General features: G+C 36.3%; 58 protein-coding genes (2 of these 58 only partly in view). 31 read left to right on the top strand and 27 right to left on the bottom strand.

The genetic code is table 11. From position 1 onward, the window contains the following. The 3 genes from DCC35_RS02145 to DCC35_RS02155 all read right to left on the bottom strand — a co-directional run. Window positions 1-184 carry the 5' end (the start) of a hypothetical protein gene (locus DCC35_RS02145; protein ID WP_137089238.1) on the bottom strand. 326 nt of this gene lie to the left of the window's left edge, so 184 of the gene's 510 nt are visible here — the first part of the coding sequence; the start codon lies at window positions 182-184; its stop codon lies beyond the left edge, outside the window. Between the two features lie 131 nt (window positions 185-315). Further along, complete coding sequence (locus DCC35_RS02150) at window positions 316-2,745, bottom strand: zinc-dependent metalloprotease (protein WP_137089239.1); 2,430 nt, start codon at window positions 2,743-2,745, stop codon at window positions 316-318. Between the two features lie 6 nt (window positions 2,746-2,751). Beyond that, the gene (locus tag DCC35_RS02155) at window positions 2,752-3,726 is read right to left on the bottom strand and encodes a hypothetical protein (RefSeq protein ID WP_137089240.1); all 975 of its coding nucleotides are present in this window, start codon (window positions 3,724-3,726) and stop codon (window positions 2,752-2,754) included. 58 nt (window positions 3,727-3,784) lie between these two features. On the opposite strand from DCC35_RS02155, the gene DCC35_RS02160 reads away from it, so the two are divergent. The 5 genes from DCC35_RS02160 to DCC35_RS02180 all read left to right on the top strand — a co-directional run bounded on the left by DCC35_RS02160 (window position 3,785) and on the right by DCC35_RS02180 (window position 8,370). Continuing rightward, a complete protein-coding gene (locus tag DCC35_RS02160) occupies window positions 3,785-4,618 on the top strand; it encodes a hypothetical protein (protein WP_137089241.1) in 834 nt (277 codons plus the stop codon). 42 nt (window positions 4,619-4,660) lie between these two features. Further along, window positions 4,661-5,584, top strand: coding sequence for a patatin-like phospholipase family protein (locus tag DCC35_RS02165; RefSeq protein ID WP_137089242.1), 924 nt, complete (start codon window positions 4,661-4,663; stop codon window positions 5,582-5,584). Then, window positions 5,577-5,978, top strand: a complete 402-nt coding sequence (locus tag DCC35_RS02170; protein ID WP_137089243.1) for a class I SAM-dependent methyltransferase — start codon at window positions 5,577-5,579, stop codon at window positions 5,976-5,978. The genes DCC35_RS02165 and DCC35_RS02170 overlap by 8 nt, the downstream gene beginning before the upstream one ends. Next, window positions 5,975-6,214 carry a hypothetical protein gene (locus DCC35_RS02175; RefSeq protein ID WP_137089244.1) on the top strand — a complete coding sequence of 80 codons (240 nt, stop codon included), beginning with the start codon at window positions 5,975-5,977 and terminating at the stop codon, window positions 6,212-6,214. Before DCC35_RS02170 ends, DCC35_RS02175 begins: the two co-directional genes overlap by 4 nt. 65 nt (window positions 6,215-6,279) lie before the next feature. After that, window positions 6,280-8,370 (top strand): GAF domain-containing protein, encoded by a 2,091-nt coding sequence (locus DCC35_RS02180; protein WP_137089245.1) that lies wholly within the window; start codon window positions 6,280-6,282, stop codon window positions 8,368-8,370. Window positions 8,371-8,373: 3 nt separating this feature from the next. Here DCC35_RS02180 and DCC35_RS02185 read toward each other — a convergent pair whose 3' ends face one another. The 3 genes from DCC35_RS02185 to prfA are packed head-to-tail and all read right to left on the bottom strand — an operon-like array spanning window position 8,374 to window position 11,239. Continuing rightward, complete coding sequence (locus DCC35_RS02185) at window positions 8,374-8,793, bottom strand: secondary thiamine-phosphate synthase enzyme YjbQ (RefSeq protein ID WP_137089246.1); 420 nt, start codon at window positions 8,791-8,793, stop codon at window positions 8,374-8,376. A 3-nt stretch (window positions 8,794-8,796) separates the two neighbouring features. Beyond that, window positions 8,797-10,176 (bottom strand): choice-of-anchor Q domain-containing protein, encoded by a 1,380-nt coding sequence (locus DCC35_RS02190; RefSeq protein ID WP_137089247.1) that lies wholly within the window; start codon window positions 10,174-10,176, stop codon window positions 8,797-8,799. After that, the gene (gene prfA, locus DCC35_RS02195; protein ID WP_137089248.1) at window positions 10,166-11,239 is read right to left on the bottom strand and encodes a peptide chain release factor 1; all 1,074 of its coding nucleotides are present in this window, start codon (window positions 11,237-11,239) and stop codon (window positions 10,166-10,168) included. Before prfA ends, DCC35_RS02190 begins: the two co-directional genes overlap by 11 nt. Before the next feature lie 251 nt (window positions 11,240-11,490). On the opposite strand from prfA, the gene DCC35_RS02200 reads away from it, so the two are divergent. Genes DCC35_RS02200 through DCC35_RS02210 form a run of 3 tightly spaced genes read left to right on the top strand, consistent with a single transcriptional unit; the run spans window position 11,491 to window position 14,328 of the window. Further along, window positions 11,491-11,883, top strand: a complete 393-nt coding sequence (locus DCC35_RS02200) for a YfiR family protein (RefSeq protein WP_137089249.1) — start codon at window positions 11,491-11,493, stop codon at window positions 11,881-11,883. Between the two features lie 36 nt (window positions 11,884-11,919). Then, the gene (locus tag DCC35_RS02205; RefSeq protein ID WP_137089250.1) at window positions 11,920-13,818 is read left to right on the top strand and encodes a GAF domain-containing protein; all 1,899 of its coding nucleotides are present in this window, start codon (window positions 11,920-11,922) and stop codon (window positions 13,816-13,818) included. 9 nt (window positions 13,819-13,827) lie between these two features. Next, a complete protein-coding gene (locus tag DCC35_RS02210) occupies window positions 13,828-14,328 on the top strand; it encodes a hypothetical protein (protein ID WP_137089251.1) in 501 nt (166 codons plus the stop codon). A gap of 84 nt (window positions 14,329-14,412) precedes the next feature. On the opposite strand, the gene DCC35_RS02215 is transcribed toward DCC35_RS02210, so the two are convergent. Genes DCC35_RS02215 through DCC35_RS21665 form a run of 3 tightly spaced genes read right to left on the bottom strand, consistent with a single transcriptional unit; the run spans window position 14,413 to window position 16,606 of the window. Beyond that, window positions 14,413-15,819, bottom strand: a complete 1,407-nt coding sequence (locus DCC35_RS02215; protein ID WP_137089252.1) for a sodium-dependent transporter — start codon at window positions 15,817-15,819, stop codon at window positions 14,413-14,415. Window positions 15,820-15,848: 29 nt separating this feature from the next. Beyond that, entirely contained in the window at window positions 15,849-16,193 is a 345-nt protein-coding gene (locus DCC35_RS21660) for an SDR family NAD(P)-dependent oxidoreductase (protein ID WP_317129010.1), read from the bottom strand. After that, entirely contained in the window at window positions 16,187-16,606 is a 420-nt protein-coding gene (locus DCC35_RS21665; RefSeq protein ID WP_317128970.1) for an SDR family oxidoreductase, read from the bottom strand. Before DCC35_RS21665 ends, DCC35_RS21660 begins: the two co-directional genes overlap by 7 nt. Window positions 16,607-16,767: 161 nt before the next feature. Between DCC35_RS21665 and DCC35_RS02225 the strand changes: the two genes are divergently transcribed. Both DCC35_RS02225 and DCC35_RS02230 read left to right on the top strand, forming a co-directional pair. Then, a complete protein-coding gene (locus DCC35_RS02225; RefSeq protein ID WP_137089253.1) occupies window positions 16,768-17,313 on the top strand; it encodes a hypothetical protein in 546 nt (181 codons plus the stop codon). Window position 17,314: 1 nt separating this feature from the next. After that, the gene (locus DCC35_RS02230) at window positions 17,315-17,545 is read left to right on the top strand and encodes a hypothetical protein (protein ID WP_137089254.1); all 231 of its coding nucleotides are present in this window, start codon (window positions 17,315-17,317) and stop codon (window positions 17,543-17,545) included. On the opposite strand, the gene DCC35_RS02235 is transcribed toward DCC35_RS02230, so the two are convergent. Both DCC35_RS02235 and DCC35_RS02240 read right to left on the bottom strand, forming a co-directional pair. Continuing rightward, window positions 17,546-18,004, bottom strand: coding sequence for a YkgJ family cysteine cluster protein (locus DCC35_RS02235; protein ID WP_137089255.1), 459 nt, complete (start codon window positions 18,002-18,004; stop codon window positions 17,546-17,548). Next, window positions 18,005-18,364: a hypothetical protein gene (locus tag DCC35_RS02240; protein ID WP_137089256.1), complete on the bottom strand. Its 360-nt coding sequence runs from the start codon at window positions 18,362-18,364 to the stop codon at window positions 18,005-18,007. A 526-nt stretch (window positions 18,365-18,890) separates the two neighbouring features. On the opposite strand from DCC35_RS02240, the gene mfd reads away from it, so the two are divergent. After that, the gene (mfd, locus tag DCC35_RS02245; protein WP_137089257.1) at window positions 18,891-22,259 is read left to right on the top strand and encodes a transcription-repair coupling factor; all 3,369 of its coding nucleotides are present in this window, start codon (window positions 18,891-18,893) and stop codon (window positions 22,257-22,259) included. Here mfd and DCC35_RS02250 read toward each other — a convergent pair. Further along, on the bottom strand, window positions 22,256-22,906 hold the full coding sequence (locus DCC35_RS02250; protein ID WP_137089258.1) for a DsbA family protein: 651 nt from the start codon (window positions 22,904-22,906) through the stop codon (window positions 22,256-22,258). The two genes, mfd and DCC35_RS02250, sit on opposite strands and share 4 nt — an antisense overlap. 273 nt (window positions 22,907-23,179) lie before the next feature. Here DCC35_RS02250 and hflK point away from each other — a divergent pair, with 273 nt between their 5' ends. After that, on the top strand, window positions 23,180-24,157 hold the full coding sequence (gene hflK / locus DCC35_RS02255) for an FtsH protease activity modulator HflK (RefSeq protein ID WP_137089259.1): 978 nt from the start codon (window positions 23,180-23,182) through the stop codon (window positions 24,155-24,157). Further along, window positions 24,157-25,095, top strand: coding sequence for a protease modulator HflC (hflC, locus tag DCC35_RS02260; protein ID WP_137089260.1), 939 nt, complete (start codon window positions 24,157-24,159; stop codon window positions 25,093-25,095). Before hflK ends, hflC begins: the two co-directional genes overlap by 1 nt. On the opposite strand, the gene DCC35_RS02265 is transcribed toward hflC, so the two are convergent. Both DCC35_RS02265 and DCC35_RS02270 read right to left on the bottom strand, forming a co-directional pair. Continuing rightward, window positions 25,096-25,986 (bottom strand): UbiA family prenyltransferase, encoded by an 891-nt coding sequence (locus DCC35_RS02265; RefSeq protein WP_137089261.1) that lies wholly within the window; start codon window positions 25,984-25,986, stop codon window positions 25,096-25,098. Next, the gene (locus DCC35_RS02270) at window positions 25,971-26,570 is read right to left on the bottom strand and encodes a nitroreductase family protein (protein ID WP_137089262.1); all 600 of its coding nucleotides are present in this window, start codon (window positions 26,568-26,570) and stop codon (window positions 25,971-25,973) included. The genes DCC35_RS02265 and DCC35_RS02270 overlap by 16 nt, the downstream gene beginning before the upstream one ends. 56 nt (window positions 26,571-26,626) lie before the next feature. On the opposite strand from DCC35_RS02270, the gene DCC35_RS02275 reads away from it, so the two are divergent. Further along, on the top strand, window positions 26,627-27,247 hold the full coding sequence (locus DCC35_RS02275; protein ID WP_137089263.1) for a ParA family protein: 621 nt from the start codon (window positions 26,627-26,629) through the stop codon (window positions 27,245-27,247). Window positions 27,248-27,257: 10 nt separating this feature from the next. Then, a complete protein-coding gene (locus DCC35_RS02280) occupies window positions 27,258-27,533 on the top strand; it encodes a hypothetical protein (RefSeq protein WP_137089264.1) in 276 nt (91 codons plus the stop codon). Here the strand turns inward: DCC35_RS02280 and DCC35_RS02285 are convergent. Continuing rightward, window positions 27,530-29,311 (bottom strand): AMP-dependent synthetase/ligase, encoded by a 1,782-nt coding sequence (locus DCC35_RS02285; protein ID WP_137089265.1) that lies wholly within the window; start codon window positions 29,309-29,311, stop codon window positions 27,530-27,532. The two genes, DCC35_RS02280 and DCC35_RS02285, sit on opposite strands and share 4 nt — an antisense overlap. 61 nt (window positions 29,312-29,372) lie before the next feature. Beyond that, entirely contained in the window at window positions 29,373-30,593 is a 1,221-nt protein-coding gene (locus tag DCC35_RS02290; protein ID WP_137089266.1) for an NAD(P)-dependent oxidoreductase, read from the bottom strand. Window positions 30,594-30,608: 15 nt separating this feature from the next. Between DCC35_RS02290 and DCC35_RS21980 the strand changes: the two genes are divergently transcribed. After that, on the top strand, window positions 30,609-31,187 hold the full coding sequence (locus DCC35_RS21980; RefSeq protein WP_137089267.1) for a methyltransferase family protein: 579 nt from the start codon (window positions 30,609-30,611) through the stop codon (window positions 31,185-31,187). Window positions 31,188-31,207: 20 nt separating this feature from the next. Here DCC35_RS21980 and gltX read toward each other — a convergent pair whose 3' ends face one another. From gltX to DCC35_RS02325, 6 genes are all read right to left on the bottom strand, one after another. Beyond that, entirely contained in the window at window positions 31,208-32,731 is a 1,524-nt protein-coding gene (gene gltX / locus DCC35_RS02300; protein WP_137089268.1) for a glutamate--tRNA ligase, read from the bottom strand. Window positions 32,732-32,793: 62 nt separating this feature from the next. Further along, window positions 32,794-33,276: a hypothetical protein gene (locus tag DCC35_RS02305; protein ID WP_137089269.1), complete on the bottom strand. Its 483-nt coding sequence runs from the start codon at window positions 33,274-33,276 to the stop codon at window positions 32,794-32,796. Then, window positions 33,276-33,656 carry a RidA family protein gene (locus DCC35_RS02310; RefSeq protein ID WP_137089270.1) on the bottom strand — a complete coding sequence of 127 codons (381 nt, stop codon included), beginning with the start codon at window positions 33,654-33,656 and terminating at the stop codon, window positions 33,276-33,278. The genes DCC35_RS02305 and DCC35_RS02310 overlap by 1 nt, the downstream gene beginning before the upstream one ends. Window positions 33,657-33,663: 7 nt before the next feature. Continuing rightward, window positions 33,664-35,502, bottom strand: coding sequence for a glutamine--fructose-6-phosphate transaminase (isomerizing) (gene glmS / locus DCC35_RS02315; protein WP_137089271.1), 1,839 nt, complete (start codon window positions 35,500-35,502; stop codon window positions 33,664-33,666). An 18-nt stretch (window positions 35,503-35,520) separates the two neighbouring features. Then, window positions 35,521-36,993: a DUF4270 family protein gene (locus DCC35_RS02320; RefSeq protein WP_217495904.1), complete on the bottom strand. Its 1,473-nt coding sequence runs from the start codon at window positions 36,991-36,993 to the stop codon at window positions 35,521-35,523. Then, the gene (locus DCC35_RS02325; protein WP_137089273.1) at window positions 36,977-37,777 is read right to left on the bottom strand and encodes a glycogen/starch synthase; all 801 of its coding nucleotides are present in this window, start codon (window positions 37,775-37,777) and stop codon (window positions 36,977-36,979) included. Before DCC35_RS02325 ends, DCC35_RS02320 begins: the two co-directional genes overlap by 17 nt. Before the next feature lie 122 nt (window positions 37,778-37,899). Here DCC35_RS02325 and panC point away from each other — a divergent pair, with 122 nt between their 5' ends. From panC to DCC35_RS02360, 7 genes are all read left to right on the top strand, one after another. Beyond that, the gene (gene panC / locus DCC35_RS02330; protein WP_137089274.1) at window positions 37,900-38,748 is read left to right on the top strand and encodes a pantoate--beta-alanine ligase; all 849 of its coding nucleotides are present in this window, start codon (window positions 37,900-37,902) and stop codon (window positions 38,746-38,748) included. Between the two features lie 5 nt (window positions 38,749-38,753). Beyond that, window positions 38,754-39,101, top strand: coding sequence for an aspartate 1-decarboxylase (gene panD / locus DCC35_RS02335; RefSeq protein WP_137089275.1), 348 nt, complete (start codon window positions 38,754-38,756; stop codon window positions 39,099-39,101). A 2-nt stretch (window positions 39,102-39,103) separates the two neighbouring features. Beyond that, entirely contained in the window at window positions 39,104-40,171 is a 1,068-nt protein-coding gene (locus tag DCC35_RS02340) for a lysylphosphatidylglycerol synthase transmembrane domain-containing protein (RefSeq protein ID WP_137089276.1), read from the top strand. After that, on the top strand, window positions 40,128-40,616 hold the full coding sequence (gene rfaE2, locus DCC35_RS02345; RefSeq protein ID WP_137089277.1) for a D-glycero-beta-D-manno-heptose 1-phosphate adenylyltransferase: 489 nt from the start codon (window positions 40,128-40,130) through the stop codon (window positions 40,614-40,616). Before DCC35_RS02340 ends, rfaE2 begins: the two co-directional genes overlap by 44 nt. A 12-nt stretch (window positions 40,617-40,628) precedes the next feature. Beyond that, entirely contained in the window at window positions 40,629-41,321 is a 693-nt protein-coding gene (locus DCC35_RS02350; protein ID WP_137089278.1) for a zinc metallopeptidase, read from the top strand. 50 nt (window positions 41,322-41,371) lie between these two features. Continuing rightward, complete coding sequence (locus DCC35_RS02355) at window positions 41,372-42,511, top strand: acyl-CoA dehydrogenase (RefSeq protein ID WP_137089279.1); 1,140 nt, start codon at window positions 41,372-41,374, stop codon at window positions 42,509-42,511. 155 nt (window positions 42,512-42,666) lie between these two features. Then, window positions 42,667-43,596: a helix-turn-helix domain-containing protein gene (locus DCC35_RS02360; protein WP_137089280.1), complete on the top strand. Its 930-nt coding sequence runs from the start codon at window positions 42,667-42,669 to the stop codon at window positions 43,594-43,596. On the opposite strand, the gene DCC35_RS02365 is transcribed toward DCC35_RS02360, so the two are convergent. The 4 genes from DCC35_RS02365 to DCC35_RS02380 all read right to left on the bottom strand — a co-directional run bounded on the left by DCC35_RS02365 (window position 43,579) and on the right by DCC35_RS02380 (window position 46,335). Then, complete coding sequence (locus DCC35_RS02365; RefSeq protein WP_137089281.1) at window positions 43,579-44,352, bottom strand: geranylgeranylglyceryl/heptaprenylglyceryl phosphate synthase; 774 nt, start codon at window positions 44,350-44,352, stop codon at window positions 43,579-43,581. The genes DCC35_RS02360 and DCC35_RS02365 overlap by 18 nt on opposite strands. Beyond that, window positions 44,342-44,740 carry a hypothetical protein gene (locus tag DCC35_RS02370; RefSeq protein WP_137089282.1) on the bottom strand — a complete coding sequence of 133 codons (399 nt, stop codon included), beginning with the start codon at window positions 44,738-44,740 and terminating at the stop codon, window positions 44,342-44,344. The genes DCC35_RS02365 and DCC35_RS02370 overlap by 11 nt, the downstream gene beginning before the upstream one ends. A 5-nt stretch (window positions 44,741-44,745) precedes the next feature. Next, on the bottom strand, window positions 44,746-45,078 hold the full coding sequence (locus DCC35_RS02375; RefSeq protein WP_137089283.1) for a phage holin family protein: 333 nt from the start codon (window positions 45,076-45,078) through the stop codon (window positions 44,746-44,748). A gap of 102 nt (window positions 45,079-45,180) precedes the next feature. After that, on the bottom strand, window positions 45,181-46,335 hold the full coding sequence (locus DCC35_RS02380) for a Na/Pi symporter (RefSeq protein WP_137089284.1): 1,155 nt from the start codon (window positions 46,333-46,335) through the stop codon (window positions 45,181-45,183). A 240-nt stretch (window positions 46,336-46,575) separates the two neighbouring features. On the opposite strand from DCC35_RS02380, the gene DCC35_RS02385 reads away from it, so the two are divergent. The 4 genes from DCC35_RS02385 to DCC35_RS02400 all read left to right on the top strand — a co-directional run bounded on the left by DCC35_RS02385 (window position 46,576) and on the right by DCC35_RS02400 (window position 52,967). After that, window positions 46,576-48,306 (top strand): Na/Pi cotransporter family protein, encoded by a 1,731-nt coding sequence (locus tag DCC35_RS02385; protein WP_137089285.1) that lies wholly within the window; start codon window positions 46,576-46,578, stop codon window positions 48,304-48,306. Between the two features lie 93 nt (window positions 48,307-48,399). Continuing rightward, on the top strand, window positions 48,400-50,484 hold the full coding sequence (locus DCC35_RS02390; RefSeq protein WP_137089286.1) for a GAF domain-containing protein: 2,085 nt from the start codon (window positions 48,400-48,402) through the stop codon (window positions 50,482-50,484). Between the two features lie 37 nt (window positions 50,485-50,521). Further along, window positions 50,522-52,615: an ATP-dependent DNA helicase RecG gene (gene recG, locus DCC35_RS02395; protein ID WP_137089287.1), complete on the top strand. Its 2,094-nt coding sequence runs from the start codon at window positions 50,522-50,524 to the stop codon at window positions 52,613-52,615. Window positions 52,616-52,667: 52 nt separating this feature from the next. After that, window positions 52,668-52,967 (top strand): SCP2 sterol-binding domain-containing protein, encoded by a 300-nt coding sequence (locus DCC35_RS02400; protein ID WP_137089288.1) that lies wholly within the window; start codon window positions 52,668-52,670, stop codon window positions 52,965-52,967. Between the two features lie 13 nt (window positions 52,968-52,980). Here DCC35_RS02400 and DCC35_RS02405 read toward each other — a convergent pair whose 3' ends face one another. Continuing rightward, on the bottom strand, window positions 52,981-53,472 hold the full coding sequence (locus DCC35_RS02405; RefSeq protein WP_137089289.1) for a GNAT family N-acetyltransferase: 492 nt from the start codon (window positions 53,470-53,472) through the stop codon (window positions 52,981-52,983). A gap of 220 nt (window positions 53,473-53,692) precedes the next feature. Between DCC35_RS02405 and DCC35_RS02410 the strand changes: the two genes are divergently transcribed. The 4 genes in view from DCC35_RS02410 to DCC35_RS02420 are tightly spaced (at most 36 nt apart) and all read left to right on the top strand, a layout consistent with a single transcriptional unit that may run on beyond the window. After that, complete coding sequence (locus DCC35_RS02410; RefSeq protein ID WP_317128971.1) at window positions 53,693-54,013, top strand: MarR family winged helix-turn-helix transcriptional regulator; 321 nt, start codon at window positions 53,693-53,695, stop codon at window positions 54,011-54,013. After that, a complete protein-coding gene (locus DCC35_RS21670; RefSeq protein ID WP_317128972.1) occupies window positions 54,013-54,144 on the top strand; it encodes a hypothetical protein in 132 nt (43 codons plus the stop codon). Before DCC35_RS02410 ends, DCC35_RS21670 begins: the two co-directional genes overlap by 1 nt. Window positions 54,145-54,148: 4 nt before the next feature. Then, entirely contained in the window at window positions 54,149-56,554 is a 2,406-nt protein-coding gene (locus DCC35_RS02415; protein ID WP_137089290.1) for a 3-hydroxyacyl-CoA dehydrogenase/enoyl-CoA hydratase family protein, read from the top strand. A 36-nt stretch (window positions 56,555-56,590) separates the two neighbouring features. Then, window positions 56,591-57,671: the 5' portion of a thiolase family protein gene (locus DCC35_RS02420; protein ID WP_137089291.1), read on the top strand. The gene runs 89 nt beyond the window's last position; the window shows 1,081 of its 1,170 coding nt (coding positions 1-1,081); the start codon lies at window positions 56,591-56,593; its stop codon lies beyond the right edge, outside the window.

The following is a 57,671-nucleotide window of genomic DNA, read 5'->3' on the forward strand; positions in this document are numbered from 1 at the left end:
CCTTCTGCAAGGATTCTTTAAGATCAAAAGCGGTATCAAAATTAAATGATATTGTCCTAATTTTTTTTAAAAACTGAATAAGTTGACTTAGGTAGCCCGGGTTATTACCTACAAATAATACTTTCAGATCTTTTCCGTCGAGTATTGAATTGTAATCGTTTAAAGTTAAGGTTTTGGTTTTCATATTCTTATTATTTGTATTCCTAAAACGATCAGGGGGCATACATGGTTCTTCTACCCAATCAGTTTTCGATGAATAAAAGAACCATCTTATTAAATATAATTATTTCAACATAAAATTTCAGTTTTTAGATGTTAATTTTCCTTAAGGGCAATGTTAATTATTCTTTGCAATGCATTGCCATAATCAGAAAAATTTCCTCTGGTGACCTGTCTGTTTATTACCGATAGATCATCTTTTAATCTATTTAGTGCTGCCGTAGCGGCTACTTTTATTTTTAAGTGAGTACTATCATTTTCAGCATCTATGAATTTTGCAAGTGTATTGATGTATTGCATTTGTAGCGCCTGACGGAAATTATCGGGATTATTTCTAGAGTTGAATTCTTCAAACAGGCTTTCTTCTAAATCAATAAAAAACTCATTAACACTGTATTGATCATCTCCGTGTTTGGATTCTAAATCGATCATCCGCTCTAGTCTATCTTCATTCATCAATCCTCTTAATACGCTCAATTGAACTGAAGAGATTCTTTTTACCTTGTCATGATCATCTATTTTTTCTAGTACATCTTTGTTTATAAGCCACTTTGGAGTTTTAAAACCATTTTCGTAAACAAAATTTAACGTACTTTTCTGACGGGATTTGGATATAGGTACAAACATTGGTCCTTCCTGGCCAAAAACTTTTGGTTGCCTGAAAACTCCGCCTACATTATTGGCTGAGTGAAAAAGATATCTTCTCCATTGGCCAATAACCTGGTTATATAATTCTTCTAGTTGGGAATAGTCTTCTCCCTCTTCAAAAGTCCATTCAGGTAATTTAGGAACAATTTTTTTCAGGTTAGCAATACCATATTTTCCAGCTTTAACAGGATCATTGCCCAGATCTTCAGTTTGTGAAGTAGGATCTATAATATTTCTTTGTTGAGGGCCATAGCGATAAATCAGGGAATCGCCTTTATCTACAAGCCAGTCATTTAGAATTTCGTTCTGTCTCTTCTGATCGGTATCCGGAAAATATCGGTAAGCCCATTCGATTGAATGAAAATCATATGGACCGATTTTAGGCAGGAAAGAAACTCCTTTATCTTCAGGTTGAGCTATATAATTAAATCTGGCGTAATCCATAATTGATGGAGCTGTTCCCATTTTGGCAGTAAATTCCGGTGATCGTAAAGAATCTACAGGGTAAGCATAACTAGAACCCATGTTATGAGGCAGCCCCAGGGTGTGACCAACTTCGTGAGCAGAAACGAATCTGATAAGTTTGCCCATCACTTCGTCTTCAAATTTTACCTTTCTCGCTTCCGGATTGGCTGCAGCAGTTTGAATAAAATACCAGTTTCTCAGAAGATTCATCACGTTGTGATACCAGATAATATCTGATTCAAGAATTTCACCGGTTCTTGGATCATGCACATGAGGTCCCATAGCATTTTGAATTGGATTACTCACGTATCTTATTACTGAATACCTCACATCTTCCGGACTCCAGTAAGGATCTTCTTCTTTACTTGGAGGATCCTTAGCTATTATAGCATTTTTAAAACCAGCTTTTTCAAAGGCAATTTGCCAGTCTTCAACGCCTTGCTTTATATATTTTCTCCATTTTTCAGGTGTAGCCGGATCTATATAGTAAACTATTGGTTTAACCGGCTCGCTTAATTCCCCATTTTTATATGCTTGCACATCCTTGGGAACTAATTTCCATCTGGTGATGAATCTTTTGGTTTCAGCTCTTTGCTCATCTACACCATAGTCGTATTGTCTTACACTAAAAAAGCCTACCCGAGGATCATAGTTTCTTTTTTGCATGGGAATTTCCGGTAGCTCGATAAAACTCTGATTCATTTCAAGCGAGAGAGATTGACTGAGTTTATTATCAGGAAGTTTAGTTCCTTCATAAGTTAATACATGGCGCACTTCTACATTTTCCGGAAACCCTTTTATCCTTTTAATAAAGCTTCTGGAACCATCTAATTTCTTAATACCAAATTCTTTTCTCTGATCATCATCAAGGGGACCGATAAGATTTATATCCTCGGTAAATAATGAAGTTGCATCAAAAACATAGCTACTATCAGAGCTAATGGTTTCTATTTCAAATGATTTGATAATTGGTTCAAAATTATTATTTCTTACCGATTCATAAATCGGGTGGTCATTGTCAGCAACAGAATTATATGACACGGAGCGTAACAAAATATTGTCATTTTGTTTTTCCCATCTGATTACCTGTTGAGGTCTTGATTTCATTCCGGCACCGCCGAAGTTAAAATTTCGAATAGTTGCAGATATTCGGCTTACAACAAGAATTTCTTTATTCAGTAAATCTTCATCAATTCCAAAAAAGATTTTTCCGTCCTTTTTTTCGTAAATGGTAAAAAGCCCGGTATGTACACTATCCTCAGCGCTTATTACTTTTGAAAAGGGTTTTAGACCATTGTCTGATTGCTCAGTATTATCCTTATCCTTGTTCTTTTTTTTTCTTTTCTGGGCGAAAGTATCGATATCTGCTAATATCAAAATCAGCAAAACACCCGCAAAAAATATGTTTTTCATTATGGTTTATTGATTAGTTATTCCGTTTAAATGATTTTTAAGAGCTTTTTGCCACGTTTCTGCTCCATCCCAATCTGGACCCAAATGAATATCTCCATCTGATAACTGCCTGATATAATATTTAAACATCACATTGTCAGGGATGTTTTCATATTTATAACCCAAAATCTTTTTCAAGTCGTGTTCACTGCCATAGGATGGAATTAAAATAAACTTAAATCCTTTTCTTGCTAAAACATCTTCTTCCTCTCCGGGTTCAGTAAGTTCATATTCAAAAGGATATAGATCCATTATTTTAGCAAGTTCTTCATTAGCTCTTTTTATTGCTTCTTGCTCCTCCGGATCTTCAGAAATATAATGAAATTTTGGAACGGCCAGTTTAAAGCTTTGGAGATTTATATTATAATTATCAAATCTTTTACCTTCAAATGGGTCAGTGTAGTTATAAAATAATGGTTCATCAGGAATTAAGAGATTTTTTCTTTTCTTATCTTGTCTGATAACTTTCCTGGCTAATTTTGAAGATAATCCCTTAATTGACGGATCTGTTTCTATGTAAGTTTTTAAGGGTAGATTCCCAAATAAAAGCTTATCCAAAGGAATTAGTCTGAAATTCCATAAATTTTTATCGAAATATATCCAGGCTATATATCCTATTTCCCGGAGTTCGTAGTATTTCTTAAAATTCTTAAAAAAATCTTTTGTACCTAGCACAGTAGAAAAGCGATAATAGGCTGATAAGTCGACTCCTGCTTCTTTAAGAGGCTCATGAAATTGAGATGCAATCTTAAACCACGACTCTTCAGAATTTCTATCGTCTATTAAAACAATGAGCTGTTCGGACCTGAGATCATCCGGAAAAGGTAAAGAGTTAGTCTCTTTTTGTATGCGTGTAATGTTTGCCTGGTGAAAGCTATACTGAGCCTGCACCGGAGCACACAAAATGATGTAAATTAGCATTGAAAGATAAGATATACGCATATACAATTTTTGAACTTTTATTATTTAACCGAATTTTTCAACCAGCTATTGTAAAATTATGAAAAGATTTCGATTACACATTTTTTTACTTTTTCTATTTACTAATCTCGGTTTTGCCCAAGATATAGAAAAAGAAGTGTTTGATTACTATTCTAAAGTATCAAACCCGGTTGTTATTAACAGACCGAGCGGATCTCACGGTATTGTCGTTTTACACAATATGCTTAGTGAAGCTGTTGATGAAAAACTTGAAGATATCGAAGGAAAAACTTCTCAGCAATATGATATCAGCGCAAACGATCATACGTATCGCGGTCAGAATATTTTTGGCGCAGCTGATGGTAAGTCTAAGGATATTGTTTTAATAACTGTTCCTGTTGATCAGAAATACCAGGAGGTTTATGATAACTCTTTATCAATTGCTTTGGTTAAAGGCTTAATGAAAGAACTTTCAGAAGATAAAGGGAAATTTACCTATGTATTTCTTTTTGCAGATGGAAGTATGTACAATGATTCAGGTTATGAATATTTTTTGAAAAATGGTGACCTGGAGTTTGACAGAATTAAATTTCATATAGCTATTAAAGCAGCTACTATTGATCCTTCAATTAAAAATCACATTTTAGCGACCTATAATCATCCGGGAATTGAGCCCTTTTTACCTGGGTCATCAATGACATTACTTTATGATGGTTCTTCTATCATTAATGAAATTACAGGAAAACCACTTCCTAACTTCCAGGTATATCCAATGCTTCAAAGTAGATCTGAAGAAGGTGTAAAAAACATGATTAGCATTGCTTACCCTCTGATAAAGAATATCATTGATGATATTGATGGGGAGAAAAAAGCACTTGAGGTAGATGAAAGTGTTTTAGCGTCTTCTAATTAATAAGATTTTCATTAAATTGTTGGCAAACTTTAATTTTTAAGAATGTCAACCAAAAAAGTCGGATTAGTATTATCGAGTGGAGGTGCCCGGGGAATTGCCCACATCGGGGTTATCGAAGCGATTGAAGAAGCCGGGATGGAAATCACCGGCATCTCAGGAAGTAGTATTGGTGCTCTGATCGGAGCATATTATTCCAGCGGACATTTAAAAACTTATAAAGACTGGGTTTGCTCGCTCGACCGGGTATCAGTTTTAAGATTAATGGATATCACCCTTAATTCCAGAGGGTTTATGCGTGGAGAAAAAGTATTTCGAGAACTTGAAAAGTTTATTCCCGATGTTAAAATAGAAAACCTTAAAATTCCGGTTTCAATTACAGCTGTTGATTTTCACGGATCCAAAACAAAAGTTTTTTCTACAGGAAGTATGGTGGATGCTTTGAGGGCCACAGTAGCAATTCCAACTGTAGTAACTCCATATCAAATCGATGACATTGAATATATTGACGGCGGGGTACTTAATCCGCTTCCGATCGATTGCCTTCCTCCCGGAGATTATGACTTAATAGTAGCTGTTGATATTAATTCCAGGATTACTTATCATCCACCAAAAGGATTTATACCTGATCCTCCCGAAGAAAGTAAAACGTTAATGATCTTTCAGAAAGCAGTTGCAAAGTGGTATAACAATGCAACAGGAGGAGATAGTTCTCCTAAAGAATCGAAAAAGCCTGCAAAAAAATTAGGAATGCTCGATTTAATGAAGGAGAGCATCGATTTGATGCAAAACCGCATTACTGAACTGACCATCAGTCAATATCCGGTCGATATATTGATCGAAGTTTCCAAAAAGGCAGGTTCAACGTTCGATTTTCACAGGGCGGAAGAATTTATTGCTCATGGTAAAGAGCTTATGTCTGAAAAGCTTGAAGAATATATGAAAAAGGAAGGTCAATTGTATGAATGAGGAAATTAGCTCATTTGGCAATACAGACATTTATTTGCTTGATCAAATATTGAAAGGCAGATTTAAAAGCACTGATAAAATTTTAGATATTGGTTGTGGAGAAGGAAGAAACTTAATCTGGTTTTTAAAAAATTCTTTTGACATACATGGCATAGATGTCAATCCTTCTGCTATTCAAATGCTACGTATATATTCTGCTTCTCTAAATGAAAAATACAGAAATGAAAAAGAGCGGTTTATGATTGGCTCTGCCGGAGATCTGCCTTTTGCCCCACATCAATTCGATGTCATATTACATAGTGCTGTTGCCCACTTTTCAGAAAATAAAAGTCAATTTCTTAACTGGTGGAAAGAAGCGCTAAGAGTATTGAAACCTGATGGAGTTTTTTTATGAGGACAGCCGTCAAATGTTTTATTGATAACGAAGATGAAGATGTGCCTTTTAATTTCATTCCTCAATATAGCCTTATAGAATCATTAGTTTCAAATCATGAACTGATTGAACCTCTTAAGATTGTGGAAGTCCCTGCAAAAAAAGAGAAATGGCGACTATTATTTTTAAAAAAAACCAACTATCACCAAGCTTGTAATATATTCGTAGATTTTGATTTAGCAGATAATTCTTTTTAATCTACTTTTATGCATTATTTTTATGAGGCTAGAATTTTTTAATTAACGGATCCTACTTTTATCAGATGATACGATTCAATTCTCTAAGGACAAGACTTATTGCTAGTTTTTTACTTGCATTCATTTTCAGTTTATTAATATTTATTTTTCTGGTTTGGGGAGACTTCTCTGCCAGAAAAAACATTCAGAACGGAATTGTTGCTACAGAAGAAATTAACTCGAGATTATCTATAGTAAAAAACAGTATTAATGAAGCGATTCCTTTAGCCGTTTTAAACAGAACAATAACATCTAACTCTCAAAGAGATGAGCAGGAGATTCTTAACCAGGCAAAAAACCATATAGTGGCAATTGATTCTTTATGGAAGGATCTTCCCGTTGAAGCACAAAAATATAAAACCTCATTTATTAATATAAAAAATGATTTAAATCAGATCATTACCAAAATTGGCTTGCTGGGTAAGGCCATTGATAACGAAGAGAAAATAGAAAGTAAAATTTCTCAGTTAAGTTTTGAAGCCGACTCACTTACAGGCCTAATTTCGCAGGAAGAGGTTAACTATAAGCTCGATCAGTTGTCTTCAAATATATCTTCTAACCCTGCCTGGTCCGCTTATTATCTGGAAAATATTGTAGAGAAACAAAATCAATTAAATGATGAACTAGAGGAAGTAGCAATCGGGCTCCATGAAATCCGGTTGCAAAAAACAGAAGAAACTCTGACTACTTTAGACAGAAGATTTTATATCGGCGGTTTTCTGACTTTCTTATTTGCAATTTTAGTTTCGGTTTTGACTTTTATCGTCCAAAAGAGTATCAACGGAATTATTGCCAGGATAAATAAACGGGTTAGCGAATTGAGTAAAGGAAATTTACCAAAAACTCGTGCTTCAAGATTAAAAGAAACTTCTGAAATTCATGATTCTATAAATAAGCTTACTGAAAATCTAAAATCTGTTAAATCTTTTGCTTTAGAAGTAGGTCAGGGTCATTTTGATAATTCCATCACAGTTTTTGAAGAGGGTAGTGAATTAGGAGATTCACTTGCTGAGATGAGAGATAGCCTTAAAGTGGTTTCTGATGATGCTGAAAAAAGAAACTGGGCAAACAGGGGATATGCAGAATTTGGGGATATTCTTAGAAAACATTCTGATGATATTAATTTACTTGGACAGGAATTAATCACTTCTCTTGTAAAATACCTGGATATAAACCAGGGCGGAATATTTATAGCTAACGGTGTAGAAGATCAGAATGAAAAAGTCACTTTAAATCTTGTAGGAGCATATGCTTTTGACAGACAAAAGTTTCTTCAGCAGGAAATGATCCCTGGAGAAGGTTTAGTGGGTCAATGTTATCTTGAAAAAAAGGCCATCTACTTAAAGGATATTCCGGATAATTACGCAACCATTAAATCCGGCCTCGGCGGAGCAACACCATCGGCGTTATATATTGTTCCGTTAAAAGTAAACGATATTGTTTACGGCATAATTGAATTGGCCTCTTTTAATGAATTCAAAAAACACGAAATGGATTTCATTGAAAATCTTTCTGAAAATATAGCTTCAGCTATTTCTTCTGTTAAGATAAATCAGAATACGAAAAAGCTCCTAGCCGAATCGCAGGAAATGACTGAGCAAATGCGATCTCAGGAAGAAGAAATGCGTCAAAATATGGAGGAGCTACAAGCGACCCAGGAAGAAATGATGAGGGGATCTCAGGAGATCCAGAAAAAAGAAACCAGGTATAAAAGTACCTTCAATAGCATTGAAGAAGGGATTATTTTACTAGATTCCGAGTATAATACTTTAATGGTAAATAAGGCGGCAACTACTGAATTTCCATTTACTATTGAAGAAGGAATTAATTTTCTAAATAACCTGCCTGCATCATTAGATAAATCGCAGTGGAAAAAATATTTTGACCAGGCGTTTAAAGGAGAAAAACAAACTTTTGATAATAGCATAATAGACGGAAACCCTGATACCAATCACGAATTAAAGATATATCCTATCGAAGTCGAGGGAATTATTGATTCAATCGCCATATATTCCAGAATCCAGGATTCTACTCTAGTTAATGTGAATGGAAAAAAACCGAGTGAGGAGGATATTGAAAAATTAAAAGATATTTATAAGGGGTTAAAAGGAAAATAGTTATTATTCTCCAATAACAGTTACTACTATTTTTCTTGACCCTCCATGATCTCTGTGTTCTGCAAGGTAAACTCCCTGCCATGTGCCGAGATTTAATTTACCTTTTGTAATCGGAATATTTACTGATGACCCAAACAAGCCTGCTTTGATATGAGCAGGCATATCATCCGGACCCTCATAATTATGTATGAAATAAGGTTCATTCTCGGGAACAGCCCGATTTATATAACTTTCAAAATCCACTCGGACATCTGGATCTGCTGATTCGTTAATCAATAAGGAGGCAGAAGTATGCTTGATAAAAATTGTACAAAGCCCTTTATCGAATGGGCAGTCAGTCAATGCATTATCTATTGCATCTGTGATAACATGAAAACCTCTCGATTTTGGTTCTAAAGCTATTTCCTTTTGATATACTCCCATAAATTAATTTATAAACTCATATGCGCCTGCATCAGGGTTTTCATCCCGGGGATTATCCAGGATATCTGTTCCAATTCCTAAAGTAATTCCGAAATCTATTGCCGGACTTTCGCTATCCAGGCTCAGGTTAAAGTCTCCTGCATCAATAAATAGTGGATCAGTTTCGAATAAATTCTCACCACTAAAATATTTTTCATCGATGTCTATTGATCCAAATACCGAAGATGAAAGAACTATATTATTAGACTCCGGCATCAATTCCTGAATAACAATACTGGAGTTAAATGGTGACCACACAATTGAGTTTCGTATTTCAAGTTCTAAAGCCCGGGAAAGAATTTCACCACTTGATAATTCGAGATAATCTGAAAATCCTGTAACCGGGCTACTTGTTGATAGCACACCTGAGCCTGTATTTACAGAGGTATGAATAATAGAAATCGTACCACCGGCAAGAGCAGTTATTCCTTGTTCACCTGCTTCACTAATTACGACATTTTCGAGGTTGAAATCAGTGGTGAAAGAAAGGATACCATGAGAAAGTGAATTTAATATTTCAGTGTTTTTAACAGTAAGGTCAAGAGCGGTTATATCCGGATCTCCTAATCGAAGGCCGAAAGAAGCATTTTTAATTATTACATGATCCAGGATTGATTCCATACTGTTTTCAAGAAGATAAATTCCATCCCACTGACCTGGAACATTTTCATAGATTCCGTCCTGACGACTCTGTGTGAAATGAATCTTTTGCTCCGCAGATCCTATTGCTTGCAGGCTTCCCTTAATTAATAATCTGGCATTATTTCCCATGAAGAATTTTACATCTTCTTCAACAGTTACAGTTACCAGGCTATCTATATATGCATTGTCATTTAAAAATATCCTGCTGCCAGATGTTAAGGTTGTATCATTTCTGAAGATAAAGTCTTGTATAAGTGTAACATCCTGACTATATCCTTCAATAATGACCGAGTTTGCATACAGCGATTCAATGATAATTTCATCGTAAACGGGAACAGGGTCCGAATTTTCTTTTTTAGTATAAAAGGCATTGACCAGGATTTCGAGACTATCTCCACCTAGAACCTCAACATTAGAAAATGCTTTTCCTTTATTCCCTTTTACATATAAACTATATGGGGAATTGTCTCCTTTTTGTAGCCTGATAGAGGGGATTAAAATATTATTTCCTGTTGGATTGACTACTTTATACCTAACCGCTGGAGATTCAACGTTAGTTAAAAGGGTATCAAAAAAAATAGTATCCTGTGAAAAAACCAATGGTTCATTAATTGGCTCAAAAGGAGCATCTTCTTTGATACAGGAAGAAAAAAGCAAAGAAAAAGTCAACAAAGAAAGTAAGAAAAGAAAATTATTCTTCATTACCATCCTGCATTTTTTCAGCATTTTCAGCGATTCTTAGTTCCTCAATAAAATTACCGATCTCACCATCCATAACAGTTGGTAAATTATGAACACTCATATTAATTCTATGATCGGTCACCCTTCCTTGTGGATAATTATAGGTCCTGATTTTGTCACTTCTGTCACCACTTCCTACCATTGATTTTCTCATCCCACCAACTTCATCATTGTGCTTTTTTAACTCAATTTCATAAAGACGGCTTCTAAGAACACCTAGTGCTTTTTCAAAGTTTTTAATCTGAGACTTCTGATCCTGACAAGTAACAACCAGGCCGGTAGGATTGTGAGTTAGTCGGACCGCAGAATAAGTTGTGTTAACAGACTGACCACCGGGACCAGATGAACAGAAGGTGTCCTTTCGAATATCATTCATATCCAGATCAACTTCTACATCGTCCATTTCAGGAAGAACAGCTACAGATGCCGCTGAAGTATGAACCCTACCTTGGGTTTCTGTTGCCGGAACTCGCTGGACACGATGAACACCAGATTCAAATTTGAGTTTGCCGTAAACATCCTCTCCGGAAACGGTGCTTACTATTTCCTTATAACCTCCGGCCGATCCTTCTGTCAGGTCGAGTACACGTAAGTTCCACCCTTCTTTTTCAGCAAACCGCTGGTACATTCTAAATAAATCTCCTGCAAATATTGCAGCTTCGTCACCACCCGTTCCTGCTCTGATTTCCAGAATAGCATCTTTACTGTCGTTGGGATCTTTTGGAATGAGCAGTTTTTTTAATTCGTCCTCTAAATCCTCTTTTTTCGGAGATAATTCATCTATTTCCGATTTTGCCATTTCTCTGAAGTCAGGATCTTTTTCATTTTCGAGGACACTTTTAGCCTCTTTTAAGTTCGCATCAATGAGACAATACTCATCATAGACCTTAACAACCTTTTCAAGATCCTTGTATTCTTTATTTAATGAAGTGAATTTCTTTATATCTGAGGCAATATCAGGCTGGATCAGTAACTGCCCAACCTCTTCAAATCTTTCCTTTATTGCATCAAGTTTATCGATCATATTTAGCTATTTTAACGACCAAAGTTAATAATAAAACGAAATTATCCTCTGAATTTAATTGTATTCATTATTTTTACTGATTGTCAGAATATATATGTGAAGTTAATTATTTTTTTGGTATAATATTTTTATAATTTGTGGGCTATGAAAAAAATCATTTTTTTAATCTGTTTTCTTACAGCAGTACACCTTTCTGCTCAAGATTATAAGTTTCATGCTACTTTTATATATAATTTTACAAAATATATCCAATGGCCCCTTCCTATAGCCAGGGAGACTTTGTGATAGGTGTAGTTGGTGACTGTGAGTTAATCGATTATTTGAATACACTCGCTCAAACCAGGAAAGCCGGTAGTCAGAATTTTAACATTGTTAAGTACAATAGTCCGGGAGAAATAAACAATCCACCACATATTGTATTTATACCTAAGAATCAAAGTTCAAAGTTGCCGGTTGTGTTAGGTAAAGTTGCTACAGGATCTACACTAGTTATTACAGAAGAAGCAGGTTTAGGTGCGCAGGGCAGTGGGATAAACTTTGTATTTGAAGGAGGGAAACCGAGATTTGAATTAAATCTTGATGCAACTAATGCAGCCCGCCTGAAGGTTTCCAGTGAATTACAAAGACTGGCAACTGTTATTTGATTTTTTTAGTAGCTAAAATTTAAATCAGCTCACGTTATGAAAAAGAAACGGATTGGTCTAAGGCTAAAAGTCTTGGGTGGTTTTTTAATTCTCATTTTACTATTTACTATTAATGCTGTATTTACAGTATTAACTGTCAATGAGAATGATAATACCTTGGATCGACTGGCAAATATTGTCAGACCATCTTCTGAAGCTCTCGCTGAATTCGATGATCTTGCTTTAAGAACGAAAATGTACACCACTAACTGGGTATATCTTCAAACGAATACAGCCGATAAGAAAAAGCTCGAATTAATTCATGATTATGAATACAGGGAAATCAAGGAAAAACTTGAGGACCTTGATGATAATTGGGCTCCTCAGGATACAGCAAAATTAGATACGGTTTTTCAAACTTTTGAGCAGGTTCTTCAGATAAGTAAACAAGACATCATGTCTCAGCTGCAAAAATTTACTGATTATGATGATGCAGCATTAAAGTTTACAGCTGAAACAGCTCTAGAATCTCTTATTCCGTTAACTGATTCTTTACAAAATCAGATAGTAGAACTAAGAAAAAGAAAAGAAGCCGAGACTCAGGCAGCTGATGCGGAACTAAGTTCATCTCTCGAACAATTGAAATCGTCATCAATTATTGTAGCGATTGTTTTGATTATAATTGGTATTGCTTCGAGTTTGATCGTTGCAAACTCAATTACTAAACCAGTTAATCATCTAAAAACAGTTATTTCTAAACTCGGAAAAGGAGAAATTCCTGAAACTAACAATATTAATCTCTCAAATGATGAGATCGGTGATATGGCTCTTGCCGTAGAAAATCTTGCCGAAGGATTAAAAGAAACTTCATACTTTGCTGAAAAGATTGGTGATGGTAAATACGATGCGAAGTTTAAGCCCCTTAGTGATAATGATACGTTGGGTAACGCGCTAATCGAAATGCGTGATAATTTGAATCGCGTTGCACAAGAAGATAAAAAGCGTAGTTGGGCTACAGAAGGCCAGGCAATGTTTGGTGAGATACTTAGAACGAATAACGATAATCTCAAAAATCTTAGCGAAGAGATAATTACCAATCTTGTTAAATATCTTAAAGCTAACCAGGGGGGTCTTTTTATTATTAATGATTCGGAAGAAGAGCCTTACCTTGAATTAATGTCTTGTTATGCCTGGGATAAGAAAAAGTATCTCGAGCAAAAAGTATATAAAGGCGATGGTCTGACAGGACAGGCATGGTTAGAAAAAGACAAAGTTTTTATCACTGATGTGCCTGATGAATATATAAGTATTACCTCAGGTCTTGGCGATGCTAACCCGAACAGTATCCTTATTGTTCCTCTACAAATTAATGAAGAGGTTTTTGGTGTGGTTGAAATAGCCAGCTTTAATGTTTTTGATGAGTACGAAATAGAGTTTGTTGAGAAGATCGCTGAAAGTATTGCTTCATCGATCAGTAGTGTAAAAGTGAATGAAAGAACTCAAAAGCTTCTTGAAGAGTCACAAGAGTTGACTGAACAAATGCGATCTCAGGAAGAAGAAATGAGACAAAACATGGAAGAACTACAGGCTACCCAGGAAGAAATGGAGCGTAGCCAGCGTGAAAGGGAAACCAAAGAAAATATCATTAACAATTCTTTGGTCACAATCGAGCTTGACAGTGCTTTTAAATTCAGCAACGTAAATAGATTATTCACGGAAACTCTGGGATACAGCGATTCGGAATTAAGAAACAAGACCTTCCTAAGCCTGGTTGAAAACACTGCAGTTTATGAGCAGATGGTTTCTGATGTGAAACAAGGCATAAGCTGGAGAGGAAATATCCAGTTAAAGAATAAAAATGGAAAGGAGCTTTCCTTTATGGTAATAGCCGGACAGGTTAAAGACCCGATAAGCGGAGAGCAAAAGTATACAATCTATTCTGTTGAAATAAAATAATTTGTATCAATGAAATCATCAGGTGTAGTTTCAATTTTATTTATCGTGGCAACGATGTTATCATGCCAGGTTAATGAAGATGAAAAGAATAAACTATCTGAGGTTCATGATCAAATGGAAAAAAACGAATTGATAAAGATCTCACGAGAGGATATTTATACAAAAGCACAGGAACAATCAATAAAGATAGGTAGTGTTTTAAAGAAAGCAGATCAAAACCTATCAGTAGACTCTCTTGAAGATAAATATAATGCTAAAATAACTTTTATCTCATTCGATGAAATGGATGAGTTCATTGCGGACTCTGACAATACAAAGAAAGAAATAGAGGTGATGGAAGCGTACCTTTATCAATTGAATAATGATGGTGAGTTAAAAGATAATGTTCAGTATATCAATAATGATACTGAATTGACTTATGACTTTCCTGTTAATAATGACTCAGTAAAAGGGGTATGGCATGCCAAAGTAAAAAGGAAAGAGATCATTTTAAACGAAATAAATAACTAGAATTAGCACATTGTTTTCTATAAATAGAAAAGAGCAGTTATCAATTAACTGCTCTTTTTTTATAGGTTTATATTTAACTTAAAATCAGTTTGTGAAATAATCGATTAAGTTGATTCCGAAATATACATCAGAAATTGTCAGAAGGAATATCACACTTAATACAATAGGGCACAGGTAGCAAACACAGAATGATATGTATTTGCTAAGGAATGAACCTCTGAATTTACCAGGGAACCCTTCTTCGATTTCAGCCATAAGGTTTTCCTTTTTCCAAACGTAAGCAGCAAATAAAGTAATTAACAGACCTCCAAGTGGAAGGAATGTATTTGAACTCATGTTTTCAATAAAAGTCATAAAGTCTATCGTCGTTCCAGATGGATAAGTGATAAACTTATTTAATGCAGGAACTGAACCCTGACTTAGCATTGATGGAATTCCAAGAAGGAAAATAAATGCTGCAATGATCCAAACGGCCTTATTTCTTTTAATTTTTAATTCATCTACAAAGAATGAAACAGGAACCTCTAATAGTGATACAGTAGAAGTAAGCGCTGCAAAACTTAATAGAAGGAAGAAAACACTACCTACAATAATTCCCAAAGTAGGTCCAAATGATTCAAATACACCCGGAAGAGTAACAAATATAAGTCCAGGCCCACCATCTACTCCTTCCATCGTACCACCAGTAATGTAAGCCACGAAAGGGAACATCATTAAACCAGCAATAAATGCAATTCCAACATCAGTCATTGTAATAAAGGCAGCAGAACTAACAATGTTATCCTTTTTACCGACATAACTACCATAAGTAATCAATGCTCCCATACCAAGAGAAAGAGAAAAGAATGCCTGACCCAGCGCATTAAGAGCCACTTCGAGAGTGATCTCACTAAAATCAGGTATTAGATAGAAGGAAACTCCCTTCATTGCATTTTCTAAAGTAAATGAATAGGCAACAAGAGATAGTATTAATATAACTAAGACCGGCATCAATATTTTTGAAGCTCTCTCAATACCACCAGAAATACCTTTAGAAACAATAAATGCTGTTGCAAACATAAAAAGGGCACTCCAAATGGATATTAATACAGCATTATTGGTAAAAATTCCAAACTGTTCTCCAATAGAAAAATTACCCTGAACCATTTCTATAAAATAGCCCAAAGCCCAACCGGCAACGACATTATAGAATGAAAGAATAAAAACCCCACTTAGAATTCCCAGAAATCCAACAATTGCCCAGTTTTTGAAACCAAGGCTTTTAAAAGCACCAACAGGGTTTAATTGGGTTTTTCTACCAATTGCTATTTCAGTCAGCATAACAGGGAAGCATAGAATAAAGCAAAAGATCAGGTACATGATCAAAAAGGCTGCTCCACCACCTTCACCAACTTCGAAAGGAAACTTCCAAATGTTTCCCAGACCAACAGCAGAACCAGCTGCTGCTAAAATGAATCCTATCTTACTCGAGAATCCGCTTCTTGTTGCCATTATATTTATTAGGTTTTAGGTTGTTTTCATTAATGTACATAACTACCGGCATTCACATCTATTGATGTTCCGGTGAGGTGATCGGCCTTTCCACTTAAAAGGAAAACGATAGTCGGAGATATATCCCCGGGCTCGGTCAGATTTTTCAAGGCAATGTCATCTAACGCATAATTTTCACCATATTGATCAATAAAATCCTGAGCCATATCCGTCCTTGTGAATCCGGGAGCAATTTCGAATGCCTTAATATCATCTTTACCATATGCTCTGGCAATTGATTTTGTCAGTGAAACTAAAGCTCCTTTTGATGCTCCGTAGGCAAGGTAATCAGGGGTGTCTCCACGATATGCCGCCCTGGAACTAATATTTATGATTCTTCCCCGGAGGAATTACTAAATGTTTCAATTGCTAATTTACACAGATATGCTGTAGCCCTGGTATTGATGGCAAATGTCTTGTCCCAATCTGATAACCACTGGTTATGCTCTTCACTTTTTAAATCTGATGAAAATGCAACACCGGCGTTGTTCACTAAACCGGTAACAGGTTTGATATCGTTTGCCTTATTCCAGGCTAATTTGATCTCTTCAGGGTTAAGAAGATTTATTTTAATGTAATTCAGAGCAGTAGGGTAGTTGTTTTTTAACTTCTCAAGCTCATCCGACAATTTAGTGCTAACTGTAGAAACCCGGGACCCGGAATTCAACAGATCTTTAACGATTGCCAGACCAATTCCCCTGCTTCCTCCGGTTACAAAAATGTGCTGATCTTCTAAATTAAGGTGCATAATTGCCTGAAAAAAAAATTACAATCTGTAAAGTGTTAAAATTTTTAATCTTATTCAAAGAATATTAGTACGAATTTTGCGGTTATCACTTTAGTTAATTTATTCTCTGGGGAATTTTAAAATTAATAGTAAATTCCCTGTTCAATTAATATTACTAAGCTATGAGAAAAACTCAATTATTACTTGTTCTTATTTTTTTAGTATCAGCATTCGAAGGGTTTTCACAAAAGAAATTTCCACAACTTAGCGGAAAGACTGTAGCCAATAAAAATGTATCTATCCCCTCTGATACTAAAGGGAAATTCACACTTGTGGGTCTTGCCTATAGTAAAAAGGCTGAAGATGATTTGAACACATGGTTTCAACCTGTGTATGATCGATTTGTTGCTGATGCCGGAGGAGGCCTTTTCTCTGATTTTATGTATGATATCAATGTATATTTTGTACCGATGTTTACCGGAGTAAAATCTGCTAGCGCAGGGGCTGCCAGAAACAAGGCTGAGAAAGATCTTGATCCGGACCTTCATCCTCATGTGTTATTTTACAAAGGATCACTAAAGGAGTACGAAGAATCATTAAAACTAAAAAACAAGAAGAAGCCATATGTTTTTGTCCTGGATAAAAATGGACGAATCGTTTATGAAACATCAGGACCATGTACTTCGTCTAAGCTAGAAGAAATAGAAAATATTGTTAGTGCGGATTGATATGGCAAAAAGTGAACTGCATATGAGCTTTAATGCTCTTAGAGTTGGAAATCATTATAAGGTAAAAAATTTCGGAGAGGAATATATCTTTGAAGTAACTGAAAGGGTGGGAGAGCAGAATTATAAATGCAAGGATGTAGTTTCGCTGGAAACTTTTGAATTTGATGAAATCATCCGATATGGAAAAGGAAAGGATTTTGATATCGATGAATATAAACCGTATTTAAAATAATTATTGGGGCCCGGAATACTGGGCCTCAATTTTTTTCACTACTTCTTCAACCGCTGGACATACTGCCGTATTTTTCAAAGTCAGATTCAAAATTTGATGTTGCCTTTTTCGATCTGTGTGAGGATATTCTTTACAGGCGGTCGGTCGGCTCTCGTATACTATACATTTATTATCATATCCTAAAAAAGGACACGGAGCTTCATTAAGAACATAATCACCCTCGCTATCCTTATGAAGATAGGTGTCTATAAATTCTCCACGCTTCATTTTAAGTGTTTTAGACAAGCGGTTTATGTCTGCATCATAAAATATTGGACTGGTGGTTTTACAGCAATTTGCACAATCAAGGCAATCGATTGTTTCAAAAGCTTCATCATGATATTGCTTGAAGTCCTGATCAAGTGATTTCGGTTTGCTCTTTTTTAATTTTCTGAAAAGCTGCTTTCTTTCTTTGCTCATTTACACTAAAAACATCACTATAAATGTTCCCAGGATTACAAACCAGGAAACATCCATAAATACCCAGAATGCGTGGAGCAAAGATAGCTTCATTTTTTCAAAAGGATTTGTAAAATAGATTAACTTTTCAACTGGATCTGACAACCGGGTAAGAGAATTGATAAATAATGCGATCATAAAAATGAGGCCGGCGACAATGTGAATTAGGTGAAGCCCGCTTAGTAAATAAAGCAATGTTTCGACTGCCTGTCCATCAAAATAAACCTCATTATTGAAAAGATTCATCCAGGCAAACAATTGTGACACACCAAATAGAGCGGTAAATAGTATTCCAAATCCGAGAAAGCGTTTCAAATTCATGTCATTTTCCTTCTCAAAAATCGGGGAAGCCTTGCTATAAAGTAATGAGAGAAAACCAGAAAGCCAGTACTAATATAAAATGTTATGGGTAAGTTGATTGGTTTAGCGGAGTGTTCGGAGCTAACAAATAATACAATCAGAAGGAAAATAAATATTAAAGAAGATCCAAATATTGAAAGATAGGTAATTGTCTGATATGGATGGAGCGACTCTATCTTTTCAAATGTAGATAGCGCTGAGTTTTTATCCGCATCCGTCTTATAGACTTTACCTTTCATACATATATTACCAATAAATTATTTAATTGTTTCGGCTTAATTAATTTACATCAATTATCTCACCTAAGCATATATGTAATCCATAAAAATTTTTTGTTTTTAAAGTTTTTAGAAAACCTTTGGCTACGTGAGTCGTTGTTTTTCAGGTATTATAAGCAAATTTGCAAAAATCACTTACCTGCTACTGATGTGAAAACCACCGGGGCGGGTTTTAGTCGTTATTAAGTTTTGAAATAAAAAGAAAAATTGTGAAGGCATCTTCATTCCTTAAATTATACAGAGAAAGCAGCGAAGTAAATGCTGTAGCAGAAGCTATTAAGCCTAATGAGAGTTTAAACATTCAATTAAAAGGCATAAGTGGCAGTCTGGATGCGGTGATTTTTTCTGCAGTATTTATGCACAATAAGCAAAACCACTTGTTGGTATTGCACGATAAGGAGGAGGCTGCCTATTTTCATACCGACCTGAAAAACTTTTTCCCGGATAAAGACATCTTGTTTTTTCCTACCTCATATAAAAGGCCGTATAGTTTTGATGAAACTGAAAATGCAAACATCTTACGACGTGCTGAAGTGTTAAACAGGATGAATCATAAATCTCCTTCCGGAGAAATAATAGTTACCTATCCTGAGGCACTTACCGAAAAAGTAATTAATAAAAGGTCATTACTCAAAAACACGTGGACTGCTTCCGAGGGTGATTCCGTCGACATTGAAACATTAAGTGAATTACTTATCTCCTACGATTTTGAACGGGCAGATTTTGTTTATGAAGCAGGTCAGTTTGCTGTGCGAGGAGGGATTATTGATATTTTTTCTTTTGCACACGACTTACCTTTCAGGATCGAGCTTTTTGGAGATGAGATTGATAGCATAAGAACTTTTGATCCTGAAACTCAAACCTCTCAGGATAATGTTAAGACCTTAAATATTATCCCGAATGTTCAGACCAGGCTTTTAGAAGAAACACGGCAGTCTATCCTCGAGTTTTTACCAAGAAATCTCAAAGTCTGGATAAAAGATGTTTCCCAGGTTTTAGACACTGTCGATGCATATTATAAAAAAGCAACGGAAGATTTTGATAGTGTATTAAAACAATCTATGGGTACTAAGGTTGTTCTCGATCCGAAAGATCTTTTCGAACAAAAAACTTCCTTTCTCGATCACCTTAATACTTATCCTGTAATCGAGTTTGGAAATAGATTTTACTTCGACGATGCACTAGCAATAAATTACGAGTCTGAATCCCAGCCAAGTATGAATAAAAATTTCACCTTGCTTGGAGACACCTTACTGGATTACCAGCAGAAAGGATATTCAAATTTTGTTATTGCAGAATCGCAAAGGCAAATTGAACGTCTTCATAATATTTTTGATGAGATCGACCCTCTAATAAAGTTCGAAGATGTTACTGCAGGCATAAGACAGGGTTATATCGATAAAATTCTTCAAATAACGTGTTTTACAGATCACCAGATATTTGAAAGGTATCACAGGTTTAAAGTAAAAGACAGGCATTCCAAATCAAAAGCATTAACTCTCCGTGAATTGTACACATTACAGCCAGGAGACTTTGTGACGCATATAGACTATGGAATCGGAAGGTTCGCAGGGCTGGAAAAGGTTGATGTAGGCGGAAATGAACAAGAGGCGATCAGGTTGATTTATCGGGATAATGACCTTTTATATGTTTCTATTCACTCGATTCATAAAATATCAAAATATTCAGGTAAAGAAGGAACTCCTCCGGTGGTATCTAAATTAGGGTCTCAGGAGTGGGATAATAAGAAAAAACGGGTGAAGAAAAAGGTTATCGACATAGCTGATGACCTTATTCAATTATATGCTAAGCGAAAAGCAACTGAAGGGACAGCTTTTAATAAGGATAATTATTTACAAGCGGAGCTGGAATCTTCCTTCATTTATCAGGACACGCCCGATCAGGCCAAAGCAACCGCGGATGTAAAGTCTGATATGGAAGAACCTCACCCAATGGACAGGCTTGTTTGTGGAGATGTTGGTTTTGGTAAAACTGAAGTGGCAATCAGAGCAGCGTTTAAAGCAGTGAATGATGGTAAGCAGGTAGCTATTCTGGTTCCAACCACCATTCTGGCAATGCAGCATTATCACACATTATCTGAAAGATTGAAAGAGTTTCCTGTGGTAATTGATTATATCAATAGATTCAGGACGACAAAAGATATTAAACAGATACTGAAAGAAACTGAAGAAGGAAAGGTCGACATTCTAATCGGTACTCACAGAATTGTAAATAAAGATGTTAAATTCAAGGATATTGGACTTCTGGTAATTGATGAGGAGCAAAAATTTGGTGTTAAAGTAAAGGAGAAGTTAAAGGAGTTCAGGGTAAATGTAGATGTGCTAACTCTGACAGCTACTCCGATTCCACGAACCCTGCACTTTTCATTAATGGGAGCCAGGGACTTAAGTATTATCCAGACTCCACCACCAAACAGGCAGCCTGTGACTACTGAGCTTCATACTTTTAATGAAGATATTATCAGGGATGCTGTGAGTTATGAACTTAGAAGAGGAGGACAGGTCTTTTTCGTTCACAACCGGGTAAACGACATCGAATCTGTTGCAAACATTGTATTAAAACTAGTGCCAGATGCAAGAATTGGAATTGCCCATGGTCAGATGCAGGGACATCAGCTGGAAAAAGCAATGCTGAGATTTATAGAGGGAGAATACGATGTGCTGGTATCGACCAATATTATTGAAGCCGGACTTGATATTCCAAACGCCAACACCATCATAATTAACCAGGCCCATATGTTCGGCTTGTCCGATTTGCATCAGATGCGAGGAAGAGTAGGGCGTAGTAATAAAAAGGCATTTTGTTATTTATTAACACCTCCAACAATTGGGCTTTCGACTGAGGCGAGGAAAAGATTAAGTACATTGGAAGAATTTTCTGACCTTGGCGACGGCTTTAAAGTAGCTATGAGAGACCTTGATATTAGAGGAGCCGGAAATTTGCTTGGATCAGAACAAAGTGGGTTTATCACTGATCTTGGATTTGACACTTATCACAAGATTCTGGATGAAGCTATACAAGAACTTAAAGAGAAGAAATATAAGGATCTGTTTGAGAAAGAACTTTCAGAGAAAGTTAAAAACCTGGTTCCTGATTCCAATATCGAGACAGATATGGAAATTCTTATTCCGGAAGATTACGTATCTAATATAGCAGAAAGGCTTAGTCTTTATAACCAGGCTGATAACCTTAAAACACAAGAAGAGCTCGATAAGTTTGAAAGAAACCTGAGAGACCGTTTTGGCCCGTTACCTGAAAGTGTAAAGTCGTTACTTGAAACAGTAGAATTAAGATGGATGGCTCAGCAGCTTGGGTTTGAAAAGGTAAATCTGAAAAATGGCGCGATCAAAGCGTTTTGCCCTCCGTCCGACAGGGAAGAATATTATAATTCAGCAATTTTTGGTTCAATCATTGGGTTTATTCAGCAAAACCCAAGGTTTTGCCGGATGAAGGAAACAGGAAAACGCCTGGTGTTAACAATACAAGATGTTGAATCGGTTTCTAAAGCAAAGGAAATAATGAAACAGATGATGCCTCAGGAAGTCGAGACATCTTAATTATTTTCATTAATGGCATTTTCAATTTTATCCACCATACGTTCTATTTCTTCTAAAGGAATAAAGCCGCGAGCCATAAGGTAAATTGTTTCTCCCGATTTCATAAAAAGAGTCGGATAACCTTTTACACCTAAAGCTGCTGCAAATTTAAATTCATCGTAAGTTTTTTCGAGGTATTCACGGCTGGTAAAGCGATTGTAGAAATCATCATAGTCCAGCCCACAGTCTTCAACTATTTTTTTGTAGTTCTCGACTTTATTTAGGTCTTGGCCTTCAAAATAAAGAAGAGATTGAATTTTGTGAGCGTATTCAATGCTTTTACTTCTTTTAATGGCTTTCATGGTTCGCAATGCCCGGGCTGGTACTTCAGAATCCATGACCATAGTTCCCTCTTTCAAAACACCGTCTACAAATGGTTTGCCGAATTTTACACCGGTTTTTTCTTCAACCGTTTTATATGCTCCGGCAATATATGGAGCTACAGCACCGATCGGGCCTACTTGTTCCCCTAGTATCATCCCACCACTAAGAACAGTTACATCAAAAGTGTCCTTGTGTTTATCAGAGAACCTTTTTATATGATCACTAAAGCCATAACACCAGCCGCATAAAGGATCAAATACGTAAATCAACTCTTTCTTTTCCATAGTTTGGTAAACGAATCTAGTATCCAATAGTTATGTTGATTATATACCGCTGGTAATAAAGCGGCTTGAATATTGATTTTTATAGAGCTATCTTACCCCCAGTGTTTTAGAACTACTGTTTAGTTAATTGCAATAATCATAGACATTTAATGATGAATGATTGTTTAATTTTATAGGTTTATCATAACAATTATTGTTTTTATGACTAATAGGTCAACTGCAGAGTTCTTACAATCAAATATTTAATTACAAAATTAATTCAAATTAAAATTTATGACCGATTATTCAGATGCAGGAAGCAGAGCGTCGGATTTCTTGAGGAAATATAGTAAATTTCTAATATTAGGTGTTCTGGTTCTTATTACAATCGTAACCACTGTTAAGCCAGTAGGGACGGAAGAGGAGGGAGTTGTCATTTTTCTGGGTAAATATTCCAGAACTGTCAACCCCGGGTTGAACTTCATATTACCGTTTGGAATAGAGAAAATGTACAAAATACCTGTACAAAGACAATTAAAACAGGAGTTTGGATTCAGAACAAAGGATGCAGATGTTAGAACAACTTATTCCTCTGGAAATTTTGCAGACGAATCATTAATGCTCACCGGAGACTTGAACCTGGCTGATGTCGAATGGGTAGTGCAATATAGAATCGTCGATTCTTATAATTACTTGTTTAAGGTGAAGGACGCTGAAGACGCATTACACGATATGGCTGAAGCAGCGATGAGAAAAATTGTTGGTGACAGAACTGTAAACGAAGTGATTACTATCGGTAGACAGGAAATTGCCACAGAAGTTGAAAATCATTTACAAAAGATGTGTAATGAATACGAAAATGGTATTCGTATAGATCAGGTGGTATTACAGGATGTTAATCCACCTGAACCAGTCAAACCTTCTTTCAACGAAGTGAATGAGGCTCTACAGGAAAAAGAAACTTTAATAAATCAGGCAGAGTCTGATTATAACAAAGTAATTCCACGAGCTCGTGGTGAAGCACAGCAAACAATTGAGCAGGCTGAAGCTTATTCATTAAACCGTATAAACAGGGCAAAAGGAGAGGCAGAAAGGTTTAATTCACTGTATCAGGAATATATAAAGGCCCCTGATGTCACAAAAAAGAGAATTTACTTTGAAACAATGGAACGGATTTTACCAACAATTGAGGGTAAAACAATTATCGATGAAGGCGGAAGTAATGTACTTCCATTATTAAATCTCAATAACTCATCAAATAGCAACAAATAATGAAGAAGTCTAAAATAATATTATTAGTTATAGGAATAGTGGTTGTTATTGGTCTTTTAATGAGTACATTCATCGTAAAAGAGTCAAAACAAGCCATTGTTACCCAATTTGGAAAACCAGTTGGAAAACCAAGAATAGAGCCTGGTTTATATTTTAAAGTGCCATTCGTACAAAAAGTACAATTCTTTGACAAACGATATTTAAAGTGGAATGGCGACCCAAACCAAGTTACAACAAAAGATAAGAAATACATTTTTGTAGATACTTATGCAAGATGGCAGATCACTGATCCGTTAAGGTTTTTTATTCGTTTGCGAGATCAAAGGTCTGCTCAATCAAGGTTAGATGATATACTGGATGGTGAGACAAGAAATGCTGTAGCCAGTTTTAATCTTTTGGATCTTATCAGGTCAACAAACAGAGATCCGGTTGTATCAGAAGACTATCTGCAGGAGTTGGATGAATTGGATGAGATATCAGTTGGAAGAGCCCGAATTGAAGATATGATTCTTGAAAAAGCGAATGAACGGACATCTGATCTGGGAATCAAAATTCTTGATATTCGATTTAAAAGGATGAATTATGTTGATGAAGTTCGTGATCGCGTTTATGACAGGATGATTAGTGAGCGAAAAAGAATTGCTGATCAATTCAGGTCTGAAGGTCAGGGTGAAGCCAGTAAGATTAAAGGTAATAAAGAACGGGACCTGGCAAAGATCCAATCGGAAGCATTTGAACAAGCAGAAATCATAAAAGGTAAGGCAGATGCTCAGGCAACTTCTATCTACGCATCGGCATATGATAGAAATGCATCTTCCAGACAGTTTTATTCTTTTCTTAGAGGAATGGAAGCACTGGAAAAATCCTTTGACGAAAAGACGAATCTTGTAATCACCACAGATAGCGATCTGTATAAATATTTAAAAGAAGCAAATTAATTACCAGACCTGTCTGAAAATTAATAACCCAATGAAGCAAGCATTTAATAGCAGTGATGCTACAGTGTTTTGCTTCATTGTGTTTTTAAAGTTAACCACTTTTTCTCCCCGTTTTTTATAACTCCAAAACCAAACAGCCAAATTAAGTTGTACCGGAATAGTGCATACGAGCACCCAAATGGCATACCCCGCATTGTCTCTGGAGAAAAGAAAGATTACCAGGCCTAGCCCTGCTAATGTTAAGAGGATAGATGAGAAAATAAAAGTGCCTTTAATACCTAACGTCAGACTAATTGTGTTGTCGCCTCTTTTTGAATCTTCTTTATGTTGATATATCTGTGTTATAGGATATGATCCATATAACATGAGGGAAGCAATTACTGCAGAAATTAATATTTTAGGTTGTATTAATTCTGAGAAAGGTATTTGTGGATTATTAATTATACTTACGCTCATCACTACCCAGGCACCCTGAAAAAACCCGACTACTAACCAGCTCAGCCAGGGGTATTTTTTTAACCTGATTTTTGGGTAACTATATGCTCTTGATATAAGAATATAAATAAGGCAAACCAAAAAGAATTTTATTCCGATAAAAAAGTAAGCAAAAAGTAATGCTGTCAGATCAAGTATATTGGCAGCAATTAAAAGAGTTTTGTTCACTTGTGGAGGTCGTTCCAGTCCTCCGATACTTTCTTCATCTTTATCGTAATAACTATTGAATCCGTTACTGGCTGGATAGATCAGCAAGTGCCAGATAATAAATCCAATAACGCTATTTATAGTATTGATTTCATCAGAAACAAACAATCCCAGAAGAAATATGGGGGAAAGAAAGAGCGAAAAAGGAAACCTGAGATGTAAAAGAGTTGAAACTAATTTCTTATCCATTCCACTTTTTCAGTTATCGGCGTTCGTCTGCTTTGTGGCCATTTCTTATCAGTATTACCAATAAATAAAAATCCAAGAAGTTTGTCTTCAGAATCAAGACCAAAAAACTTTAATGCCTCTTTTTCATAGGTCACTCCTCCGGTACTCCAGTAACAACCAACTTTATAAGCTGAAGCAGTTAGCCACATGTTTTGAACAGCACAGGCCACTGAAATTATTTCTTCAACTTCGGGAACACTTTCCTTCGGATCCCTTTTCATGCCGATAGCTATGATATGACTACATTTTAAAGGCTTTGTTTTAAGTTTTTCGTAAGTTTTTCCTTTAAAATCTCCACGTTCAGTTGATAGCTTTTTGTAAAGTTCTGACTGAAAATCTGCAAGTTTTTGTAATCCTTCTTCTGAAAAAACAGAAAACCGCCAGGGTTGTGTCAATTTATGAGTAGGTGCCCATTTAGCTGCCTCCAGCATTTCATTTATAATTGAATCATCTACGCGCTCTTCTGTAAAAGCAACCGGGTATACAGAACGTCTGTTTTGAATAGAATTTTTTAATGTAAGTATTTCCTGACTATTGTCGGCCATTTATATCTGTCGTTTTATTCTAATTATTATATTTGGAAAGCAATTTAAGAAATATAATGACAAAAATAATTTCTTTCATATCTCGTAAAGGGGGAACAGGAAAAACTACTAATGCAATTAATCTTGCAACAATGTTCCACTCCCTGGGCCATAAGATCGCTTTGATCGAAACGGACAACAACTATACTCTTAATACACTGAGAAAAATGGAGTTGTATAAGACCGGAGCCAATGAACATAACCTTTTTCCGATCATTCCATCATTAGATGAAAATGCTATTGAGGAGATCGAAAAATTAAAAGAAGATGGTCTTGATTATATCTTAGTAGATAGTGCGGGTAAAACAACTGATAAAAACATAAAAAAGCTTTGTATTGCTTCTGATGTTGTGATTGTACCAACAAGCCTTTCTCCAAATGACCTTTTGGTCACATATCAAACGGTGAAAGATCTTCAGCCTGCCAGAGAATTTAATGATAACTTAAAAATATTGGTTCTTCCAAACAGGATTCATTCTCAAACAAGAAAAGAAACGATTGCCCAGGCTACAGAAGAACTAGAAACTATCGTATTAGGAAACAAGGTTCCGATGAAGAACCTCTTCGTTAATTTTTCAACAATATTGTCTGAAAAAGAATATTTACCTGTGGCAAAGGAAATTCTGGAACACGTTTAATTTTTTAATTATGGCTAAAAAAAGCACTCTTAAAGACCTGAACTCATTTTTAAATCAACAACCGAAAAGGCTTGATGCTGATTCCGATTTAAAACCAACTAGTGTGGACTTAAATAGTGTAAAATCTATTGCACAAGCGATTACTGAGATCACAAAAGATAGCGGCCTTGAAACTGCAGCTGTGTTAAGCACGATCGTTGAAGAAGTATATGAAGGTAAAAAAGATAAAAATGCAGAAGATTACCTCTTACTCAATAGTGCAGCTTATTTGAATGCTAAAAGCTAATCGCTTTCTTCCTTATAAATTTCTTTGATTAGATTTTCATATCTTTCATGAAGAACTTTTCTCTTTAATTTTAATGTTGGAGTAAGTTCTCCTGACTCAATTCCCCAAACGTCGGGAACGAGAGCATGTTTCTTTATTTTTTCAAATTGAGCAAACCTTTCGTTAGTCTTTTCAACAGCCTTTGTCATTAATTCCTTGATTTCGGGCTTCTCAATCAGATCATAATTAGATTCAAAACTAATATTATGAGATTGTGCGTAGTTAGTTAATGTGTCAAAATCAGGGTGAATAATAGCTCCCGGAAACCTTTCGCCTTCTCCTATTACCATACAGTGTTCAATAAATGGAGATTCTTTCAATGCATTCTCAATTACCTGCGGAGCAATATATTTGCCTCCTGACGTTTTAAACATTTCCTTTTTACGGTCCGTTATTTTAAGGTACTTTCCATCAACCATTTCGCCAATATCACCGGTCATTAACCAACCATCGTCATTAAAAGTCTTTGCCGTCAGCTCAGGTTGCTTATAATAACCCTTCATTACATTAGGTCCTTTTACCAGAACCTCTCCATCATCGGCAATTTTAACATCAACTTTATCAAGAGGAGGTCCTACACAACCGATTTTTGGATCATCGTATAGACTAAAACTCACGCCAGGGGAGGTTTCTGTTTGTCCATACGCTTCAAGTATTGGCATATCGGCCGCCCAAAACGCTCTGGCAATTTTTGATTGAAGGGCTGCAGCACCTGATACGATAAATACAATTTCATTTCCAAGCGCTTCCTGCCATTTAGAAAAAATAATTTTCCTGGCGATTTTTAGCTTAAACTTATAGAAAGAGCTATTGCCGTTTGTTTTATATTCATCAGCTAAATTAACTGCCCAGAAGAATAAGGACTTTTTAATTCCGGACAGCTCTCGTCCTTTAGAGACAATTTTTTGATATACCTTTTCGAGTAATCGGGGAACAGTGGTAAATAAATGTGGCTTGATCAATTTAAGGTCTTCACCAATTGTATCAATCGATTCAGCATAATAAATTGAAACCCCCATATAAAAATACATCCCGGAGGCTGTCCGCTCAAAAATGTGGCATAGTGGTAAAAAGCTTAGGGCTTTAGACTGATATGATGGAAGGACTTTCGGAAATATTTTTGATACACCGATAAGGTTACTTAAAATGTTGCCATGACTGAGCATTACTCCTTTAGGCTTTCCGGTGGTTCCTGAAGTATAAATAATCGTTAATAAATCTTCAGGACTTACTGCAGAGATGTTGCTTTCCAACTCCTCGACTAACTGGTCAGTTAATTCTAATTCATTCAGATAATCATAGAAATACTTATAACCCTGATCTTTTAAGAAGCAAATAACTTCTGCATTGATACCTGCCTGCTCTAAGCCTTCACTTGCCTTATCTGCTAGTTCTTTATCTTCGCAAAAAACAATTGATACCTCAGCTTCGCCGAAAATGTAAGCATAGTCTTCAGCAGTAATAGTAGGATAAACAGGAACACTCACTGCTCCGATATGCTGAGAACCAAAATCCACAACATTCCATTCTCTACAATTATTACTTATAATTCCAATTTTAGTGTCTTTTTTCAATCCATCCTGGAGCAACCTCAAGGCGAATCTTCGGCATTCTCTAATTAGGTCTTCAGTCGACCAGGCATCAATTTTACCGTTATGAATATTTGCTACCGCTACATCCTTGGGATAATGTACTTGTTGAAAGTATAAAACATCGAAAACTCTCTGAGGTTGATTCATATTTATCATGGTTAATAGATACTAATATAATCTCTGCTTATTTATAACCAAAACCACAGGGTCATTTTCCATTAACAAAATGTTGTAAATAGGAAAAACGACTGGTTAATTTACCTCCCTTGGTAATAGTAGCGTTTTTAACGACAAGATTATCTATATCATTTTTTGTTAAAGCACCAATTACATTTTCAGTAAGCTGTCTGCCAAAATCTTCTGAAGCATCCCGTGGCAATTCACATGGCAAATTATCGACTGCCATTACTGTTACATTGGCTTCATCAGAGAAGGGAGCTTCTTCCATACCTTCAGATTGATTATAATCGTAATATGGAGAATCAATGGTAGAAGGTCGTATTGTCGATGGTATTGAACCTTCAATATCGCATGTAATATCAGCTATTACCTTTATTTTGAAGCTTCGGTCAAGCATATTTTCCTGTTTAAACAATACAGGCTGTGATGGGTCCCAATATGCCCCGGCAATTAGTAGGTCTGCATGTTTTGTAAAATCAAGAAAAGTTGAAAAATATCTTTCCGGATGATTATGGAATTCTGTTTTATTAAAAAGACCTTCATCTTTTTTCTTATGATAATCCATGCTGCTCAGTTGAGTATAAACCGCATGGTCATAATTTTCTTCTAAGAATTGTTCTGGGCTAATTTTTCTGATACCCATACCATTTAATACCTCCATCGCTCCTTTGGATACTCTACCACCTCCAGTTAAAGCAATTTTTATCGGGGGCAGATCTACTTTGGCGTATTCACTTTTGAGTTCTTTTAAATCGAAACAATCCCGAGCCCTTCTTAATTCAAATAGATTATATCTTTTTCCATATGTAAGAATACCATTGTAAGCACCAACAATACCTGCCCAGCGACCGAAGGCAACAACTCTTGCTCCCTGGGGGTTTGTGAGAACTTCATAATCAATTAAAGTAATATTTTTTTCAATTATTTTTTGAAGAAGTTCACGGTTATATTCCTGCATTTTAATTGTGTGAGAAAAGAATAAATAGGTCTTATCTTCGATAAGCCATTCTTTTGGCACTTCTTTTACCCCTAAGAGGATATCTGCATGTGAAGGGTCATCCATTGGCATTATGCCGGCATTAATATATTCATCATCTGAGAAACAACGTATATCAGATGGCTGGAAATAGACGGTTACATTTGTATATTTTTCATTAATTATTGCAGCCTGTTCAGGTGTTAAAGGGACTCTTCGATCAATAGGCCTTTTACCCTCTTTGATCAAACAGATTTTTATAGTACTTTTCATTCAAATGGTGGGTTAATGGTTTTTATTATTATTTTAAATTGGTTGATATTTTATTTCTTGCACAGTTTCCTGGCGGACACGCAAATTAAGGAAAAGACTCGAAAACTAACAGGACTGAGCAAACGACAATACAGATTGATTTATACGATATTCAGTACTATTCATTTTTTCATTCTTCTCCTTATTTATATTCTATTACCAAAAGAAAAAGCCCTTACTTTACCTTATTCAAATCTGATTTTTGTTGTGTCTCTAATTGTTGGCCTTTTGATATTAGGAAGCTCTTTTAAAAACATTTCTGTAAAAGAATTTTCCGGTTTAAAAGAAGGTAAAAATAAAGGCCATTTAATTAAGTCAGGCATTTACAAATATATTCGTCATCCGATTTACACAGGAACGTTATTAATAATTTTCGGATGGTTATACAGTTCTTTTAATATTTACAGCTTATCAATAGTAATAGTTTCAATACTGTATTTGCCGATTGGTATTTGGCTCGAAGAAAGGAAGCTAATAAGAGAATTTGGAATGGAATATATAATCTATAAAGGCCGGGTGGGCGGAATATTACCAAAATTAAAAAGCCGGAACTAATTTGTTCCGGCCTGTATATTTTATCCTAATTTTTCAACTGCGGTTATCATTCGATCTGTGCTTTCTTTTAAGCCTAGAAATGCAATAATGTCCATAAGGTCTGGACCGCCACCCTGGCCGGTTAAGGCCAATCGAATGCAAGGCATTACCTTACCCAACCCAATGTTACGGTCATCGACAATGGTCATCAGTGTATGTTTTAATTTTGCCGGGTCTTCAGTGTTTTCCTCTTTTATTTTTTCGGCAAAATCCATAATTATTTCAGCAGCTTCATTATTCCACTTTTTTCGGACTAGCTTTTCATTGTATTCAGTTGGCTTTTCAAACAGATACTTAGACTCTGTATACATTTCAGGAATAAATGTGACTCTTTCCTTCATAAAAGAAGCTATTTTAGCACACTTTCCTTCCTCACAATCAATATTTTTTGATTCCAGAAATACTTTTAGCTCTTTGCCTATTTCATCATCACTTCTCTCTTTCAGATATTGCTGATTAAACCATTTTGCTTTTTCTATATCGAACTTAGCACCGGCTTTTTGAATTCTGTTTATATCAAAAAGCTCAATCAACCTTTCTTTAGAAAATATGTCTTCGTCATTTCCAGGATTCCACCCTAATAATGAAAGAAAGTTTATAAAGGCATCGGGTAAATATCCAGATTCTTTATATCCATAACTTGTTTCTTTTTTTTGAGGGTCAGTCCAGTTCAAAGGGAAAATAGGGAACCCTTGTTTATCTGCATCCCGTTTGCTAAGCTTCCCGTTTCCATTTGGTTTTAATAGTAAAGGAAGATGGGCAAATTCTGGCATTGAATCTTCCCAGCCCAGGTATCTATATAATAAAACGTGAATTGGTGTTGATGGAAGCCACTCTTCTCCACGAATCACGTGAGTTATTTTCATTAAATGGTCGTCGACAATATTAGCAAGATGATAAGTCGGCATTCCATCTGATTTTAGTAAGATTTTATCTTCAAGTGTTCCGCCATGCACTTTTACATATCCACGAATCATGTCTTTAAAACGTATCTCCTCCTTAGCCGGAACGTTAAGCCTTACTACATACGGGTCACCATTGTCTATTCGCTTTTGTACTTCCTCCGGACTTAGTGTAAGAGAGTTGGTCATTTTAGTCCTGGTAAGAGCATTGTATTGTTGATTGGCTACTTTAGCTTCTCTCAATCTTTCTCTCATTTCTTCAAGATCTTCCGGAGTATCAAATGCATAATAAGCCTTACCATTATTAACTAACTGGTCAGCATATTTTTTATACAGGTCTTTTCTTTCAGATTGTCTGTAAGGGCCAAAGTCCCCGCCTTGAGCCGGGCCTTCGTCTGGTGTTAAGCCTGCCCATTCTAAAGCCTGGATTATATAATCTTCCGCACCTTCAACATATCTATTCTGATCAGTATCTTCAATTCTTAAAATGAAAGTGCCGTTGTTCTTTTTAGCAAAAAGATAATTGTATAAAGCGGTCCTGACTCCTCCGATATGAAGTGGGCCTGTAGGACTTGGTGCAAATCGTACGCGTACGTTACTCATTTTGGGAATATTTTTATATCAAATTTCAGGGGTACAAAATTAACAGAACCTTATTAATTACCCTAATGAATACTCTTGTCATTCAATACTCTTGACAAGGCTTTTCGTGCCTTTTGCGAATGCATATTAAAATTCACCACAGTTATCAGGTAATTGCCAAGCCCTAAAAGAAAAGCGAATCCGGCATGAAGAATATTTTCTTTTGCGAATAAAAAGTAGAAACCTAAAGCAAGAGCCATAGTTGTCCAAAACGCAAAAAACATTTTTGTTGATGGCATTAGCCTGTACTTCAGGAACAATATACTTCCATGTGAGGTTGCTTCAATTTTACCGATTAATATAGGGTTAAAATTTTCAGGCTTTACCGTTTTTTTACTTATCCGAAAGGAGTTTTTACCAATTACCCCCTGAAAAAGGAAAGAGGCAGATGAACCATCTACCTCTTCATATTTTATATTATGTGTTCTCTTATTAAGAATTGAAACTACTTCTTCAATGTTATATGAAGATACCAGAGTTTCATTTTTAGCTGGAAAAACGCCCATTATTTAACTGCAATACAAGATATTTCAACATTAACATCTTTCGGTAGCCTGGCTACTTCGACCGTTTCCCTTGCTGGAGGCTCATTTTTAAAATAAGCAGCATAGCATTCATTTATATCACTAAACTGGCCCATATCTTTGATAAATATTGAGCACTTAACAATGTTATCGAAACTCATGTCTGCTTCAGATAAAATTGCCTCAAGATTTTTCATAACCTGGTGGGTTTCCTGAGTAATATTATCATCAAGAATTTCGCCGGAGGCTCTGTCGATGGCGATCTGGCCGGATACGAAAAGCATTCCGTTCATCATTACAGCCTGGCTATATGGCCCTATCGCCTCAGGTGCATCTTTAGAGTGTATAATTTGCTTTGCCATAATTTTCTTATTCTACAGTAACTGATTTTGCAAGGTTTCTCGGTTGATCAACATTACAATCTCTCATAACAGCTATATGATAGCTTAATAATTGTAATGGGATAACAGAAACTAAAGGCATTAATTCTTCAGTTGTGGCAGGAACTTCAATAGTATAATCCGCCATCTGAGGAATAATTTCATCGCCCTCGGTAACAATTGCTATAACCTTGCCTTTTCTAGCCTTAACTTCCTGAATGTTAGAAACTATTTTCTCATAACTACTATCCTGTGTAGCAATGAAAACAACAGGCATTTCCTCATCAATAAGGGCAATAGGTCCATGTTTCATTTCAGCAGCAGGATAACCTTCAGCATGTATGTAAGAGATCTCTTTAAGCTTCAATGCTCCTTCGAGGGCTACAGGGAAATTATAACCTCTTCCCAGGTAAAGGAAGTTTTTAGAATCTTTAAATTTCTCAGAGATTTTTTTAATCAGCGAGTCTGACTTCAGTGCTTTTTCTACTTTAGCAGGAATGCTTTCTAATTCAACAAGAAGTTCGTGAAACTTACTTTCTTTTAGTGTGCCTCTTCTTAAGCCTAATTTCAGAGCCATCATACCCAGTACTGTTAACTGAGCAGTAAATGCTTTAGTACTGGCTACTCCAATTTCAGGGCCGGCATGGGTATAAGCACCTTCATGAGTTAATCGAGCAATGCTCGAACCAACTACATTACAAACACCAAATATAATAGCCCCTTTAGACTTTGCTAATTCGATGGCAGCTAAAGTATCAGCTGTTTCTCCTGATTGACTGATAGCAATAACAATATCCCCCTCGTTTATAATTGGGTTACGATATCTGAATTCCGAAGCATATTCAACCTCTACAGGAATTCTACACCAGTCTTCAAAAATATATTCTGCGACGAGGCCTGCATGCCAGGATGTTCCGCAAGCTACGATAATGATTCTTTCAGCTTTGTCCAGTTTATGGGCATATTCTCTAATACCACCTAATACAAGATGACCGGTTTCAGCTTTAAGTCGACCCCTCATGCAGTCTGCAATTGATTTCGGCTGTTCAAATATTTCTTTCAACATGAAATGTTCGAAACCACCTTTTTCAATTGCTTCAAGCTCCATATCCAAAGTCTGAATATATGGAGTCAGTGGAATATCCTCGATGTTTCGGATATTTAGTTCTCCATCATTGATGACAGCAATTTCCTGGTCATTTAGATAAACAACTTCGTTAGTATATTCTACGATTGGTGTCGCATCTGAAGCGAGGAAAAATTCATTTTCTCCTACACCGATAACTAAAGGACTTCCTTTTCGGGCAGCAATCAACTGACCTGGATTATCTTTATCCATCAGTACAATTGCATACGCACCTACTACTTTACTCAAAGCAAGCCTCACTGCTTCCACAAGCGAGCATCCTTCTCTATTTCTAATATCTTCAATGAAATGAAGAAAAACTTCGGAGTCTGTTTCAGACTTGAATATATGTCCTTTGCCTAAAAGGTCTTTTTTAAGTGAATCATAGTTTTCAATGATTCCATTATGGATCATTGCAAGAGAACTGGTACTATCAGTATGAGGGTGGGCATTTACATCGTTTGGTTCTCCATGTGTAGCCCAACGTGTATGACCAATACCTATATTTCCACCAAGGTCTTCGCCAGCGGCAAAGTTTTCAAGATCAGCTACCTTGCCTTGTTTTTTGTATACATTAAGTTCTCCGTTTTTAGCAAGGGCAATTCCGGCACTATCATATCCACGATATTCAAGTCTTTTTAGTCCCTTGATAATGACAGGAGCAGCTTCGCGCTCTCCAACATAAGCTACTATTCCGCACATAGTATGGTAATTATAATTTTATTCCTGTAATATACTATAATATACTTTTAACTGAATCTTTTGCCGGTCACTTACAATTCGATTAAAAACGTTAGTTAACTGATGCTGTGACCCGACCATTAAAAGGTTATGCTCAGGTAATAAGTCCTGTGCTTCTGATTGTAAAAACATTGTTAAAGGTCTGGAATAAGTATTCAGATTAAAATTTAAAGGTCCAACGGGAGCAAATAAATTATCTATTTCCTGCCCTCCCAGGGTTGGTGTACCTTCGTAAGGAGCATTAAAAACAAGCACTTCGTATGCTTGCTCTTCAAGAACACCAAGAGGCCTTATGAGAGTTGAATCCTGATCACTAAAAAACAAATTATTATTATTGCTTGCATAATAAAGACTTGGTTCTTGTGGAGGACCTATCAGATTATTTTCTTTTTCATCTTCTGCATCGGGTACATCATCGATAGAAATAGTCGCATGGTTTATTTGAAACCCTACGATTTCTGTACTATTGAGACTATCGACAAAACTTCTGTAATCAGTCAGGTCAAGTTTAGTTGCCAGACCAGTTATTGGCTGAATATATAAGTTGTCGTTTATCGGTGATCCTTCATAATTTTCGAATGCAGGAATCGTGGACAGATCAGTACCGCTTCTATCAATATTTAAGGCATTGTGATAATCGCCCACCGATTGGATGGTAAGATATACAGTAAATGCTTGAGAGGTTGAATCATTAGAATCATTCCTGAAATAGAGAGTTATTCTCGGATTTCCAGTGTTATTTATAAAATAAGCTGCATTTTCCATCTCGTCAGGAACTATCGATAAACCTTTAAAAAAGTTTTTAAAAGAGGTTGTATCTGCAAAAGCTCCATTCTCCTTTTTGACCGCTTCGTCAAAAAGCTTTTGACCAAAATCCATTGACAGGTTATAAGTAAGGTTAGCTGAAGTAACTATCTCATCTCCTGATTGAGTTGTGTCGGTTTCATCTATGACAACGCTTTCTCCAAGAATCGTCGGATCATATTGAAGGTGATCAGAAGTATATCTGAATAATCTTTCATCCGGATAAATTTCAGTTAACTCGTGAACTTTAAATCTGCCTGTCTCATTACTACTTGGGTCAAGCTTTTTCGATAGGGGGATGAACATTTTAATTGAGTCCAGAATTGATGTTTCGTCAAAACGGTCTTCAAAAGAGGATACCGCCGGAGGATTAGGACTGTAATATCCTATGGACTCAATAGTTCCAAATAGCGGATCTATATAAGTTCCAATAGGTGTTTCCAGGCTCCTGCTAGTGATCACAGAATCAACTTGAACCTGTTTCAGGTCAAGGTCTATTGTTCTAACTAAAGTTTGAAGCCTTCCAATATTCTGGTCTATTTCCAGACCCACCTCTGTAGGGTCTTCACAAGCCGAAAAAAACAAAAGGGCCAGACATAATAATGCCGGCCCTTTAGTGAAAAAGTTTTTATTAAACTGCAAGTTCATTGTAAAGATCATAGTATGAATCAATGAGGGTTTCCTCGTTATTGATTTCTTTAATGTTTTCAGATTCAAAAAGTTTTTTGAGTTCTTCATTATAATTTTCCTCTGCTTTAATCACGACGTCCGCATAAGTGATTCCGGTTTTAATAAACCCTGCAAAATCACCTGTTTTCAGATGCTTTAATTTTTCGTCGTCAATATCAATCATCCTGGCTTTTTCAACAAGGTCTTCACCAAATTTATGCGTAAAGTTATTGTTATAAATTGTGAAAACGCTTTTTGCACCACTAAAAATAGGATCATTTTTATAAGTTGTTTTCAAATACATTGGAATTAAACTTGTGATCCAGTCATTGCAGTGAACAATGTCAGGAGCCCAACCAAGTTTCTTTACTGTTTCCAATACACCTTTGCAGAAAAAGATCGCTCTTTCGTCATTATCTTCGAAAAACTTTTCCTGCTTATCATGGAAAACGCTCTTTCTATGAAAATAGTCTTCATTGTCTATAAAATAAACCTGAAGTTTCGCATTTGGAATTGAAGCCACTTTTATAACCAGTGGTTTTTCTTCGTCGCCGATAGAGATGTTAATCCCGGACAATCTTACAACCTCGTGTAATCTGTTCTTTCTTTCATTGATTGTCCCAAATCTTGGCACCAAAATCCTGATCTCCATACCTCTTTCCTGCATTGCCTGAGGAAGTTTTCTGACAAAATCAGCTACTTTGGAGGTTTGTAAAAAAGGATTAATTTCGCTTGCAACATAAAGGATTCTAAGCTTCGACATATTTGTATTCAAGGATGGTTTTATTCTTTTCAAAACACAAAAATACATTTTTTTCTGTTGTTTTTCAAATAAATTATTAAGTTCACGTAAATTTGCGGCTTATTATGCCAAAGCAAATTTAAATGAAGGTATTTTCATCGATTGAGACATATAGTAGATGGTGGATGGCTCAGCCCAAAAATCAGACACTCGGATTTGTTCCGACAATGGGCGCCCTGCATCAAGGCCATGTCTCTTTAATTAAAGAATCTAAAAAACATTCGGACCTGACAGTCGCCAGCATTTTTGTCAATCCTACCCAGTTTAATGATCCGAATGACCTATTAAAATATCCAAGGACACCTGAGGAAGATATTGAAGCATTAAAAGAGGCAGGCTGTGATATTCTTTTCATGCCTTCAAGTGAAGAGGTTTATAATAACAGATATAACGTTTCTATTGATCCAGGGCCCTCAGCAGAAATTCTTGAAGGATCTTTCAGACCAGGCCACTTTAAGGGGGTTCTTCAAATCGTCAGTAAATTATTTAATATTATCAGGCCGGATATTGCCTTGTTCGGAAAGAAAGATCTCCAGCAATTGCAATTAATAAAGAAGATGGTATTATCTCTCAACTATCATATTGATATAATAGGAGTGAATACTGTCAGAGAAAAAACGGGCCTGGCAATGTCAAGCAGAAACGTGAGGCTTGACTCAAATGAACGAGATGAGGCGCTTCAACTTTACAAAAATTTGAAGATTGCCAGTCAAATGTGGGAAAAAGGTGAAGAATTAGCTAAAATAAAGAGTGCAGTTAAAGAAAATTTTGGCAATTTTGGCTCTCTGAAACTAGAATATTTTGAAGCGGTCGAACCAGAAGCGTTTGAAATCGTTAATTCTCGTGAAGACCTGAAAAGCCAGGTAGCATTTTGTGTAGCGGCTTATGTTGGAGATGTCAGGCTTATAGATAATATTGTAATTGATAATTAAACGACATGCAACTCGAAGTACTTAAATCCAAAATTCACAGAGTAAAAGTGACACAGGCAGAACTTCACTATGTGGGAAGTATTACTGTGGATGAAGATTTGATGGATGCTGCAAACCTAATTGAAAATGAAAAGGTTCAGATCGTAAATATAAATAATGGTGAAAGGCTGGAGACTTATGTAATAAAAGGTAAAAGAGGAACTGGCGAAATTTGTCTGAATGGTCCGGCAGCAAGAAAAGTTCAGGTAGGTGATATAATTATTATAATTTCATATTGCATCCTCCCTTTTGAAGAAGCAAAAGACCATAAACCTGTATTGGTTTTCCCTGATCACAACAATAAGGCTAACTAGGATTGACTAAGCAACGCATTAAATTTTTTATTAATCTGCTGGTATCTTTCGGCCTGGCAGGATTGCTGTTTTATCTAAGTTATGATACGATAGAAACAGCTCCAGGCCAGTCTAAATCAGATTATATTTGGGGCTTATGGCAGGAAACGAATAAGCTGCCTTTATTTCTTTCTGGTGGTTTAATTCTTTTAAGCCACATGATCAGAGCAGAAAGATGGAAATTATTAAATGCCCCACTCAATTATAAAATTTCTTTTTCTAATAGCTATCATTCGGTTATGTCCGGATATATTGTCAACCTTCTTATACCAAGAGGGGGTGAGCTATACCGGTGTTATATGCTCAACAAGTTGGAAAAAGTGCCTGTTAATGTTTCAATCGGAACTGTTATAGCTGAAAGGGCCGCTGACTTGGTGTTTCTTCTCCTATTAATAGGAACTTCGTTTTTCATTGAATTTGAAAAGCTTTTATTCTTTATAAAGGAGAGTAAAATTCTCGAATACGTTGGAGTTGGAAATTCCTTTTCATCAAACCTCTTATTTATTGCACTGGCGGGTATAGCTTTATTGTTTGTATTGATTTTTTTCGTTAAAAAAGTAAAACCGGATTTTTATAATAAGATTGCTGGAAAAATCAAGAATTTACTAATAGGCATAAGAGATGGAATTGGATCTATATTACGATTGGAAAAACGAGCACTGTTTATAATTTATAGTATCTTAATATGGGTTTTATACTATTTGATGACCTATGCTGTAATGAAGGCATTTCCTGAAACCAATCAACTGGGCCTCGTAGCAGCACTATCTGTTTTTACAATAGGAGGCATAGCCATGACCTTACCACTACCGGGAGGAATTGGTTCTTATCATGTACTCGTACCCCTTGGATTATCGATACTATATCAAATTGATCAAAGTGAAGCCAAAGGGTTTACTTTTATTTTTCATTCTTTTTTAACTTTGGTGACCATTCTGGCAGGTTTTGTCAGTTTAATTTATGCCCAGATTAAAATTCACAGAAAAAATGTCAACGAAGTCGTCGAAGAAAATACTGTCCGATCGGAATAAGGCCTCAGAAATTGTTGCAGGCTGGAAAAAAGCCGGTAATAAGGTGGTTTTTACAAATGGGTGCTTTGATCTGATCCATGCAGGTCACGTTGAATATCTTGAAAAAGCTTCTGAAAAAGGCGATAAGCTCATTATTGGATTAAATTCTGACTCCAGTGTAAGAAATATTAAGGGAAAGGAAAGACCCATAGTAAATCAGTATGCAAGGGCCAAGGTTTTAGCAGCTCTTGGTTTTGTTGATATGGTGGTTTTCTTTGAAGAAGACACTCCTCTTGAATTAATAATGTCTCTTAAGCCAACTACATTAATTAAAGGAGCAGATTACAATATTAGCAACATTGTTGGAGCAGATTTCGTAATTGAGAATGGTGGTAAAGTAGAAACAATTGAATTAGTAGAAGGGTTTTCTACCACCAACATTATTGAAAAGATTAAAAGACTTTAAACTCATAAAAAAATGATCTGGATAATTTTTATCGTTTTTGGTATTATAAGTTTTGCAGTAAGCCAAAAACTGAAATCGAAGTTTAAAAAATATTCAAAGATTGGTCTTCAAAATGGACTAACCGGAGCTGAAATCGCCAGACTAATGCTAGCTGATAATAACATTCACGATGTGAAAGTTACCTGTGTTCAGGGGGAATTAACTGATCATTATAACCCTGCACATAAAACAGTTAATCTTAGTGAAGCTGTATATCATGGCAATAGTGCTGCATCAGCAGCAGTTGCTTCGCACGAATGCGGACATGCTGTTCAGCATGCAAATGCCTATAGCATGTTAAAAGTGAGGTCTGCATTGGTTCCAATTCAGAATGTTAGTGCTAAAATTCTCAATATAGTAGTTATTGCATCTATATTCGGAGGCGCATTTTTATTTAACAGCTTTCCTTTTCAAAGCATATTATTGATCATCATTGGTGCTTATAGCGTAATGACCCTTTTTTCTTTAGTGACTTTACCGGTAGAATTTGATGCCAGCAAAAGAGCTTTAGCATGGGTGAAAAACCGAAACATTGTTACAACATCAGAATATGATATGGCAAAGGATGCTTTAAAGTGGGCTGCAATGACTTATGTAGTTGCCGCAATAGCCTCTCTGGTGACTTTGATGTATTATATTTCATTATTTTTGGGTTCAAGAGATTAAAAGTATTAAATTCGCTACCCTTCAATTAAGAACATTAATCTTACGTACGAATGCAACTACAATTTACTGAAGAACAAATAGCTGTAAGAGACGCAGCACGTGATTTCGCACAAAACGATTTATTACCTGGAGTAATAGATAGAGATACCAACCAGGAATTTCCTGCAGAGCAAGTTAAAAAAATGGGTGAACTCGGATTTCTGGGAATGATGGTTGACCCTAAATATAACGGAGGAGGTATGGATACTATTTCATATGTCCTGGCAATGGAAGAAATCTCTAAAGTTGATGCTTCAGCAAGTGTTATCATGTCTGTAAATAACTCTCTTGTATGCTGGGGTCTTGAAAAATATGGCTCTGAAGAGCAAAAGGAAAAATATTTAAAGCCTCTTGCATCCGGAGAAATAATTGGTGCTTTCTGTCTGTCCGAGCCTGAAGCTGGTTCTGATGCAACATCTCAAAGAACGACAGCTGAAGATAAAGGTGATTACTATCTTCTTAACGGAACTAAAAACTGGATAACCAATGGTGGTAACGCTTCTGTTTATCTTGTTATGGCTCAAACAAATCCCGAACTCGGACATAAGGGAATCAATTGTCTTATAGTTGAAAAGGGAATGGAAGGATTCACTGTAGGCAAAAAAGAAGATAAATTAGGCATCAGAGGTTCTGATACTCACTCTTTGATGTTTCAGGATGTAAAAGTACCGAAAGAAAACAGAGTTGGCGAAGATGGCTTCGGGTTCAAATTTGCCATGTCTACACTCGATGGTGGAAGAATTGGTATCGCTGCTCAAGCTTTAGGTATCGCTTCGGGAGCATACGAGTTATCAATAAAATACGCGAATGAACGCAAGGCTTTTGGGAAAGAAATAGCAAAACATCAGGCAATTCAGTTTAAGATCGCTGACATGGCGACAACGATAAATGCTGCCAGATGGATGTGTCTTGAGGCCGCTTACCAGAAGGACCAGGGACAAAATTATGCGCGGGCAGCCGCGATGGCTAAATTGTATGCCTCTCAGGTAGCGATGGATGTAACTGTTGAAGCAGTGCAGGTACATGGAGGATATGGTTACGTTAAAGAATACCATGTAGAGAGATTAATGCGAGATGCAAAAATTACCCAAATCTACGAGGGCACATCTGAAATCCAAAAGATCGTTATTGCTCGAGATGTGCTGAAATAATGATAAAGTACAATTATAACTTTCATTGTTTTCTTACATGACACATTAATCTGTAAAATTACAATTTGAGAGTTCAAGTATTTTTTTTACTTTGGTGCTGAATTTTTTAATAGATACAATCAAAGGCGGTTTAAAACCCCGCCTTTTCAGGGCTTATGGAGGATTATAATAAGATTATCGAATCGTTATCGGTAAAGTTTTTAAGTGCTAAAAACATAGAAGTACTTAGATCTGTTACTGTGAAAAATCTGTACGATGTAGAAAACACTATTCTAAAACTACGTCATGGTGAAATTTCGTTCGGGGAAGATGAAATCGAAACTCTCAGAGAAGGAGAAATACTTTTTGTTCCCGGCGGTAAAGGTGTACCGATAACGTATGGTCCACAACCTGCAGACCAGGTTAAAAGTGATGACTTTTTAAACTTAAAGGAGAATTACTTAAAATCAGGACGCGAACTATTTTCACCGTCGAATAGCGATGACACTTATTTTAGCAGCATAAGTTTTACTGCTAAGGTGTTTGACTCGGTTAACTTTTTCGCTTCTCTAGATATACCTCCTTTTATTATCAGAAATGATGAAAAATTATCTAATCTGATAGAAGAGATTATTGAGGAACAAAGTAATGAGCTTCCGGGAAGAGATCGTCTGATAAAAGTTAATACGGATCTTCTTGTGGTTGAAGTAATTAGATATATTTTCAGAAATGAGTTATTCATTGAGCAGTTAGCAACAAATGTAACTTATTTTAAAGACCCGCGACTTCTAGACATCTTTGCGTTTATCAAGGAAAACATTGGTGGAGATCTTTCTAACAGAATATTAGCGAATGTTGCAAATGTATCTGAAGATTATGTGGGACAATACTTCAAAATGCTCACAGGTATTAATCCTCAGGATTACATCGAATATCAACGGATGGAACAGGCAGTTAACCTATTGAGAACTACTAAAAAGAGTATTCGTGAAATAGGTAAAGAGGTTGGTTATAAAGATACAGCCTATTTCTGCCGACGATTTAAAATGATGTTCGGAATTCCGGCAGGTAAAATGAGAAGAAGAGAATCAGTTATGAACGTTTAAAGAATGGTTATAACGCTCAACAATATTAGCAACCTCGGTCATCAGGCCGGGGTTTTTTTCTATCCCGTTACCAACTACCACTACGTCTGCACCCGATTCTATGCACTGTAGAGCTTTCTCTTTATTGGTTATACCCCCACCGACAATTAAAGGAATTTCGATAGATTTTTTTACCATTTTGATCATTCGAGGAGGTATTGGCTTTTCAGCACCACTTCCACCATCCAGGTAAATCACTTTTTGTCCAAGAAGTTCACCGGCCATAGCTGTACTGGCAGCGATATCCGGCTTATCCGAAGGAATAGGCTGACTATGACTCATATAACCCGCTGCGGTTGGTTTACCACTATGAATAAGCATATAACCAGTACTGATAATTTCTATTTTACTTTTTTTCAATACCGGAGCAACTAAAACATGTTGACCGATCAGAAGCTCAGGATTTCTTCCGGAAATTAGTGAAAGCAATAAGAGGCCATCAGCATGAGGATCAAGCTGAAGATTGTTGCCAGGAAATAAAATCGCTGGAATATTAGAGCCTTCTTTAATAGCTGAAACAACCCAGGATAAGTTTTGGTGCATCATCAGGCTTCCTCCGATAAAGAAGTAATCGACCTTATTTTCAACGGCCATCATTATGAGCTGATTGAGCTTTGCTGATGAATCAATCTTATCCGGGTCGATTAGAACCGCAAATGACTTAATTCTCTTATTAACTTTATCGGTGAGGTCCTTATATAATTCCTTATTGTTCATTGTTTTCTTTTGCTACGGGATTATCTGATTCGTCAGAATTTTTTTCCAGAAACTCGTTGATCTTTTCTTTTGCCAGGGCAAGAGCAAATATTCCTGCCTGATATTTTAATGCTTTCCAAATTGAAAAATCATCCTTTTTAACCTTTTTATCAACATTTATAACCTTTGCAGAATCCGTATCAGCTTCCAGCTCTGTTTCGTCAGAATCTTTTTTTCCTTTCAGTAATTTATATGTTAGGTATGCCGTTAAAACAGCTCCTCCTGCGATAAGTGCACGTTTACCCCAAACTTCGGCTTCCTCCATAATTTCATCAAGCTCCTCTTCCATTAAATAACGGTAGTAATCTGAGTTATTTTTTAACTGTTCCTTTTTTTTATCGCTATCCATATTTTTTAAATATTACTATCAAATAATTCGACCATGTTATCTCTTAATTTTTTCTTAAATGAAGAAGACTGGGAAATGAAATATGCAGCTACAGCTAGTATGGCATAAATCAGGCTAACTGAGCCAAACCCAATTAGTAAGCTTTCAGCCCATGTAGATATAGCTAGAGCTACCAGTATACTAAAAAACACGATAAATAGAGAGAGCATCCCTATAAAAAACATGATCGCAACAGCATGCGTAATTAGCAATGCTATTCTTTGCTCAATATCAAGCTTAACCAGCTCAACCTTATTTTCTATGAATCGATTGAATGCTTCAATGAGAGATTTGTACATGTTGGCGATTGATTATTTTATATAAAGTTAGCCCACAATATTATACTCTACTTGATATTAATGAAAATTATTCGGGACTGCAAGAAAGACGTTATCTGGTAACTAGTAGTTATCTACTCTTTGTTCGTGATATGAACCAATTCTGTCATTGATTGCAGAGTTATCTGATTTTTGAGAAAAATAAATCAGGGTGTAGGGAAGTAAAAAGAATATAAAAATAATATAGATAAACCCGGCAATTCGGTACTGCCCGGTAAGCTTACCTAATTTTTCTGCTAATACAACAGGGATCTGCCTGAACATCTTATTTGGTAAAAATAAAATGACCCCAAATAAATTAAATAATAAATGAACAACAGCAACATTGATCGCGGCACCACCTGTAAAAATCGCTACTAACAGAGCAGTGATTGTCGTACCTATATTTGCACCCATTACGAAGGCAAAACCCTGGCTCATTGAAATCTTTCTCGTAGCAACCAATGGAACAACTAAAGGAGTTGTTACCGAACTACTTTGTACTCCTGCAGTTATCACCGTGCCCCAGATAAATGATCTGAAAGGATTTGTGAAAAAGTACTTCTGCATTTTTTCCTTAGATTCCCCAATCAATACAAGGCTACCGTATTTAGCTAGAAGCTTAATTGTAACCAGTAATAAAATAAAGGAAAGCACTGATAATAAAATGTAACTGTCAAACCAGCTAAGAATAAAAGATGAAACAACATTCTTACTTGTAATGAAGGAAAAATTAGTAAAGATCAGTTTACTACTTTGAACCTGAATTGAGTTTGAGATCATTTGAGTCAACTGACTTAATAATCCGGTAGTCATTTCTAACGGGAATAAAATTGCCGCTACCAGAATATTAAACATATCGTGGACTGTACCAGCAGCAATCGCTCTTCTAAACTTATTTTTCTGGTTTACAAAAGTTATTGAAACGAGGGTACTCGTGAGAGTGGTTCCAATATTTGCGCCCATAATAATCGGTATAGAACTAGGGAAGCTGATCGTACCCGCTGCAACCATTGTTACTATAATACTGGTTACCGCGGAACTGCTTTGAATAATTGCTGTCGAGATAAGGCCAATAAAAAGCCCGATAAAAGGGTTACTTGTCGCTTCTATCAAAGAATTAATTGTGTCCTGGCTTAATAAACGCAGTGATGAAGCCATAATATTCAGTGTAAAAAAGAATATTATAAGGCTGGCAATGATTATTGCGTAATAAGTATGGACTTTTTTGTTGTTCATTGATAGAATACTTCCAAAGTAATGGCTGCAAAGATAATTTATGATTGTTAAATCATATTCAGCAGGAAGATAAAATAAATGTTAACAAATCCTCCCTTAATTATGTTCAAAAGGGATAAATCACTGGTTTTTAAATTTAATGTTAACTAAATGTTAATTAACAAGTCTGGATTAACAATAATTTAATCATTGGTTTTCCAATTCTATGTTTAGATTTGCAGCTGTAAAGAAATCGATAGTATGCAATTTGGTATTTTAGACTTATTTGCAATCCTGGGGTCTCTGGGAATTTTTATATATGGAATGAAGGTGATGTCGGAAGGTATTCAAAACCTTGCGGGAGATCAGCTTAAGAACATCTTAGGTTATATGACATCAAATCGCCTTGGAGGAGTGGTTACCGGGTTTGTTACAACTTCTTTAATCCAGTCGTCATCAGCCACCACGGTAATGATAGTAAGTTTTGTTAATGCAGGCTTACTAACTCTTAGGCAGGCAATCGGCGTTATTATGGGTGCCAACATAGGTACTACAGTCACAGCGGTTATAATTACCTTTTTCGGATTTAAATTTAGCATCTCAGATTATACCCTTGCCATAATTGCAATCAGTCTGCCTTTAATGTTTTCCAAAAGAAATGAATATAAGTCCCTTGGGGATTTTCTATTCGGATTTGGAATTTTATTTATGGGCCTTGACCTTCTTAAAAACAGTGTCCCCGATCTACAGCAAAACCCTGAAGCTCTTGAGTGGATTCAGAACGTAAGTGACATGGGTTATGGCAGTGTCCTTCTATTTATTGTTATAGGTACTCTGATTACAATAGTTGTTCAGTCTTCGAGTGCAGCAATGGCCATTACACTAATTATGTGCGACCAGGGATGGATTACTTTTGATATCGCTGCAGCATTGGTATTAGGAGAGAATATTGGTACAACTATAACCGCTAATATAGCAGCCACAGTCGGAAATCTTTATGCAAAAAGAGCAGCGCGAGCGCATTTTATATTTAATATTTTTGGTGTTATCTGGATGCTTTTATTATACTATCCATTTTTAAATTTAGTGGATCATATAATGGTTAATTGGTTCCAGCAGCCTTCTCCTTTTGTCGCTGTTAAGTCAGTGACCTGGGCTCTTACGTTATTTCATATTTTATTTAATATTACGAATACCTTTCTTCTAATTTGGTTCGTAAATCAAATAGAAAAAGTGGTGGTAAGGCTAACTCCGGCTAAAGCTACTGCAGAGGCAGAAGAAGAATTCCGATTATCTTATATCGGTAGTGAGGTGATGCGTACTCCGGAATTTTCATTGATCGAAGTTCATAAAGAACTTTCACGCTTTGGAGCGATAACCCGTAAAATGTTTACCAAGCTCAAAGATCAGCAGCAAAGTGCTAAAACTAAGGAAAGCCTGGCCTTCTATGAAAAAATAGAAAAAATGGAAGACCTGACGGACAGGTTCGAGGAAGAGATTACAGCATATCTTGTCAGGCTTTCTGAAGGAAGACTGAATGTTGATACCTCTGCAAAAGTTGTGATAATCCATAGCGTTACCAATGATCTTGAAAGAGTAGGAGATAGTATTTTAGAAATCTCCAAAAACATACATCGCCTGTATAAAAAGAAATTATCACTGGATAATAAGCAAAAGAAAAAACTGGCTGAATTATCAGACCATGTGGAAGAAGCCTTTGATATCATGCTGAATAACCTTGAAAAAGGTTCTCTTTCAATCGATATAAAAGAAGCCAGAAAGAAAGAACAGGAAATCAACAAACTGAGAAAGAAAATACGCAAATCACAAATGCGTGTTGTTGAAGACCCTACTTATGAGGTTAAATCAGGTATTCTGTTCAGAGATATTTACCAGGGATTAGAGCGTGTAGCTGATCAAATTTTTAGTGTTAACCTTGCCCTTGCTGGTGAAAAATTTGATCTGGATGAAATTCTCGATGAAGACTTCTAATATTAACAATTTCTTAAATTAGGCGAAATTACACCGTAATCTTACAGCTCTATTTTTGAATTTGATTTTTTAAACTAATTCAAGGGGATAGAGATGAAGGCAAAGATTCAACAGAGCCTGCAAGCTAAAATTTTATTATACGTTTTTGGGTTTATTTCAATTGTGTTGATCATAGGAGTGATATTATTGATCAATCGTCAGGAAATAAACAAACTAAATCAAGTAGAAAAAGCTTTTAATAAAGCGAGTTATTACGTCGAGACTGCTGCCCACGCTCAATCCAGATTTATGCTTGAAGGCAGAAAAGATGAAAAGTTTCTTAAAACAAAAAGCAGTAGCGAAATAATTCTTGCAAATCAGAACCTCAAAAAATCAGCAAGACTTCTGGATTCGATGCTGGCATCTGAAATTATTCGATCAGAAGACCTGTTTCGAGAAACACAAAACTTAAAACAAGCTGTGGTTACCTATAGCCAGACCTTACAAAAGCTAGTTTCAAAAATTCATTTTCGCGGTTTTAAAGATTATGGTCTCGAAGGAGTAATGCGAGACTATGTCCATGATCTTCAGGCTCTTGATGATACACAGGAGCAAATTTTTGCTTTATCATTACGAAGACATGAGAAAGACTTCATGTTAAGAAAAGACCTTTCTTATATCGATAAAATAAACTCTACCTCTCAAAAATTTAAGAATTATATCAATACCAATGATGGTGACAGTGGTGCGTATAAAATCCGCATTATAGATAATTACGTTGAGCATTTTATTGATATAGTCGATATTGAAAAGGAAATTGGCCTTACAAAAAACGACGGTTTAAGAGGAGAATTAGCATATGCCAGAGCATCTTTTGCACCGGTAATTAGCGAAATCGAGCACAAACTGTCTGTTATTATCAACAGAAGGCAGAACACAAACAGAATTATAATAATAAGTTCCCTTATATCATTTCTGGTTTTCTCATTCATTTTGGCCAACCGATTTAATAAAGTAATTACTAAGCCGGTCAAAAAGCTAAACGAGTTAATAAAAGGATATAACATTGGGGAGAAGCTGGAAAAGAACATGTTCGAAGAACTTTACAAAAACGATGAGCTGGGTAGCCTGGTGAAAAGCTTTCGTAATATGTATTTATCTGTGGAAGAAAGCCTTCTGGCTTCCAGAAATGCTCAAAAGGAACTCGAAAAATCTTCAGAAGAAATTGAAAAAAGAAATTGGTATTCAGAGCAACTTAATAAGTTATTAGCAACCATTAAAACTACTGGTGATGATAATTATGTCGATACTCTAAAGTCGATTGTTGAAATTTCAAACGCGAAACTGGGGGCTATTTACAGTTTATCTGAAGAAAACGAATTGGAGGAAATGAAGATGATATCCTGTTATGCGTTTTCAAGGAAGAAATATGTCTCAAACTCTTTTAGCAAAGGTCAGGGATTATTAGGAGCTGTATGGATTGAGAAAACACCGATTTACCGCACGGAAATTCCTTCTGATTATATGAATATTACTTCCGGCCTGGGTGAGGTTAAACCAGCTTACCTGATTATTATTCCCTTAATTCATGAGAATAAAGTTGAAGGAATTTTAGAATTAGGATTTTTAAAGCGAACCAACGAAATAACTGAGAAGTTACTTCAGGAATTTGGAACACGATTAGCCTCAGAGCTTCACTTGTCTTCCTTACAAAGAGAGCGAAGAGAGACTCTTGAATATTATCAGGAATTATTGGAATCAAAAAATAAGTCTGTTGGCAAACCAGTATCCTCGGATCTGGCAGATTCGGCTGCAATTAAAGTTATCGAAAAGATATTTAAAGGCTTAGTCATTACTGACAGCATGAAAAATATAAGGTTTGCAAACACCTGGTTTAAAAATACAATAGGCACAAATGATCCAGAAGAAAAGGTATTTGATTATATAACCAAAAGAGACCGACAAAAAGTTTCTGATTACCTAAATACTGTGAGATTTAGCCAATCTGAGAATAAGAAAATTGAAATTGAACTAAGCGGGATGTCTAAAGATACTGTCGTTAATCTCAGGGTGTTTCCGGTAGAAATTAAAGATGAACGTCTTCTTATCTGGTTAATCAACCCGTACAATTTTTCAGATATTGATGATGCAATCCAAAATCTATTTGATAGCGGATCTCTTTTATTATCCAATGATTGATGTAATTTTATGACCTGCAAAGAATTTTTCCTGATGCATGTCAAAATTTTTTCAAACCAGCATTGAATTTGTAAAAGGGGTAGGGCCTCAAAAAGCGGCACTTTTAGGTAAGGAGCTAGGGGTCTTCACATACGCAGACCTCATACAGTATTATCCTTTTCGCTATGAGGACCGATCAGTGTTTCATACCGTTTCCGATTGCTATTATAAAGAAGGAGAAACTGTACAGTTGCGTGGATCAATTAGATATTTTGACATGGTAGGAGAAGGAAGAAAAAAGAGATTATCTGCAGAGTTTAGAGATCACACCGGGAACCTTGAATTAACCTGGTTTCAAGGGGTTAACTGGGTGAAAAAAGCATTAAAACCCGGAGTTAACTATATAGTTTATGGTAAAGTAGCCCGATATGGCAGCAAAGTTAGTATTGCGCATCCCGAGTTTGAATCAGAAGCTACCGCAGACAAACAGAAAGGCCTGCAACCGGTGTATAGCAGCACTGAACTTCTCAGGCGAAAATATCTCGACAGTAAAGGAATTTCAAAGATTGTTCGAAACTTATTACAACGAGCTTTAAATGAAATTCCTGAGACCCTTCCTGAGAAATTAAGAGGTGATTACAATCTACCGGGAAAGGCAGAAAGCATCAGGCATATTCACTTTCCCGCAAATCAGAATAAACTTCAGCTGGCTCGTTACAGATTGAAATTTGAAGAGCTGTTTTATATTCAGCTGAGACTAATGAAACTCAAATTGCACAGGCAGGATGCATTTAAAGGGCTGGTTCTTGACAAAACAAATCTCTTAACTGAGTTTTATGAAAATCACCTTCCATTTGAGTTAACGAATGCTCAAAAAAGGGTAATAAAAGAAATATACCGCGATCTTAAATCCGGAAAGCAAATGAACAGGTTGCTTCAGGGAGACGTTGGTAGTGGAAAGACAATCGTTGCATTTGTTTCAGCATTGTTAGCGATTGATAATAATGCCCAATGCGCGCTTATGGCTCCAACGGAAATTCTTGCAGATCAACATTACAGGGGACTAAAGCCTTTTGCAGATGAGCTGGGAATATCAATAGAAAAACTTACAGGATCGACAAAGAAAAGTGAAAGAACCCGAATTCATGAAAACCTCATGTCCGGAGAGTTGAATATTTTGGTCGGAACACATGCCCTAATAGAAGATACTGTTCAGTTTAAAAATCTTGGCCTGGTAATTATCGATGAGCAGCATAGGTTTGGAGTAGCACAACGAGCGAAGCTTTGGCAAAAAAACACCAGGGCAGTTCCACATATTCTTGTTATGACTGCAACCCCAATACCCAGGACCCTGGCAATGACCTTATATGGTGATTTGGAAATTTCTTCTATAGATGAATTACCAGCAGGAAGAAAACCGATTAAAACTATCCATCAATATGATGCAAACCGGTTAAAAGTAAATGCTTTTCTTAAAAAGGAAATTGAAGCAGGCAGACAGGTATATATTGTTTATCCCCTCATCGAAGAATCAGAAAAATTAGATTATAAAGATCTGATGGATGGCTTTGAAAGTATTTCAAGAGCTTTTCCGGATTATCAGATCAGCATTGTTCATGGAAGACAAAAGCCCGCAGATAAAGATTTTGAAATGCAGCGGTTTGTAAAGGGAGAGACCAGGATTATGGTGGCTACTACTGTAATCGAAGTTGGCGTCAATGTTCCAAATGCTACGGTGATGGTTATTGAGAATGCAGAAAAATTTGGTCTTGCACAATTACATCAATTAAGAGGTAGGGTAGGACGTGGAGCTGAACAAAGTTATTGCGTACTAATGTCAAGTTACAAGTTAAGTAAAGAGGCCAGAAAGAGACTAGATACTATGGTAAGAACGACTGATGGTTTTGAAATAGCTGATGTGGACCTGCAGTTACGAGGACCCGGAGACCTAATGGGTACCCAGCAAAGTGGGGTCCTCGATCTTTTAGTATCAGATTTAGCTAAGGATGGGAAAATTGTCCAACTAGCAAAAGAAGCAGCTTCCAGCCTGATGAAAACCGACCCGGACCTGACCTTAAAAGAAAATTACCTGATTCGAAAACAAGTCGAGTCACAGCAAAAAAACGTATTTAATTGGAGTAGAATTAGCTAATATTCGACATGCATACTAAATTAGTGGTGCATTTAATTAATTAATACAAAAGATGGATTTCAATAAAGCAACTGAGTTTATTCAATCAAAAGCAGCTAAATCTTCAGAGCCATTAGGAAATAAAATCAAATTTACTTTTCCCGAAGGCGTTATACATGTTGATGGTGATCAGCAGCCAATGGAAGTTACTAATGAAGATAAGGAAGCAGATTGTAACATTAAAATGAAACTAAATGATTTTGAGAAGCTGATTACAGGGAATTTAAACCCGATGATGGCAGTAATGAGTGGAAAAATCAAGATCGATGGAAATATGGGAGTAGCAATGAAGCTGACCCAATTAGTAAACTAATCAAAAGCCACCATTATTTGGTGGCTTTGTTATTAAAAAAGGTTTCTATTCCGTCTTTTTCAAGTTTGCAGTTATACCATTCGGTTTCAATATTAGCCCCGAGCTTTTTATAAAATTCTATTGCCGGAGTGTTCCAGTCTAATACCTGCCACATCATTTGATTAACGCCTAATTGCTGCCCCTTTTCAACATAAGCATTGAAAAGCTTCAACCCATGACCTTCTCCACGACGTTTTTCGGTCACGATTAAATCTTCAAGATATAAACATCGGCCTTTCCAAGTACTATATCTGATGTAGTGAATAACGATGCCTATTATTTTGTTTATCGACGTGTCTTCAGCAACAATTAATCCAAATGACGGATTATCACCGAAACCGTCTTTTATCATTTCTTCGATCGAGTTATCGACCTCATGGGGAGCTTTTTCGTAAACTGCTAATTCATTTACCAATTCGAATACCTGAGGGATATCTTCTATTTTGCCATCTCTGATTTCTACCATCCTTAATGTTAATTAAAATACCGGAAAACATAAAAAGCAGGTTTCTTATTAATACAACTAATTTTTTACAATCAAAATATTATTGCTTCCCTTGGTGGTATGGCCATACTTTATATTAAATGGTCTGATTTAACAAAAATTTAATCTAAAAAAATTTTTAATTATGTTATGCATGCATAATAAAATTTTATATATTTGAAGACTATTGAAATTAACCCCCATGAAGAAAACTGATAGTGTAGATTACTACATTAAGACTGCCTGGCATGCGATTGCTCGTATGTATAACCATCAGGCGGTAAAGGAAGACATCACGACGTCGATCGGATTCGTATTGTTGAATATAGACACAGAAAAAGGAACACCTGCAACCAAAATCGCTCCTTTGATGGGTCTTGAATCCCGAAGCCTCACCCGAATGCTTAAAAGCATGGAGGAAAAAGGATTGATAGAAAGAGTTCCGGACGAGCATGACAAGCGTTCTGTAAGAATAGTTTTAACACCTTTAGGACAGGAAAAAAGGAAGTGTCAAAAAGGGTAGTGAAAGCGTTCAATTATGCAGTTTACGATGAGGTCGCTCCCGAGAAACTGGAAGTTTTTATCGAAGTAATGCAACAAATACTAACGATCATAGAAGAAAACAACATTTACAAAGAAACAAACTCCCATTAAAAACATGAAGAACAGATCAATTAAGAAAGTAGCTGTACTTGGATCAGGTATTATGGGATCCAGAATCGCATGCCACTTTGCTAACATCGGTGTCGAGGTAGTACTTTTGGACATCGTTCCCAGAGAACTGACGGAAAAGGAAAAAGCCAAAGGCCTTACATTAGAAGACAAAGCTGTAAGAAACAGAATAGTTAACGAGGCTTTTCAGACTGCTGTTAAGTCAAAGCCTGCTCCGTTGTATGACAAAAAGGATGCGTCCAAAGTTACTTTAGGTAATTTGTCTGACGACATGAAATTGATCAGTGAATGTGACTGGACAATTGAGGTAGTCGTAGAAAACCTGGATATCAAGAAAAAAGTATTTGATCAGGTAGAAGAGTACCGTAAGCCAGGCACACTGATCTCCAGTAACACTTCAGGAATCCCTATTCACCTGATGCTAGACGGAAGGTCAGATGATTTTAAAAAGCACTTTTGCGGTACACACTTTTTCAACCCTCCAAGATATTTAAGACTACTGGAAATCATTCCTACTCCTGAAACTGATCAGGATATCATCGATTTCTTTATGCATTATGGAGATCTTTATTTAGGAAAGACAACAGTATTATGTAAAGATACTCCGGCTTTTATTGCAAACCGTATTGGTATTTATGCAATGATGTCAGCAATGCATACTGTTGAGGAGATGGGTCTTAAAGTGGGTGAAGTTGACAAGCTTACGGGGACACTTGTTGGTCGTCCGAAATCGGCAACCTTCCGTACAATGGATGTTGTTGGTTTGGATACTACAGTTAATGTAGCTAACAATCTTTATGAAGGTCTTCCAAATGATGAGAGTCGCGATACATTTAAGCTCCCTAATATTGTAAAGGAATTATATGATCGTAAATGGTGGGGAGATAAAACAAAACAAGGATATTATAAAAAGACTAAGGATGAAAATGGTAAAAGATTAATCCTTGAAGTCGATTTTGATACATATGAATACGTTGAAGGTTCTAAGCCATCTTATTCATCAACCAAAAAAGCAAAAGAAATAGACGACCTAAAAGAACGTCTAAAATTTTTGCACAATGCTAAGGACGAAGCCGGGGAATTTTACAGGAAAACATCTTATGACGCATTCAAATATTGTTCAAATCGAATTCCGGAAATAGCAGACGAGCTTTATAAAATTGATCAAGCCGTTTGTGCTGGATTCGGTTGGGAATTAGGTCCATTTGAAATGTGGGATGCGATCGGAGTTAAAGATGTTATCTCACAAATGGAAGAAATGTCAATGAAACCTGCTCAGTGGGTTTATGACATGGTTGAAGCCGGAAACGAGTCTTTCTACAAATCAGAAAACGGACAAAAGCTTTTTTATGACATCGACTCAAAGTCATATAAAGTTATTCCTGGAACTGAAGAACTTATTCTACTAGATAGCTTTAAAGGCAACAATGTAGTATGGGAAAATGATGGAGCAACATTATATGATATAGGAGATGATGTTCTTTGTCTAGAGTTCCATACTAAGATGAATGCTATTGGCGGTGAAGTAATTGAAGGAATTAATACTGCAATTGCTAAAGCTGAAGCGGATTATAAAGGTTTAGTTATTGGTAATGAAGGTCAAAACTTCTCAGCTGGTGCTAACCTTGCAATGTTATTCATGTTCGCGACAGATCAGGAGTATGATGAGATTAACTTGATGATCTCACAATTCCAGAAAACGATGATGAGAGTTCGTTACTCATCAATTCCAGTAGTTGCTGCAACTTCAGGAATGGCATTAGGAGGAGGATGTGAGCTTTCACTTCACTCAGACGTGATCCAGGCACATGCTGAAACTTATATGGGTCTTGTAGAGTTTGGAGTAGGATTAATTCCTGCCGGTGGAGGAACCAAAGAAATGGTTCTCAGAACTTCTGACTTATATGAAAAAGGCGATGTGGAGCTTAATAAACTACAGGAGTCATTTATGAATATTGCTACGGCAAAAGTAAGTACTTCTGCAAAAGAGGCTGAATACCTGAATTACATTCAGACTAAAGACGCTTATACATATAACAGATCACGATTGCTGGCTGATGCGAAAGACAAAGTTCTTGAAATGCACGATGCTGGTTATGTAATGCCGGTTAAACGAGAGGACATTAAAGTACATGGTAAAACTGCCATGGCAATGTTCGAAGCGGGAATCACTGGTATGCTTTACGGAAATTATATCTCTGAGCACGATGCAAAAATCGCACGAAAACTCGGATATGTAATGAGTGGCGGAGATTTGTCTTCTCCGACAACTGTATCAGAAGATTATTTATTAGAGCTTGAAAGAGAAGCTTTCTTAAGCCTGACAGCTGAAAGAAAAACGCTCGAAAGAATTCAAAGCTTGTTGTTCAAAGGGAAACCTTTAAGAAATTAATAATCGTTTAATTAATCAGTAAAAGACAAAACTAACATGGAAGCATATATAGTAAAAGGATATAGAACAGCAGTGGGTAAAGCCGGTAAGGGAAGTCTGAGATTTACCAGACCTGATGATTATGCTGCTGAAGTGATCAAGCACCTGGTTTCTCAGGTTCCTAATCTTGATCCAAGCAAAGTTGATGATCTGTTTGTGGGCTGTGCAGTACCGGAAGCAGAACAGGGGATGCAGATCGGAAGAATGATTTCTCTTCTTTCTCTCCCTCAAAATGTTCCTGGATGTACTGTAAACCGTTACTGTGGATCAGGAGTTGAAACTATTTCAATGGCTGCAGCAAAAATCAAAGCGGGAATGGCAGATTGTATCATCGCTGGTGGTACTGAGTCAATGTCTATGGTACCAATGATGGGCTATAAAACGGCATTAAACTACAAAATAGCCTCTCAGACTCCGGAATATTATTTAAGTATGGGTATTACCGCTGAGGAGGTAGCTTCAGACTATAATATTTCAAGGGAAGATGCAGATGAGTTTTCTTATAACTCACACATGCGAGCTCTTAATGCTATAGAAAAAGGACATTTTAAAGATCAGATCGTTCCGATCAAAGTAGAGGAAACTTATCTGGACGGAGATAAAAAGAAAACAAGAGAGTTTGTTCACGATACTGATGAAGGTCCAAGAGAAGGGACTTCTGTAGAGGCTCTAAGCGGTTTAAGGCCTGTATTTAAAGCAAATGGAGTCGTAACAGCTGGTAATTCATCTCAAACATCTGACGGAGCAGCCTTCGTTATGGTGATGAGTGAACGAATGGTCAAAGAACTGAATATCGAGCCGATTGCAAGAATGGTTACTTATGCGACAGCAGGAGTAGACCCACGTATTATGGGTATCGGACCTGTGGAAGCAGTGCCAAAGGCTCTTAAGATGGCAGGACTCAAGAAAGACGACATAGATCTTATTGAGTTAAATGAAGCGTTTGCTACTCAATCGCTTGCAGTAATCAGAGACCTTGACCTTGATATGGATAAGGTAAATGTGAATGGTGGAGCAATAGCGCTTGGGCACCCATTAGGATGTACAGGAGCGAAATTATCTGTTCAATTATTCAACG

Origin of the sequence: Mangrovivirga cuniculi (assembly GCF_005166025.1) — a bacterium.
Classification (GTDB): domain Bacteria; phylum Bacteroidota; class Bacteroidia; order Cytophagales; family Cyclobacteriaceae; genus Mangrovivirga; species Mangrovivirga cuniculi.

Coding starts and splice junctions, on each gene's coding strand:
- DCC35_RS02415 (WP_137089290.1), top strand. CDS start 54,149: ATGAAGAACAGATCAATTAAGAAAGTAGCTGTACTTGGATCAGGTATT.
- DCC35_RS02385 (WP_137089285.1), top strand. CDS start 46,576: ATGCAATTTGGTATTTTAGACTTATTTGCAATCCTGGGGTCTCTGGGA.
- DCC35_RS02205 (WP_137089250.1), top strand. CDS start 11,920: ATGAAAAAGAAACGGATTGGTCTAAGGCTAAAAGTCTTGGGTGGTTTT.
- DCC35_RS21665 (WP_317128970.1), bottom strand. CDS start 16,606: ATGCACCTTAATTTAGAAGATCAGCACATTTTTGTAACCGGAGGAAGC.
- DCC35_RS02265 (WP_137089261.1), bottom strand. CDS start 25,986: ATGGATAAGAAATTAGTTTCAACTCTTTTACATCTCAGGTTTCCTTTT.
- DCC35_RS02285 (WP_137089265.1), bottom strand. CDS start 29,311: ATGAATCAACCTCAGAGAGTTTTCGATGTTTTATACTTTCAACAAGTA.
- panD (WP_137089275.1), top strand. CDS start 38,754: ATGCAACTCGAAGTACTTAAATCCAAAATTCACAGAGTAAAAGTGACA.
- DCC35_RS02365 (WP_137089281.1), bottom strand. CDS start 44,352: ATGAACAATAAGGAATTATATAAGGACCTCACCGATAAAGTTAATAAG.
- DCC35_RS02370 (WP_137089282.1), bottom strand. CDS start 44,740: ATGGATAGCGATAAAAAAAAGGAACAGTTAAAAAATAACTCAGATTAC.
- DCC35_RS02150 (WP_137089239.1), bottom strand. CDS start 2,745: ATGAAAAACATATTTTTTGCGGGTGTTTTGCTGATTTTGATATTAGCA.
- DCC35_RS02380 (WP_137089284.1), bottom strand. CDS start 46,335: ATGAACAACAAAAAAGTCCATACTTATTACGCAATAATCATTGCCAGC.
- DCC35_RS02215 (WP_137089252.1), bottom strand. CDS start 15,819: ATGGCAACAAGAAGCGGATTCTCGAGTAAGATAGGATTCATTTTAGCA.
- DCC35_RS21980 (WP_137089267.1), top strand. CDS start 30,609: ATGGTTTTTATTATTATTTTAAATTGGTTGATATTTTATTTCTTGCAC.
- DCC35_RS02225 (WP_137089253.1), top strand. CDS start 16,768: ATGAGAAAAACTCAATTATTACTTGTTCTTATTTTTTTAGTATCAGCA.
- rfaE2 (WP_137089277.1), top strand. CDS start 40,128: ATGTCAACGAAGTCGTCGAAGAAAATACTGTCCGATCGGAATAAGGCC.
- DCC35_RS02355 (WP_137089279.1), top strand. CDS start 41,372: ATGCAACTACAATTTACTGAAGAACAAATAGCTGTAAGAGACGCAGCA.
- DCC35_RS02200 (WP_137089249.1), top strand. CDS start 11,491: ATGGCCCCTTCCTATAGCCAGGGAGACTTTGTGATAGGTGTAGTTGGT.
- DCC35_RS02210 (WP_137089251.1), top strand. CDS start 13,828: ATGAAATCATCAGGTGTAGTTTCAATTTTATTTATCGTGGCAACGATG.
- gltX (WP_137089268.1), bottom strand. CDS start 32,731: ATGAGTAACGTACGCGTACGATTTGCACCAAGTCCTACAGGCCCACTT.
- DCC35_RS02190 (WP_137089247.1), bottom strand. CDS start 10,176: ATGAAGAATAATTTTCTTTTCTTACTTTCTTTGTTGACTTTTTCTTTG.
- DCC35_RS02270 (WP_137089262.1), bottom strand. CDS start 26,570: ATGGCCGACAATAGTCAGGAAATACTTACATTAAAAAATTCTATTCAA.
- DCC35_RS02310 (WP_137089270.1), bottom strand. CDS start 33,656: ATGGCAAAGCAAATTATACACTCTAAAGATGCACCTGAGGCGATAGGG.
- DCC35_RS02185 (WP_137089246.1), bottom strand. CDS start 8,793: ATGGGAGTATATCAAAAGGAAATAGCTTTAGAACCAAAATCGAGAGGT.
- DCC35_RS02250 (WP_137089258.1), bottom strand. CDS start 22,906: ATGGAAAAGAAAGAGTTGATTTACGTATTTGATCCTTTATGCGGCTGG.
- DCC35_RS02290 (WP_137089266.1), bottom strand. CDS start 30,593: ATGAAAAGTACTATAAAAATCTGTTTGATCAAAGAGGGTAAAAGGCCT.
- DCC35_RS02280 (WP_137089264.1), top strand. CDS start 27,258: ATGGCTAAAAAAAGCACTCTTAAAGACCTGAACTCATTTTTAAATCAA.
- DCC35_RS02180 (WP_137089245.1), top strand. CDS start 6,280: ATGATACGATTCAATTCTCTAAGGACAAGACTTATTGCTAGTTTTTTA.
- DCC35_RS02405 (WP_137089289.1), bottom strand. CDS start 53,472: ATGGTAGAAATCAGAGATGGCAAAATAGAAGATATCCCTCAGGTATTC.
- DCC35_RS02155 (WP_137089240.1), bottom strand. CDS start 3,726: ATGCGTATATCTTATCTTTCAATGCTAATTTACATCATTTTGTGTGCT.
- glmS (WP_137089271.1), bottom strand. CDS start 35,502: ATGTGCGGAATAGTAGCTTATGTTGGAGAGCGCGAAGCTGCTCCTGTC.
- panC (WP_137089274.1), top strand. CDS start 37,900: ATGAAGGTATTTTCATCGATTGAGACATATAGTAGATGGTGGATGGCT.
- DCC35_RS02350 (WP_137089278.1), top strand. CDS start 40,629: ATGATCTGGATAATTTTTATCGTTTTTGGTATTATAAGTTTTGCAGTA.
- DCC35_RS02360 (WP_137089280.1), top strand. CDS start 42,667: ATGGAGGATTATAATAAGATTATCGAATCGTTATCGGTAAAGTTTTTA.
- hflK (WP_137089259.1), top strand. CDS start 23,180: ATGACCGATTATTCAGATGCAGGAAGCAGAGCGTCGGATTTCTTGAGG.
- DCC35_RS02240 (WP_137089256.1), bottom strand. CDS start 18,364: ATGAATTTGAAACGCTTTCTCGGATTTGGAATACTATTTACCGCTCTA.
- DCC35_RS02160 (WP_137089241.1), top strand. CDS start 3,785: ATGAAAAGATTTCGATTACACATTTTTTTACTTTTTCTATTTACTAAT.
- DCC35_RS02165 (WP_137089242.1), top strand. CDS start 4,661: ATGTCAACCAAAAAAGTCGGATTAGTATTATCGAGTGGAGGTGCCCGG.
- DCC35_RS02410 (WP_317128971.1), top strand. CDS start 53,693: ATGAAGAAAACTGATAGTGTAGATTACTACATTAAGACTGCCTGGCAT.
- recG (WP_137089287.1), top strand. CDS start 50,522: ATGTCAAAATTTTTTCAAACCAGCATTGAATTTGTAAAAGGGGTAGGG.
- prfA (WP_137089248.1), bottom strand. CDS start 11,239: ATGATCGATAAACTTGATGCAATAAAGGAAAGATTTGAAGAGGTTGGG.
- DCC35_RS02235 (WP_137089255.1), bottom strand. CDS start 18,004: ATGAGCAAAGAAAGAAAGCAGCTTTTCAGAAAATTAAAAAAGAGCAAA.
- DCC35_RS02170 (WP_137089243.1), top strand. CDS start 5,577: ATGAATGAGGAAATTAGCTCATTTGGCAATACAGACATTTATTTGCTT.
- DCC35_RS02275 (WP_137089263.1), top strand. CDS start 26,627: ATGACAAAAATAATTTCTTTCATATCTCGTAAAGGGGGAACAGGAAAA.
- DCC35_RS02305 (WP_137089269.1), bottom strand. CDS start 33,276: ATGGGCGTTTTTCCAGCTAAAAATGAAACTCTGGTATCTTCATATAAC.
- DCC35_RS02375 (WP_137089283.1), bottom strand. CDS start 45,078: ATGTACAAATCTCTCATTGAAGCATTCAATCGATTCATAGAAAATAAG.
- hflC (WP_137089260.1), top strand. CDS start 24,157: ATGAAGAAGTCTAAAATAATATTATTAGTTATAGGAATAGTGGTTGTT.
- DCC35_RS02400 (WP_137089288.1), top strand. CDS start 52,668: ATGGATTTCAATAAAGCAACTGAGTTTATTCAATCAAAAGCAGCTAAA.
- DCC35_RS02230 (WP_137089254.1), top strand. CDS start 17,315: ATGGCAAAAAGTGAACTGCATATGAGCTTTAATGCTCTTAGAGTTGGA.
- DCC35_RS02325 (WP_137089273.1), bottom strand. CDS start 37,777: ATGTCGAAGCTTAGAATCCTTTATGTTGCAAGCGAAATTAATCCTTTT.
- DCC35_RS02175 (WP_137089244.1), top strand. CDS start 5,975: ATGAGGACAGCCGTCAAATGTTTTATTGATAACGAAGATGAAGATGTG.
- DCC35_RS02320 (WP_217495904.1), bottom strand. CDS start 36,993: ATGAACTTGCAGTTTAATAAAAACTTTTTCACTAAAGGGCCGGCATTA.
- DCC35_RS02390 (WP_137089286.1), top strand. CDS start 48,400: ATGAAGGCAAAGATTCAACAGAGCCTGCAAGCTAAAATTTTATTATAC.